This window comes from Methylobacterium sp. P5_C11 (assembly GCF_054049775.1).
The window spans coordinates 1-55,602 of sequence record NZ_JBFULS010000018.1 but is presented as its reverse complement, the minus strand read 5'-3'; the positions used below and the strand labels follow the sequence as shown (position 1 = coordinate 55,602).

Here is a 55,602-nt window from a genome sequence, read left to right as displayed (position 1 = left end):
TCGGCCCGCTCGACCGGAACCGTGTCGACGACCTGCGGAACGCGGCCTACTCGGTGGAGGGTCTGGCGATCCACAACGGCTACGGCGAGCCGATCTGGCGCCCCGTCCACAACCCCGAGGCGCTCCAGGTCTCGGCGTTCGTCGACCGCGGACCGAAAGGCTTCGGGCTGATGCAGCGCGCCCGCGCCTACGACGATTTCGAGGACGACCGGCGCCACTGGGAGCAACGGCCCTCCCTGTGGTTGGAGCCGCAGGATGACTGGAATGAGGGCACGGTGACGCTGCTCGAGATTCCGACCGATTCCGAGCTGAACGAGAACGTGTTCGCGTATTGGCGCCCCAAGGCGAAGCTCGCCAAGGGCGGGACGATGCGGTTCAAATGCCGTCAGCACTGGTCAAAGGGATGGCCTGATCCGCTGCCTCCGGAGATTGCACGGGTACGCGAGAGCCGCTGCGGCCACGGCAGCACGGGCAATCGGCGCCTTTTCGCGGTCGATTTCGAAGGCGACAGCCTGTTCCAGCCGGGGGCGATCGACGTGGACGTCAGTGCCTCGGCCGGGACGATCACACGTCAGGACCGATACCGTTATCCCGAGCGCAAAACCCTCAGGATCCTGTTCGAACTCGATCCCGGCAGCGAGCGCGCGAGCGAACTGCGCCTGGCGTTGCGGCGGAATCAGACCCGGGTCAGCGAGACCTGGCTGTTCCGCTGGACGCCGTGACCACCCGCCAGAGACAACTTCGAGGATAAGCCTACACCGTGCGACTGGACGAGACGATGACCCTGCCTCCGGCCAGGGATGCCGCGCCCGAAGTCGGGGCCGCTCCCTCTTCGACCGAAGGCCTCGGCATGCCGCCCGAGGCACCTATGGCCATGCCGATTCAGGATCTGGAGCGGTGGGACCCCGGCGCAGGCCGTCGACCGGCGGGCCGCATCCGGAGCCCCTGGCCCGCGCGGATTCTCGTGTTCGGCGGCGCGCTCGCGCTCACGGCCTTCGGCGGCTGGCAGATGGTCGAGACCGTGTCGGTCTCCGGCAGCCCGACCGCCCTTCAGCTCGTCCTCGTCGTCCTGTTCTGCCTGACCTTCTCGTGGATTGCGCTGGCCTTCACCAATGCCGTGCTCGGTTTCGGGACGCTGCTGCGGCGGCCGCGGCCGAGCCCGACGGCGGCGATGCTGCACACGCGAACCGCGGTCCTGATGCCCGTCTACAACGAAGCCACAGCCCGAACCTTCGCGGGCATCGAGGCGATGCGGGAAGCCGTCGAGGCCACGGGTCTCGGCGACCATTTCGACTGGTACATCCTTTCGGATTCGACCCAGCCCGACGCCTGGATCGCCGAGGAACGGGCCTTCCTCGACCTGCGCTTTCGACTCGGCCCCGATGCCCGGCTCTATTACCGCCATCGCCCGAAGAATCATCACCGGAAGGCCGGCAACATCGGCGACTTCGTTTCGCGCTGGGGCGGCCATTACGACCACATGCTCGTGCTGGATGCCGACAGCCTGATGAGCGGACCGGCGATCGTGGCGCTGGCCTCCGCCATGGAGGCGGATCCGGATGCCGGGATCATCCAGACATTGCCGCTGATCATCAACCGCAACACGCTGTTCGCGCGGCTCCAGCAATTCGCGGCCCGGATCTACGGTCCGGTGATCGCTGCCGGCCTCGCCGTCTGGTCGGGCCGGGACGGCAATTATTGGGGTCATAATGCGATCATCCGGACCCGCGCCTTCGCGGATTCCTGCGGATTGCCGGACTTGCACGGGAGGCCGCCCTTCGGCGGCCACATCCTCTCCCACGATTTCGTCGAGGCGGCCCTGATCCGCCGCGCCGGCTGGGCGGTGTACATGCTGCACCGCTTGCCGGGCTCATACGAAGAGAGCCCGCCCTCGCTGATCGACGTCGCGGTCCGCGACCGGCGCTGGGCACAGGGGAATCTCCAGCACGCCCGGGTCATCGGCGCCGCGGGGCTGCACCCCGCCACCCGGCAGCATTTCGCCACCGGCATCGCCGGCTACCTCGCGTCGCCCCTGTGGCTGCTGCAACTGGTGGTCGGCATCCTGCTGGTGCTTCAGACCGCGACGGAGCGACCGGATTATTTCGGAGGTGCCGGGTTCTCGCCGGTCTTCCCGCGGTTCGACCCGGTCCGCGCCCTTCAGCTCTTCGGCCTGACCATGGCGGTGCTGCTGGCCCCCAAGGTCCTGGGGCTTATCCTGGCTCTGCTCGACGGCTCGGTGCGGCGGGCATCCGGCGGCGCCGGACGGCTCATCCTGTCGAGCATGGTCGAAATCCTGCTCTCGGCCCTCGTGGCGCCGGTGGCGATGGTGATCCAGTCCGGTTCGGTCATGGGCATCCTTCTGGGGCGGGACACCGGCTGGAATCCGCAGCGGCGCGACGACGGCTCCATCCCGCTGCGCGACATCGTAATCCGGCACCGCTGGCACACGGTGCTCGGGCTCGTCGCGGGAATCGCTGCCTTCGCGATCGCCACTTCTCTGTTTCTCTGGATGAGCCCGACAATCCTGGGCTTGGTGCTGGCGATCCCGATTTCCTGGGCGAGCGGCCAGCTTGGGCTTGGCCTCGCGCTCAAGCGCCGCCTCCTTCTTGCCACCCCCGAAGAGGCCTCGCCTCCCGAGATCGCGGTTCGCGCGGCGGCCCTGACGGCGCGCAACGCCGCGCGCGGCTTCGATGACGCCGATTCCCTGGCGGCAATGCACGACGATCCCGGCCTCGCTCAGGCCCACGCCCGGATGCTTCCCATCGGCCAGCGGCGGCCACGGGGCGCCGTCGATCCGGACCAGACGTTAGCCGCAGCCAAGATCTGTGAGGCCGAAACGGTCGCGGAGGCGCAGGCGTGGCTTTCAGCGAAGGAGCGGATGGCGCTGCTGCGCGACCGGGCTCTGATCGACCGCTTGGTCCGCCTCGGCCAAAGCCGACCGCAATAGCGCCGCGACCGGACATTTTTCGGTCGTCAACGCGACGCGTTCGATGCGGCGGAACAGCATTCGCGTGGGTGTACGGCGCGCCGCGCCCACCAGCCCGCCCGACGGACATCGGTCAGCGACCGGACAGGCGAAGCGGGCGAGCGGCACGGCCTTTCCACGAACCCCGACATAGGTTCAGGCCACCCGCAGGTCGGGAAATCCGGCGCCGTTCAAAACTCGCTCGTGGCCACGTTCACGATTCGGATGGGGCTCCCAGTGGGGCCTGATCCCACCCCAGGTTCGGACCTTCCGCGAGCCTCCCCTTCGTGAGAAGTGATTAACCATTCGCGTCCAAGACTCGCCCATCGTCCTTCGGATCCGGTCATGACCCTGCTGCTCGTGTTCCTGCTCCTGCCCCTCGCCGTCGCCATCGTCCTGGCACGGGGAGAACCGATCCGCACCATCAGCTGCCTCGGCGCGATGGGGGTGGGGTGCGTGATCGCCTGCACCAGCGTCGTCAGCCTCCTGCGCCACCGGGCCTGAGAACTCCAGAGCACTCCGGGCGCCGGCCCGTCGCGAAGGTTCGAACCACTCAAAGAAACCCGACCTGTCGATGACCACCGGCCAAGTTGCGGCCGGCTCGGGCAACGAGCTGGGAGAAAGCCAGCGCGGCCGCAGTCGCCTGCGCCCGTGATGGGAAGCTGCGACGCGATTCAAGCACAGGCTCGTCGGTCTCGTTGACGAGAACCCAGGACCAGAGCGACCGGCTTCGCTCACGGATCTCGAACTGCACGGGCGCCTGCCTTTCCGGCACATGCGAGACGAGACCTTCGCCTCCAGCCGTGACATCCGGATGACGCCGCGAGACTATCGTCAAGCTTCGCGCCGCGCCCCCCGCGACTTCGATCAAGATGTTCGATTGCTCGCCCGTGACATCGCAAGATTTAACAGGTCAGGTTTTCCGACCTCTCGATCGATCGGCTGGCTGTCTCCGTCGGTCGAAAATTCGCAGCCCGGATCCCTCCGGGCCGGTTCCTTATCCCCAGGAACTGCGTTGTCTTCTGTGGGTCTGGAATTGGCATGGACCCCACGACGACGCATCGGCCGGGGGCAGCGCGGCGCGGCCGGATCGACTAGACCTTGCGCCTCTCTGTCGGCGCGTGCGGGGAAGCGGTTCTTTGGGCGGCAAGGCGGGCCGAGGCTGCGAGCGGATCGACGCGATGGCGAACCACACCGGAACCGCGGCGGGGCGGGCACAGCGCATTCTGGGTGCTCTGGCTGAAACCCTCGGGTGCTCCGTCGATGTGTTCTTCGGTGACGAAGCCCGGGACGACATCGCGTCGACCGAGGAACTGCTCAGCCTTTGGTTCTCGATCGAGGACGTGCAAGCGCGGCAGCGCATCCTCGATTGCGCCCGCGCCGTCAGCACGGAGGCGCAAGCGTGACGGGCGCCTTGTTTCCGACGGCTTGACGTTTCACGCAGCATCTCCGTTCCCCCCCGCCGGAGACGCCATGAAAGCCGTGAACGCGCTGATCGCCGACGAACTCGGTGTCGGAGAGGCTCAGGTTGCCGCCGCGGCGACGCTCCTCGATGGCGGAGCGACCGTGCCGTTCATCGCGCGCTATCGGAAGGAGACGACGGGCGGCCTCAACGATACGCAGCTGCGCCGGCTCGAGGAGCGGCTCTCCTATCTGCGCGACCTCAATGAGCGGCGCGCAGCCATCGTCGCGAGCATCACGAATCAGGGCAAGATGACGCCGCCGCTCGCTGCGGCGCTCGAAGCCGCCGACACGAAGGCGCGTCTGGAGGACCTGTATCTGCCGTTCCGGCCGAAGCGCCGCTCGAAGGCGCAATCCGCCCGCGAGGCCGGGCTCGAACCCCTTGCACAAGCCCTCCTGAGCCGCCCCGACCACACGCCCGAAGCGGTGGCGGCCGCCTATGTCGCGGATGCGCGCGGCGTGCCCGATGCCGTCGCCGCGCTGGAAGGAGCCCGCGCGATCCTGATCGAGCGCTTCGCCGAGGACGCCGACCTCGTCGGCCGGCTGCGGGCGGATTTCTGGCGCGGCGGCCAGCTCGTCTCACAAGTGCGCAAGGGGAAGGCGAGCGCGGGGGCGAAGTTCTCGGATTACTTCGCGTGGAGCGAGCGGCTGGAACGGATGCCGTCGCACCGCATCCTGGCGATCTTCCGGGGTGAACGGGAAGAGGTGCTCGACGTCGGCTTCACCGCCGAGGGCGAGGATTCGTCGCCGGGGCTTCCTGGGCCGTTCGAAAGCGCGATCTGTCATCGGTTCGGCATCGCGCTGCGGGGCCGCCCGGGCGACCCGTGGCTGCTCGACACCGCCCGCGCCGCCTGGCGCACGAAGATCCGGACCGGGATCAAGCAGGATCTGCGCAACCGGTTGTTCGAGCGGGCCGAGGACGAGGCCGTCACGGTCTTCGCCGGCAATCTGAAGGATCTGCTGCTGGCCGCCCCGGCGGGCGGGCGCGCGACGATGGGGCTGGATCCGGGCTATCGGAACGGGGTGAAGGTCGCGGTGGCAGACGGGACCGGGCGGATCGTCGCGGTGGAGACGACCTACCCGCACGAGCCGCAGCGCCGCTGGCGGGAGGCCGTCGCGACCCTCGGGCGCCTGTGCCGCCTCCACGGCGTCGAGCTTCTGGCCGTCGGCAACGGCACGGCCTCCCGAGAGACCGAGCGCCTCGCCGCCGAGATCGTCGCATCCAATCCCGATCTCGCCCTCGCGAAAGTCATGGTCTCGGAGGCCGGCGCCTCCGTCTACTCGGCCTCCGAGATCGGCGCCCGTGAATTGCCCGATCTCGACGTCTCGCATCGTGGCGCCGCGTCGATCGCCCGTCGCCTTCAGGATCCGCTGGCCGAACTCGTGAAGATCGATCCGAAGTCGATCGGCGTCGGACAGTATCAGCACGACGTCAGCGAGGCGAAGCTGTCCCGCTCCCTCGCCGCCGTGGTCGAGGACGCCGTGAATGCCGTCGGGGTCGACGTCAACACGGCCTCCCCTGCCCTCCTGGCGCAGGTCTCCGGCCTGAGCGCCGCCCTGGCGGGCCGCATCGTCGCGCATCGCGACGCAAAGGGACCGTTTCGGACACGCACGGCGCTCAAGGCGGTGCCGGGACTTGGACCGAAGACCTTCGAGCTGGCTGCGGGATTCCTGCGCATCCAGGGGGGCGACGATCCGCTGGACGGGTCGGGCGTCCATCCGGAGGCCTATCCCGTGGTGCAACGCATCCTGCGGGCGACGAAGAGCGATATCCATGTCCTGCTGGGCAACGCCGCAGCCCTCGGCCGGCTCACACCGGAAAGCTTCGTCGATGCGCGCTTCGGCCTTCCGACCGTGCGCGACATCATTGCGGAACTCGAGAAGCCCGGGCGCGATCCGCGACCGGCATTCGAGACGGCGCGCTTTCAGGACGGCGTCGAGACGATCGGGGATCTCGAACCCGGCATGCAGCTGGAGGGGGTGGTCACGAACGTCGCCGCGTTCGGTGCCTTCGTGGATATTGGCGTCCACCAGGACGGGCTCGTCCACATCTCGGCCATGGCGCGGCGGCGGATCGCGTCGCCCGCCGAGGTCGTCCGGATTGGCGAGGTCGTGCGGGTTCTCGTGCTCAGTGTCGATCGTCCGCGCAAGCGCATCGCGCTCTCGATGCGGCTCGACGATCCTGTCGAGCCAGCCCGGCCGGCGCAACGCACGGCCGAACCGAAGCCCGCCCCCCAGCGGCCTCGGGCCGGGACGCCCGCGGAGGACGCACCGACCGGCCCCCTGGCGGACGCACTCCGGCGCGCCGCCGCTTCCCCGGCGCGGCGCCGCTGAGCATGGTTAGCGCTTCGTAAACCACCGTCCGCGCAGTGTTTCGCGCGTCGTGTGATCCGGCGCGATCCCTTCCGGCCCATCCGGATTTCCACCCCGAACGCGGGGCACCCCCGACCGCCCGGAGTCTCTCATGCAAATGCGTGTCGCGCGGTTCGACGGTCCAAGCCCCATGATCGGACCGGCGCGTCTGATCAGAGCCGCGTTCGAAAGCGCCGACATGGCTGCCCTGGCCAAGGAAATCCTGACCCACTCGGACGACGACGTCATCGAGCCGGGCGCCGGCATGGACGTGGCGACGATCCTGTTGCTGATGCACCGCAGCGGCGAGGCGCTCCAGCTCCAGGCCGAGATCCTCCGGGGCGCGCGGCATTTCACCCTGCGCAGCAATCCGCCTGCGGCGCGGATCCGCGTCCTCATCATCGTCACGACCGGCGATCTCATGGCCAATACGCCGGTCGACTTTCTGCTGGACAACGAGACATTTGGCACCGCCTATTTGTTCGTCCTGCCCGGCGAGGACATCCCGCGGGATCTCCCGGACCACGACGTACTGATCACGGGCGTCGCCTATTCAACCGTCGCCGAGCCGCTGCTGGAAGCCCTCGCGGCGGCGGCCGACCACTGGACACGACCGATCCTCAATCACCCGCGCCATGTCCTCAAGACATCTCGGCACGGGATCGCTGCCGCGCTCCGTGATGGCGAAGGGCTCCTCGTGCCGAAGGTCGTCCGGGTCGGCCGATCGACCTGCTGCACGACGGATTCAGGCCTCCCCGACGGCCTTCAATTTCCCGTCCTCGTGCGCCCGCTGGATACGCATGCAGGCAACGATCTGCAGAAGGTCGATCAGGAATCCGACCTGCGGCGCTACCTCGACGACACGCGTACCGAGGATCTCTACATCACGCAATTCTGCGATTATCGCAGCCCCGACGGTCTCTACCGGAAGCTCCGCGTCGTTCTGATCGACGGCGTGCCGTTCCTATGCCACATGGCCGTCCGCGATCACTGGATGATCCATTACCTGAACGCCGGGATGATGGAGGACGCGGAGAAGCGGGCGGCCGAGGCCGATGCCATGGCGGCCTTCGATGACGGGTTCGCACAGCGCCACCGCGCCGCCTTCGCCGAGATCCACCGCCGGATCGGGCTCGATTACCTGATCATCGATTGTGCCGAGAGCACGGACGGGCGGCTCCTGATCTTCGAGGCCGATACCGGCATGGTCGTCCACGACATGGATCCCGTGGACCTCTTTCCCTATAAGATTCCCGCCATGCGCAGGGTGTATTCCGCGTTCCAGCAGGCCGTTGCCCGCCGGGTCTAGAGGGCTCCGTCGATCGGCCCGCGCCGCGGGAACAGCCGGCCGGAATGGGCCGCACGCGGCATCCGGCGGCCTCGTCACGCCCTGTGGCTCCGCACGCGATTAAGCGAGCTCCGGCGCGCCTCGGGGGTCTTACCAGGGGATGCGGCCGAAGCGATTGATCAGCCGCTGATACTCGGCATTGCTCTCGGCCTTGGAAGTCCCGCCCTGGCCCACATCCGAGGTGCCGGACCCCGGATGCACCAGGCGGCACACCAGGGGCAGGGCGAAGCCATGGCGCACGAGGTGCACGTTCGGGCCGCCATTCCGCAGGACGTTGGCGAGCCACGGGCGGACCTGGCTCGCGTCCTGCAGGGTTGCCGGCGCCGTGRYCTCGACGAGGTGGGCTCGGCGCAGGCCGGTCTCGGCGAGGCGGCCGAGCCATTCGTTGTCGTAGTGCCACTTCGCCGACGGGTCGATGGCGCCGACGCGCTCGAACGTGCTGCGGCGCATGAGCCAGCCCGACGGCGTGGCGAAATCGTTGATCCGGACGATCTCGCCGGCCTCGYCCACCTCGAGCTGGGTCGAGGAGACGAAGTCGAAACYGTCCAGSGCCYGRAGCGCGAMACCGAGRTAWKGCGGCAKCCAGYGATCRTCGTCCTCMAGRAAGCCGACGAGGTCCCAACTGGCATCCACCGCGCGGATGGCCGCGTTCAAGGCCGGGACCTGCGCCTTGCGGTCGCTGCGCACGAACGYGATCTGGGGGTGGTCGGCCAGCCTCGCCGGGATCTCGGTGTCGGGATCGATCCCGACGAAGAAACGGAGCGTCACCGGCCTGTCGAGGTCCTGGCCGGCGGCGCTCTCCATCGCGTGCTCCAGGAAATACTGGCCGGCCTTTCCGGCGAGGGTCGAACGCTTGAGCCGCGATGGTGTGATGATCGCAATCCTCATTCCCACACCTCATCGTGTCGAGCGCCCCGCCCCAATCCGTGAAGCGCAGGCACGGCGCGGTCACCCGAATCCCGGCTTCGCTCAGAGCTTGAAGGACTGCTCGCCGATATGGCCGAGCTCCTTGCTGAGATACGGATCGCACCAGATCCTGTACCCGGCAGCACGAACCCGATCGCTGAAGTCGAAGTCTTCGCCGATATTGACACCGGCCTCCTCATCGACCCGGAACCGGAAATAGGGCCGCTTCAGGCTCTCGAAGACCGTGGACTTGACCAGGAGGAAACCCGTGGGGATGCGCGACATCTCCAGAAGGCCCTTGGGTGCGTCGGCCGGCTGCTCCTGCAGAATGTCGCCCAGGAAATGGAACGGCGCAGTGCGACGGGAATAGGTCGCACCGATGATGTCCACCTTCCGCACCAGAAGCTTGAGCAGGGCATCCTTGGGGAAGGTCATGTCGCTGTCGATGAACAGGACATATTCGGCACCGTACTTCTGCGCGAATTCAAGGCTCAGATTGCGGGCATCGGCCACGATCGACGACTTCCCGACGACGAGCGACATGGGCATCTCGCCCAGCGAATGCATCATCGAGCCGAGGCTGACGGCGAAGTCCGCGTGCACCATGGTCCCGCAGGGGATCGCGATCGCGACATGCGGAAAAACCGGTGGCGCGGAGAGATTCGGGTCGCCAACAGCGACAGACGCTTGAGCGATCAAAGCTGGTCTCCGTTCAAGGTTCGCCCCAGTCGCCGCTCGCCGGCCGCAGCGGAGCAATTCCGGTTGGGCAGACGCGACAGATTTGGACAGCCTCGCGGCTTATGGCAGCGGATGGTTAATGGATCTTGAACGAGGCCCCCGCACTATCAATACTTGAACGATCTCGGAGTTATTCCGTTAACGATCGACCCACGTTACCGAGCTGTCTGCGATTGATTTAACGCGTGAGAAAGGGTTGGGGCGCGATTACTGGCCCACCCAAGAAACGGGTGCATCAAATCAGAAAGATAGCGATCCATGTCCTCCATCACCCTGTCGGCCGCCACGCGTCAGAACCTGCTCTCGCTGCAGGATACCGCCACCCTCATGGCGACCACGCAGAACCGCCTCGCCACCGGTAAGACGGTCAACTCCGCCCTCGACAACCCGACCAACTTCTTCACATCCCAGGCCCTCGACGGGCGCTCGTCGAGCCTGAACTCCCTGCTCGACGGCATCTCCAACGGCGTCCAGTCGATCCAGGCCGCCAACCAGGGCATCACCTCGATCCAGAAGCTCGTCGACCAAGCCAAGTCGATCGCCAACCAGGCCCTCTCGACCCAGCTCTCCACCACCGGAACCGCCGCCGGCGCCTACAGCGCCAGCACCACCGCCTCGACGGTGCTCCTGACMATCAACGGCACCTCGGTCTCGGCCAACGTCGCTGCCTCCTCGAGCRTCARCGCGRCGGTCGCGRCCCTGAACGCGGCGGTCAGCTCGGCGTCCACGKCGTCCAGCGGCTCGTTCGGCGCCGGCGCGATCTTCTCGGTCGACAGCACCGGCACCAAGATCGTYCTGAATGCCCAGGCCGACGTCGAGTTCCAGAACTCSGSCAGCCAGACGGCGCTCGGCTTCACCGCCTCGGCGACCACGGCCTCGACCTACGGCACYGCCGCCAGCACCGTCGTGTCCAGCGACCTCTCGATCTCCGGCGTCACCCAGCGCTCGTCGCTGGCGAGCCAGTACAACAACCTGCTGAACCAGATCACCCAGCTCGCCGGCGATGCCAGCTACAACGGCGTCAACCTCATTGCCGGCAAGGGCAATGACATGAACATCAAGTTCAACGACACCGGCAGCTCCAACCTGAACGTCKCSTCCGTCGACGCGACGGCCAGCGGCCTGGGCCTGTCGYCGATCACCAACTCGAACARCTCGRCGAGYTCGAACGGCCTCGGCAACTTCCTGCTGAACTCGGACGTCAACAAGACCCTGTCGACCCTCACCRGCGCCGGAACCGCCCTGAACTCGGCGGCGAGCACCCTCGGCTCGAACCTGTCGGTGGTGCAGAACCGCCAGGACTTCTCCAAGCAGTTGATCAACGTCCTTCAGACCGGCTCGGCCAACCTGACCAACGCCGACCTGAACCAGGAAGCGGCCAATTCGCAGGCGCTGTCGACCCGCCAGTCGATGGGCATCTCCGCCCTCTCCCTGGCCAACTCCGCCCAGCAGGGCGTCCTCCAGCTCCTGCGCTAAGCGCTCACTCCGCCAGAACGGCTCGGCGGCCGGAGCATTGCTCCGGCCGTTCGTGTTTGTGACGTCCGGCAACTTCGGCAAGGCGCCGGGGAACCATTGAACCGCGTGGGCGGCTCGTCGGCGGAGCGCTGGCGGAAGAGGCGTCGATCGAACTTCGACCCATCAGCGTCCACCGTGATTCGCCCAAATTGGAGTCGCGTGGTGGGAGAGCTGGCGGCATAGGACGGCGCGCGGGATTGGCCGCCATTCGGCTCGCAAGGTCCAGACGCTGAGCGCGCGGGCCGGTACGCCAACGGCGGCCTCTATCTCGTGACCGGGTCCGGCGGATCGAAGCGTTGGGTGAGGCTCGACCATTGAGGAGACGCCTTCGCGGGATGGGCCTCGGCTCCGCGAGCGCGGTCTCCAGGCCCGGGCGCGGATCGCTCAGGGCATCGACCCGATCAACGCCAAGGCTACGGCTGTCGCGCGCCTTGACGCGGAATTTGCTTCGGTCCTCGATAAAGAAGTTGCGTCGTGGACCTTCCTCGACCAAGTCAGCGTCTCGCCGGCAAGTTACGAGCAGCTGATATTCCGCTTTCTGAATTCGACAGGATGGGGACTGGATTACCAGGATCAGGAACACTTCATGCTGATGCGTGATCGCAAGCGCGTCGTTGTACGCCTGCAGTGGACGGATCGGGACATCGAGTGCCTTGCCGTTTCAGAGGTCGCCGCGGCGGCAGAATGCGTTGGCTGCACCACGGCTTGCGTCATCACGAATGGCGGGTTCAGCGGGGCGGCGATCGCGATGGCAGAGGAGCAGAACGTCCTGGCCCTGCACTGCTCGCAGCTCGATCTGTTGTCGGCGCGCCCGGCAACGAGCATCGCGGCCCGGCGCCAGCACAAGGAAAGCCTGCGGTTGGCGGCCTGATCGGACGCCATGCAGTGCACCTGTCCGCCCCCCAGCTGTACAGATCCCTCTTGTCGCCTGCGGCATCGGCTTCCGCAGGGAGCTTGCGCGCGATCCGCCTGCATGAGCGCAATCGGACAATTGACGGGTGCCTGGGGATCATCCGGCCGACCGCGACCAATTTAAGACAATCGTGCCGATAGCTAAGCGCGCGCGCCGCGCAGCCGGCGGGATCGGCGACAGTGAACGGTTCAGGCATTCGCCGCCTCCCTCAAATGACATCGCGTGGAACGGGACGCGCCGACGAGCACTTCGATTCCAGTAGATCGGGCAGCGCACCGGCTGCCCGCGGACATCAGGTTCCGCCACAGCTCTGATCGTCCGTCGCATTCGCAGGAGACAGGGAGAGCGCGATGACTGGCGTCGAGAAAGATGGTGTCGCTCCGTCCTTGAAGGAGGTTGCGGAGAGCGAGAAAGTCAGCAGGGAAAAGCTGATCGAGGATGGTGGGCCGCAGCAACGCAGGCCGGATGGAGAATCTTCGGCCGAAACGCGTCAGACCGGCATTGTCTCCGAAGTCGAAGAAGCCGGATGAATTTCTTCGCTGAAGGGTGCCCATGTCCTCAGCCGCGGATCCTCGCGTCCAGAGGATTTCGTTCGCTGTCACCAGCCCCGTATTGAGCCCGAGGTCGGTGAGCGCCGGCTGGCAGACGCTCAAGGATTCGCCGACACCACACAGCTGGTCGGCGACGAGGAACTCGAGTTTCATGACGCCGCTCCTTCGCGGCTCTTTCAAGTGAGGTTCGGCATCGCCTCGGTGCTGCCCCGTGATAGGCATAGCGGCCAAGGCTCCTGATGATTGTCCTATGTGAAATTCCCATGCGCACAGCCGCCGGGAGATGGCCCGCGGAGTCTTATCGAATGCTGTATTTACAATCCTAATTTGCCGATATATAGACTCCGCGGTCTGGGGAGCGTGTTTTGTAAGGAACACGCCATGACTGAAATGATGCCGATCGCGGATAACGCCGCGACACGCTTGGCTTTTGGCATTATGAGAAGTGCGTATCTCGATCTTGCGCGTACGCTGCGCAGTATCGAAGACGACACGGCTCGGGAACTGCTGCAAGCTGTAGAGCACCGTATTGCGTACCGGCTCGGGTCCTTTGAGACGGATGCACCCGACGGGGGTACGCGAAACACCGCGCTTGCTTGTGCAGCCGGACACGTCCGCGCTGTACTGCGCGAAGCGCGCGAAAACTGAGATGCGCGGGGGCCGAGAGGTCGCATCTCGACGGCCCTCGCCCTCTTGGAGGGCTTCAGGCCCTCGTCACACTTCGCTCAATCACGGATCTCGCGACTTAAGACAACATTGAGCGCCGTACCAGCCGCGCGGCACTGTTCCAGCACGAACATTGCCGTGCGGCTGGCCTCACAGGCGCGCCTCATGCGCGACCATGAGACCGTAGACGCGCCTGCGGGCGGCATTCCGCTTGGCTTTGATGCCGGCGTCGTCGAGGCAGCCGTGTCCGCCGGGCGGTGGCGCGTGCCTCCAAAGCGGGTTGACCTTGCAGCACCTGCGCGGTCGCGACGGCTCGGGCCAGATCCTGCGGCTCACCCTGGGCTAGGTTCACCTGATTCTGCCGTTGAAGTTCGAGCCGGACCGCGCCTTCCGGACGCCGATCTTCGTGGACCGGCGCATCGTCGACAGCGAGCAGATGTTCCCCGGGCGTTTCCCGCGGGCGGTGGTCGAGCGCGACACGATCCCGCTCGGCGCCTAGGCGGTGGCCGAGCAGTTCCAGCAGAGGCCGGCTCCGCGGTACGGTGGGCTGTTAAACCGGGTGGGTTTCGGGATCGTCGATGCCCTGCCGCCGATCGGGGATCGGGTGCGCTTGGGACTTTGCCGGCACGAGGAAGCGGCCCGGCGCGGATCCGGCCTGGACCGTCGGCAGTGGGATAGACCGCGGGGCAGGCCTGCATCGCGCAGGTCGCGGACCACGTCACGGCGCTCGCGGGCTTCATTGTCAGCGCCATGACGTCGACCGGCTCGAAGGAGATGCGTGTCAAGCCAGTCTCCAGCTCGGTCGAGGTCGGCGACTAGATGCTGTGGTGTGCGCCTTGGAACGGCGCATTTCTGAGAACGCCAGCCGGCAGCCATGTCAATTATGGTCGACGCAGCCTCCGACACGCTCAACGCGCTGGCGTGGGTCCTGCCAGGCATGGGACTGCTCGAGTTTGACCGTCGGCAGACCGAGGACAGTCCAGCGCCAGGATCGCCGCACCAGACGTGGTTCATGCCAAGCCGTACCGTCGAGGACTCGACAATCGAACGCGTGGCGCCTGCCGGCACAGGAACGGTGATCGGATTGTCGGGGGCTCGCTATGGTCCTGACGCCAGATCACTGCCGGCCGCAACCTACCAGCGAAGATAATTTTGCATCGGCTTGCTTCCGCGGCCATGAACCAAATCGCAGCCGATGCTGAGTTGAATTCCTCTGACCCGACTAGTTATTCCGAAGCAGCATGCCTTTGAGTTTTTCAGCCACGCCATTCGGAAGCTCACGGAGAAGTGGCTTAAAAGCTATCTGCTTATAAGAGGCGATCGACTCATATTTTTCTGGGTGGACGATATCCAACGGCCATCCGATCAATGATTTATCTGTCGCATAACGCTCAAATGATTCGGAATAATCCTTCCTTTCAACATTGACATACACGAGCGCGTTTTGTTTGTACCAATAATGCACGTCATTGCGATTCCAGATTTGGGGCCTGATCACATCGAAGCACTGGTAGCCTCTTTCCGCAAACTTACTTGCCCACCAAGACTGCCACATTTCGTTAATATGGCGAAAGCCTCCTTGATAAGGTATGGCGGCGCCAAACAGCACAACATCACTGTGTCTGACCAGATTTTCGACCATTTTTTCCGAAGATTCGCTAGAAATATGTTCGGCAACCTCAAGGCTGATCGCAACATCAAATCGTCGATCTAGATTGAAACTTTGCTCAAGATCGAGTATTGTTATATTTTGTTCCGAGATTAACAGTTTATCCATGTCCGTCCAAGGGCCGTCAACGCCGTTGAATTCTGCAAATCCGAGATCCCCGGCTTTCTGCAACCAAATGCCGTCGCCACAGCCAACATCGAGCATACTTTCGGGATGAAATATGTCCAACAATATCGAAAGCGTGACTTCTGCAGATATTCTGGTTTTTTCGCTGTGCCTTTGATGCCAACTGAAATCATACATCTCAGCCTCCACGTATACCTGATGCGTAGCCGAATTTACGCTTTTACGCGGCATATCAGTGATTGATTAATCAGTATACGTCTATTAATCTCTCGTCAATACTCATATAAATAGAATATCTTTCCCGGCTTGGTTTGACAATGAAGAAAATCTAGCCGCTTAGCCCAAAATGTATCGCGTCATGACCCAAAGTTTACTTTAATTATTGATAGCCATATTCCAAGTAGCGATGCCGTCTTGCTAAGGTCAGATTATTCCTGCGCATCCTGATCTTTATTGCTGAACAAGTGCCGATTTACTAGGCAATCGAGCTGTCAGTGTTTGCATTCGCTGATGGGCGGAGTCTTTTTTGGCGGCAGAACTGGGGTGGGCGCGGAACGTTCGAACTGTGACGTAAAGCCAGGGTCTGCCCACCACCCTGAACCGAAGGTGCCGGAGGGCTGACGAATGGTTGCGTTCAGGACGCGCTGACAGCGGTCCGCACGTCTCGCATGCGTCGCAGCAAGCAGTCGGTCCTGATCTTCAGCCGTCGTTCGCGAGCTCAACGCCTTCCAGACCCGTCCTCCCGCTCCGCCGAAGCGTAACCGCAAGTGGTCTTGACCTCGCGCGGCAGCGATGCGGACCTCTCGCTCGCCCCGCGGGCCTATACCCTGACCTACCGCAGCACTGGCTCCGGCCCGATGGCGGGCCCTGAGCCTGGCTGGTCTAGCGCCCGCGCAACCTGCGCATCGACCGCATCGACGGCTTCGGACCTTGCTCCCTGGTCTGCCCTCATTGTGAAGCTAGGCTCAATCGATCAGGAGACGGACGCCGCGAGGGCCGAACCAGCACGGGCGCCTCGGCTTCGTCTCCGACACGCTCGACGACGGCTATTGCCTGATCACCGCCTAATGCCGCCGCGCCGGACGAATACACTCTTTACTCGGACGCCCCCTTCTCGACCTCGAACCACCTCCGGGGCCGCCTCGGTGAAGTGTGTTGTAAGGGCCAATGCCCGACAGGCACTCAACACCTGCCACGATGGCGAAAGAGAGCTGTGCGTTTTTGCCCCAAGTCATCGGCACTCCGCCAAGTGAGTTCAAAACCTATTTCGGTCCGCGTACCCGTTTGCTCGTGGGCTGGAGCCGGTGCGGGCCGAGCGTCTACCGTAGCCACACTTCCTAACGGAAGCCCGAGAGCAGCTGCAGGTTCGCTGTTGTCCGAGGCTATAACAATGCGCGCTCTTCTCGTCGGTGGACTCGCTCTCACTGTCATGGCAACGCCAGTCTTGGCGTTGGACGCGGGAGACACAATGCAATCTTGGGCTTCGGCATCGCCCACGGAAAAAGATAATTTACTGAGCAAGCTCGACGTGGCGAGTGGCGGACGTGCTTCGCGAGATCGTGTGCGCTCTTGCCTGGACGACACATCGAAAGCCGCCGGCCACTCGAATTTGCCGATCTCGGAGGTCGCAAAGGCTTGCTCCGAACAGGCCGCGCGAGAAAATATATAGTCTCCACAAATCGATCATGCCTGCTCGGCACTCAGAGTCCGGAGCTGGCACGAGTCGCTGAGTTCTGGTCGCCCATCTGACGCGGAAGCCACGATCGGCTGCGCGCACACCGGCTTGGTCGGGCGGCGATGGATGAGGTGTGCGGGCGGTTTGACCACTGTCCGCTTCCAGGCAAGCGCTTCCGACATTGGCCTTTCAGAATAAGCTCTATGGGGGCTGGGTGTCCCGGTGATCGATCATAGACGATGGAGCATCGGTGATGTCGTCCATGACGAGTTGGTTCAAGGCACAGATGAACGAAGACAGCCGGTAGCCGTCGTGACGCGAGAGGGCGTTGTCAAACGCCCGGACATTCCAGAAAGGGTCGTTGGGGCGGGTGATCGGCGCAATACCGGTCAACTGAAGGCCGTGCAGAAAGCGTGCCGCCGGGCCGCTCTCGCCGGACCGACCAGGCACGAGGTCGGCGCTATCCCAGAAGTAGCCGCGCCTGGCGGCGCGCGCCATTCGGGCTCGGGTCAGCCAATGGTCGGAGCGCGGGCAGTCAAGGGCGGCATCAGCGAGGGTGGCATAGGCATGGTGCCGCTCGAGACCTGGAGCATTGAGCCCGAGAAGTTCGTGAGTCGTGCCGAAAGGCGCAGCCGAAGGTTGGGCATCAGCGAGAACGCCGGCAGCCGGCCGCGGCGGGTCGAGATTGCCGATGGTGTGCGAATCCTCGCGCGCGGTGTTCTGGAAGGGGAAGGTTGCAGCCAGCAGCGACAGGGTGCGCAGCGGCAGCGTCAGCAGGCCGGGGCCGAGGCCGACGGGCGGAGGAGGACTGCAGCTTTCGCCACGGGGCTGACGGCCCTCGAACCGTGCCGCCACACGGTCAAGAAAGCTCGCGGCCGGGCGAAAATCGAGTTTGAAGGTTGGGAACAGGTCGTGCGTCGCCCAATCGTAGTCAACGCCCGCATCGAACATGCTGTCCGTCGCCGAGAGTCGGCTCCGGATCTTCCGGCGGGCGGCGGCGAAGGCGTCGTCGACATCGAGGCCGATCCACGCGCAATCCCCGGGTCTCAGGCCGCCCGCGGGGAAAGCCAGGGCCGCAGTCACCGACATGAGGACCGGCCTCTGGTCGGCCGGAAAGTAGCCGTCGTCGTGCGCCACCTCGGAGGCCGGCGTGTTCGCGTCGGCATGGTCGGCCAGCTTCATCCAGACCTCGCGCTGGATCGCGGTCCATTTGCTCGCCTCGGAGGCGGGATTGATCAGGACCACGAGATTGCCGAGGACCGGCGGCAACGTCTCTCCGAACCGATGGCGGCGCACCGCCTTGACCACGTCGTCCTTGAGCCCGCTCGCCAGCATGTTGCCGCCGAGGCTGTGCCCGGCAACGATCAGCTTGTTGTGCGCCCCCGGCGCGCTGAGGGTCGTCTCGAGCGTGCGGAGGGCTGAGATCGCCGCAGGGGCGACGGCCTCGCTCACCGGCTTTCGATCGAACAGGGTGGCGCCGGCCGACAGGTTTCCAAAGAAACCGCCGATCGCGTTGCCGAACCAGAGCTGCAGGCCGCGTTCGTCGACCCGCGCCCCGCGCCAGCCGACATAGATGGCCGTCACATCCATGTCGCAGACGCTCGGGTCGCTCGGGCAGCGCTGTGCGAGGAAACGGGCGGCGTGGGCCGCGTAGAGGCGGAGGTCCGCCACGTTGCCGTCGCCGATCCGCGCATCGTGCCGCCAGCCGTGGACGAACGCGATCACATAGTGCGACCCCGTCGAAAGATGCTTCTTCAGCGCGTCGAGCTGAGTGATGACGGGCTTGACCATCGTGGCCGGCATGCTCTTGGCCCGCATCTCGGTTTCCATGGCGTGGCGAAGCATCGCGCTGTCGATGGCGGCGTCGCTCGCCCCTTCGCGGGAGACCAGTGCGTAAGGTTCGCCGTCCTCCTGGAACTCGATGAAGCCGAGGTGGTAGGACAGATCCTGCCCGCCGGCCTCGCGGGCCGGGACAACGTGGCGCTGAAGGGCGCAGCGCAGCCGTGTCGCCCACCGCGCATCCGTCGCGATCACCGCGCCTTCGTCGTTGCTCGCGTCGACCCAGCCGTCGCCATCGGACTCCATCGTCGCCCGCAAGGTCTCGCGGCCAGTATCGGCGAGGACCGTCCAACCCCTCGCGAGCCCGTCGCGGCATTCGGCAAGGCTCGGATCGAGGTTGCGATAGGCGTGCGCTTTGTCGGTCGAAAGCACGACGTAGTTCAGAAACAGGATCCCGAGGGCGCCGAGGACGAGCGCGCCGGCAATCCGGATCGTGGTACGCAGCGCGTATACGACCCCACGGACCGGCCTGATGGCAATCCGCCGTGGGGAGCGCCGCTGTTCGGCCTGCGCCGTCACCCGTTCCACGCTCATTGCGCCCCCACCCTGACTGAAGGCACCGACGGTTGCCGCAACAGTCGGAACACATACGGCGTCATCGGGATTTCTCTTTGCCGTGCTCCTCTTTCGACGTCGACTCTCCGATACGAGGCGGGCGATGATGATCCAGTCCCGGTAACTGCTCAGCGCGGAGCGCGAAATCCCAACGATCGAACCGGAAGGGATGTCTCATGAGGCGCGCAATTCTGCCGGCTGTCGCACTCCTCGCCGGCACGGGCGTGGCCATGGCCTCCTTATCGAGCATTGTCGGCGCCTGGGGGCACGATTTTGTCGTCACGCCGTTCGAGCCGATGCAGCTCATGGTCGCGATGGCGACCGATAAGATCACCGGCAAGCAATTCAACGTCATCAAGATGCCGGATGGTCACGTGATGGCGGTCGTGCCCTTCGAACAGATGACGAAGATTCCAGAAATCGACCGCAAAAGCTTGATGCCTGTGAAGGTTGGACGATGAGCGATGGAACGCCGACTCATTGGCTGGTCGGAAGCCTGAGGCAGGATAGCCAACACGGACCGGCTTCGGTCACGACCGGACCGTCCGATGTTCCAGCGGACCTCGTCCGAAGCGGACAAGCGTCCTTCTGCCAGGTGCGGAGTAGCCGCCGCGACCAGCTGAACGTCGCGGTTGGGTGGATTTCCGCCGGTCGGCTTGCGATCGGAGTGGCGTGAGAGAGCTCTCGACGACCTGTTGCGAAGCCGCAGCAGGAAATGCGACGCGGCGTATCAGTCAATCGGATTGCCGAAGCCGATGCCGCCACCCTTTAAGGTTGCGTTGGTCGATCACGACCCTCGGTGGTCGGCATCGGCCCAGACGGAAGCTTCGGTTCTGCAGGCTGCACTTTGCCCAAACCTGCTGACCGTCCACCACGTTAGATCAACGGCTGTCCCAGGCTTGAGGACAAAGCCCATTCTCGACCTCCTACCTGTTGCCCGAGGTCTTGACGACCTGGACCTCAGGAGGAATGTTCTCGAACAGGCCTGCTACGAATTGTGGGGTGAATTCGGGCCTTCCGGACGGCGTTACGCTGCGAAGACTGAGCCGGACACTGGACGGCGTCTTGTTCAACTGCATTGCTGCGGCGTCGACGCGCCGGATATCGACCGCCATCTCGCGTTTCGGAGCTACCTACGCAAAAGACCGGGGATTGTTGCCGTCTACCAACACGAGAAGGCGCATTGCCGAGAACTTCATCCCGACGACTCCCAAGACTATGGCGCGGGCAAGAGTGCGTGGATCGAAGCTGTCCAAGCCGCGGCCTTGGCCGATTGGCAACGTTCCTGAGTGAGTCGAAGCCGCTTCCTTGAAGGAGGCGACGGCTTTCAGGCTCAGCCGAGGTTGCCGATCGGGGCCACATCGACGTCGGCGGCCCGCAGCGTGGCGATCGCCTCAAGGATCAGGTCGGTGTCGTCAACTGCCGCTAGGCCAGCGCGGTCAGGATCCAGGTGCGCGCCTTCGCCATGAGGTGTCCATCCCCCGCTGACGGGTCCGAGGCGATCACACGATCGATGATCTGGCGGGCATCCGTGTCGCTCATACCAAGTCCCTGCGCGAAGCTACGCAACCGCTCCATCAGGCGCCTGGCGGTCGACTCTTGGTCGGAATTGGGATGGATGCCGCTCATCCCTTCACCGAATGCGCCCGAAAGTTCGCGATCCGGACCAGATTGGACGCTCCAGTTGCCCCGTCGGCGGTCGACGCCTCGTCCGCACGGGCTCTGGTCCGCGATGTCTCGACATGATCGAGAGTGAAGCCCTCGGCGGGCGGGTGCGATTCGGCGGCGAGGTCGGGCAGCACCGCGTCCGCCGCGGCAACTGACTCCTGGTCGCTGGCCTCCAGGGCTCTGCGAAGCTCTGAGACAATCGGCGCTTCCTCGACCATCGCATCCCGTTCTCTGGTGGGGCAGATGGTGGGCTAGACCGCCGGCCGGCGGAATTTACGCCGCGCGGTCGATGCCCGCTGGCGGAAGGGGTGGGATTCGAACCCACGGTGGAGTTGCCCCCACGGCGGTTTTCAAGACCGCTGCCTTAAACCACTCGGCCACCCTTCCTGGCGGTATCCGCGGCCTCACGGTTAGGGCCGTGGTGGAGGTCGCGTCAACCGCAGAACAACCGGTTGACCTCTCGAAGCATTCCGCATATCCCACCGCCCACGCCCGAAGCCGCTCGATGCGGCACGGGCGTCGCTCTGTCATCTCGAACTTCGGATGCACCGGGCTGACGGCTGATTGGGGGATAGTTTAACGGTAGAACGGTGGACTCTGACTCCTCTAGTCCTGGTTCGAATCCAGGTCCCCCAGCCACACAGGCAGCCCGCCCGATCCTGGATCTGGCGGGTTTTTTGTTGCCTCTAGTCCAGGGTCAGCAGGGGATAGCCATGATCATCACCCATCCCGAAGTCCGGGATTGGACTTGGCCGTGCTCGGTCGATCGATTGACGCCCCGTAGCGCGGCTGCCTGAATCGGACCCTGTATCGTCGCAAGCCTCAGAGGGTCGGGGGACGCGCGATCATCGGCAAGGATGCGCTCTCAGCGCTGCTGCTCCAAGCTGTCCTGGGTTTCACGCTGCCCGCCAAGCCCTCAGTCATTCAGGCGGGGTCATCGGCACCGAGCATCCGTCGGACGGCCCTGGCTCACCAGCTTCTAGCCCGCCTCGGCTACGACCTGCCAAGCGGTCCGCTCGCCGGACCCGGCGCCTTCGTGGAGGCGGTCGTCCAGGGCGATTTCCACCGCGACAACGGCTCCTCGCTGAAGGCGTCGGGCCACGCGGTCGTCAACGCCAACCTGCACTACGCCACGGCGCTGACGGCCGGTTACGCGAAACGGCTCAGCCTGCACCTTGAGGTATACAACCTGTTCGGCACGACCGACGTCGCCTCCGCACAGAACCTCGCCAACGGGATCAGCGGCCCGACCGGCCTCCAGAACCGCACCGCCGCGCTGGCGACCACCGGATCGGTGTTCGCGGGTGCGCCGCGAAACATCGTCGGCGGGATGCGGCTGGCATTTTGATAACCGCGCGCGGGACCGCGCGTGGTGTCAAGGCCGAGCTTGCACTATGCTCCGGCGGTCGATCGCCGGGGCTGGGCGTGCCTGCGGTCCGGTCCGCGGGGCGGGGACCTCTGGCATGAACGGGCGCGATACTCGAATGCGGCGGCGAACCGTCATCGCTGGCCTGCCGTGGGTCCTGTCGGGATGGCCCTCCGCAGCCGGGGCGCAGACGCGGGGCCACGTGGCCGCGTTCTGGCCGTTCGCGGAGAGCGATGCCGAAGGTCGAGCCCTGGCGGCGGCGTTCCACGGCGCGCTGCGTGACCGCGGCCAGGCGGACCTGGCCATCGAGGATCGGTGGGACGGGGCCGACCCCGAGCGGACACGCGCCCTGGCGGCAGAACTCGTCGCCCGGCAGCCGCGGGTCATCTTCACGTATCTCAGTGCGCAGCTTTCCGCGGTGTCCGCCTTGACCCGGGACATCCCGATCGTGTTCGTCGGAGCCTCCAATCCAGTCGGCTTCGGCTATGCCGTGAGCCTCCAGCGGCCGGGCGGCAACATCACGGGATTCACGCTGTACGAGCCGATGCTGGGGGGCAAATGGCTCGCGGCCCTGAAGGAGGCAGTGCCGACCCTGCGCCGCGTGACCCTGCTGTCGAATCCGAGCACCGTGGTCAAAGGCAACAATCTCTACGCGGAGCACTTCCAGGCCACGGCAGCCAGCCTCGGGATCGAACCCACCGTCGTGAAGGTCGAGACGGCCGACGCCATCGAACCGGTCATCTCGGATCTGGCACGCCAGGGTCAGGCCGGGATCATCGTCGCGCCGGGCACCTTCAGCGAGGCCAACGGCGACCACATCGTCGCACTGGCCGCCAGCCATCGGATCCCGGCCGTGTTCGCCATCCAGCGCTTCGCCCGGCGCGGCGGCCTGATGTCGTACGGTCCGGATCCGGTCGAGGTGGTCCGACGGGCCGCGACTTATGTCGACCGCATCCTCCACGGCGACAACCCGGCGTCCCTGCCGATCCAGGCGCCCACGAAGTTCGACTTCATCGTGAACCTCAAGACGGCGCGCAGCCTCGGCGTGGACATCACGTCGGCCCTCCTCGCCCAAGCCGACGAGATCGTCGAGTGACGGCGCCGCGCCTGCTCGCTGTCCCGGCGGAGTCCAACACGGTGCCGCGCTGGCTCCGGCTGCCGCTCTCGGCGAAGTTCGCCGTGGCCTTCGTGGGCCTCGTCAGCCTGGTGCTGCTCATCAACGGCGCCGTCGATCTGACGCTGAACTACCAGGACGCCAAGCGGACGGCGATCGAGACGCAGCGCACCAAAGCCCGGGCGGCGGCCGAACGCGTCGAGGCCTTCCTCGCCGGGATCGAGAGCCAGATCGGCTGGACGACCCGCGCCGAATGGCGGCGGGTCTCCGCCGAGCAGCAGCGCTACGATTTCATCCGGCTCCTGCGTCAGGCGCCGGCGATCACCGAGGTGGCCTACCTCGATCCAGCCGGCAAGGAACAGCTGCGAGTGTCGCGGCTGGAGCCCGACGTCATCGCGAGCGGCAAGGATTTCTCCACCTCGCCACGGTTCACCCAGGCGCTGAGCCAGAAGACATGGTTCGGCCCCGTCTATTTCCGGCGGGGCTCGGAACCGTACATGACCGTGTCGGTGGCGCATGCCGGGCGCGACCCGGGCGTCACCGTCGCCGAGGTCAACCTGAAGCTGATCTGGGACGTCGTCAGCGCCATCAACGTCGGCGACCACGGCTACGCCTTCGTGACGACTGCGACCGGACGGCTGATCGCGCATCCGGATCTCAGCTTGGTCCTGCGCGACACGGACCTGTCCGGCCTTCCGGAGGTCGCGACGGCGCTGCCCGGCTCCCGGACGGCCGGGCAGGACTATGAGATCACAACGGGAATCGACGGTGGCTGGGTTCTGGCGGCGCATGCCAGCATCCCCCGTGTCGACTGGATCGTGTTTGTCCAGGAATCACTGCGCGACGCGATGGGACCGGCCCTGGAATCGGTCATTCAGACCACGTCGCTGATGGGACTCGGCGTGCTGCTCGCGACCGTGGCGGGCACCTTCCTGGCCCGGCGCATGGTCGTTCCCATCCGCCAGCTCGAGGACGGTGCGGAGCGCTTCGGCGCCGGAGACCTGTCCGAGCGCATCGTGATCCGCACCGGCGACGAGATCGAGACCCTGGCCCATCGCTTCAACACCATGGCGAGCCGGGTGCAGGATTCCTACGAGACCCTGGAGGCGAAGGTCGAAGAGCGGACCCGCGACCTCAACCGGTCACTCGACGATCTTCAGAAGGCGCAGAGCCGTCTCGTCCAGTCCGAGAAGCTCGCGTCGCTGGGGCAGCTCACCGCCGGCATCGCCCACGAAATCAAGAACCCACTGAACTTCGTCAACAACTTCGCCTCGCTGTCGAAGGAACTCGTGGACGAGCTTCGGGATGTGCTCGAACCGACCGCCCTCGATCCGGAGATGCGGCGGGAGGTCGACGAGATCGCCGAACTTCTGAAGGGCAACCTCGACAAGGTGGTCCAGCACGGCAAGCGTGCGGATTCCATCGTCAAGAACATGCTGCTGCATTCGCGCACCGGATCGAGCGAGCATCGCCCGGTCGAGGTCAATGCACTGGTCGAGGAGAGCCTGAATCTTGCGTATCACGGTGCCCGGGCGGCCAAGCCCGGATTCAACGTGACCCTCGTGCGCGACTACGATCCTGCCGCCGGGATCGCCGACATCTACCCCCAGGAGATCACGCGGGTCCTTCTCAACCTGATGTCGAATGGTTTCTATGCCACCGAGAAGAAGGCCGAGGGCGCTGAGCAGGGCTACGAGCCGACGCTCTCGGTCAGCACCCGGGATCGGGGCGATGGCATCGAGATCCGCGTGCGCGACAACGGCACCGGCATTCCCGAGGGCGTCAAGGCCAAGATGTTCGACCCGTTCTTCACCACAAAGCCGGCCGGAGAGGGCACGGGCCTCGGCCTGTCCCTGAGCCACGATATCGTGGTCAAACAGCACGGCGGAACGATCGACATCGCTACAGAGCCGGGCGCGTACACGGAATTCACCCTCATCGTGCCGCGCCAGGGCGCGACGATGGCCGGGCCTATGTACGCCGCGCCCCCAGGATCGGCGACGGAGGCCGAGAGCAAACCATGAACGTCTTGATCCTCGTCGTCGACGACGAACCCGACGTCACCGACCTGTTCCGCCAGCAGTTTCGCCGCGAGCTGCGTGCCGGCCGCTTCGCGATGGACTTCGCGCATTCGGCCGCCGAGGCCCTCGAGCGCATCACGGGGTCCACCGGGCCGAGCCTGATCCTGATGTTCTCGGACATCAACATGCCCGGGATGACTGGCCTCGAATTGCTGCCGCTGGTGCGCGAAGCCCGGCCCGACGTGCCGGTGATCATGATCACGGCCTACGGCGATGCCGAGACGCGCGCGAAGGTCCAGGCCGCCGGTGCGGTGGGCCTGATCACCAAGCCCATCGATTTCGCCCTGCTGAAGGCCGAGATCGACAGACGCCTGGCCGCGTTCGCGGGGGCCGAATGACCCCGGGCCGCACCGGTGCCAAGATCCTCGTCGTCGACGACGAACCGGATCTCGAGGCGCTGATCACCCAGAAATTCCGTCGGCAGATCCGCCAGGGCGTGGTCGCGTTCCTGTTCGCCCATGACGGGCAGGAGGCGCTGGAACGGCTTGCGGAGCACCGCGACGTCGATCTGGTCGTCTCCGACATCAACATGCCCCGCATGGATGGGCTCACGCTGCTCGCCAAGCTGCAGGACCTCGCCGAGCGGCCGTCCACCATCATCGTCTCGGCCTACGGCGACATGGCCAACATCCGCACAGCGATGAACCGGGGCGCCTTCGACTTCCTGACGAAGCCGATCGACTTCACCGATCTCGAGACGACGATCGAGCGGACCTTGCGGCACGTCGAGGAGTTGCGCGAAGGACGGCGGCGGCAATCGCTGGCCGAACGCGCCCATGCCTCCCTGGCGCGGTACTTCTCGCCGAACCTCGCCGAGCGGCTCGCCGGGGACGCGTCGGGCCTGGAACTCGGCGGCCACCGGCGCGACGTGGCCTCCCTGTTCACGGACATCGCCGGCTTCACGGGTCTGGTGGAGAGCCTCGATCCGCTGCAGCTCGCCGAGATCCTGAACGGCTATTTCGCCGAGATGACCGATGTGGTGTTCGCCCACGAGGGCACGGTGGCCAAGATCGTGGGCGACGCGCTGCACGTGCTGTTCGGCGCGCCGGGCGACCAGCCCGACCATGCCGCCCGGGCGGTCGACTGCGCGCTCGCCCTCGATCAGGCGGCGGAGGGCTTCCGGAGCCGCTGGCGCGAGCGCGGGATCGAGATCGGCGTGACCCGGATCGGCGTCCATGCCGGGCCGGCGATCGTGGGGAATTTCGGCGGCGGCCGATACTTCGATTACACGGCCTATGGCGACACCATCAACACCGCGGCGCGCCTCGAGAACGCCAACAAGGCCTTCGGGACACGGATCTGCGTCAGCGAGGCCGTCGTTATCCGGGCCGGGCAGTTCCGCGGTCGCCCCCTCGGGGATCTGCTCCTGCGCGGCAAGCAGACGTCGCTGCGCGCCTACGAACCCCTCACGGAAGCCGCCTATGACGGCACCCTGCTCGATCGGTATCAGGAGGCCTACGCGAAGCTCGAGGCCGGCGAAGCGGGAGCCCTGTCGGCCTTCGCGGCCCTGGTCGGACTGCGTGCGGACGACGGGGTCGCGGCCTTTCACCTGAAACGCCTCCTGAACGGTGCGAGCGGGAGCCGGGTGGAGGTCCGCTGACGGTCGCCCCGGCGGACCCGCATAGCAGGTCCGCGACAGCCCGGACGTAAGGCGGCGCATGGTAGGGTCTTCCGGGGCGCGAACGAAGCCTCGCCCGGCCGAGGCGGTCGGACGGGTCGTCGGCGGGAGAGCGATGCATGAGACGACGCGACGTCATCGCGGGCCTGGGCGGTACGGCCGCGTGGCCGTCGCTGGCCATGGGTCAGGCAAAGGGCCAGCGTCGTCTGGGGATCCTGCTGGTCTACGGCGCAGACCATCCCGACAGCGCCGTGATCGACGAGACACTCCGGGAAAGCCTCCAGCGCGCCGGCTGGACCTGGGGGCAGAACCTCGCGGTCGATCTGCATTACGGCAATGGCGACGCCGAGCGGATGCGCCGGCAGGCCGAGGAGATCCTGGCGCGCAATCCCGACGTCGTGCTCGCGCAGGGCGTTGTCGGAGCGACCGCGCTCCAGCGGTCCACGACGACCACGCCGGTCGTGTTCATGATGCTTCAGGATCCGGTGGGCGGCGGCTTCGTGTCCAGCCTAGCACGACCCGGCGGCAATCTCACCGGCTTCACAAACTTCGACTTCACCCTCGTCGGCAAATGGCTTCAGCTGCTCAAGGAACTCAGCCCCGGCGTCGTGCGGGCGCTGGCGCTGCTCAATCCGGACTATCCTGCGCGCCTCGCGGGCTATGCGGCCGAGCTGGCGCGCATCGGCCCGGAGCTTGGTATCCAGGCTCAGATCGCAGGCGTGCACGATGCCGCCGAGATCGAGGCGGCGATCACCCGCTTCGCCGAGCAGCCGAAAAGCGGGCTGATCGCGCTGCCGGACGCGGTGACGGGCGTCTACGGTCCGCAGATCGTGGAACTGGCCGCCACGTATCACCTGCCCGCGGTCTATGCCTACGCGGCACCGGTGCGTCTCGGCGGACTTGCCGCCTACACGACCAGCGTCGAGCAGGACGTCCAGCGGGCGGCCGGCTATGTCGATCGGATCCTGCGCGGCGCCGTCGCTGGCGACCTTCCCGTCCAGGCGAGCGATCGATTTCTGATGCTGCTGAACCTGAAGACGGCGGCCACCCTCGGGCTAACCATCTCGCCCTCCCTGATGGCGAAGGTGGACGAGCTGGTCGATTAGCGGGCGGCACCGCCGCGCGGACGCAGGAGCGCCGCCCGTGGTGCCGCGATGGCCTGTCTTGGCGGGACCGATCAGCTGAAGGCCGGCAGGCGCCCGTCCGGCGAGTAACGGTCGATGGCAGACGGGAGGTCGCGCGAGAGTCGCGCCAGCAGCTCGCTCCTGCTCAAGCCGGTCCGCTGCTCGAGGGCCTCGAGGGTCTCCGGCCCGATCACGCGCTCGAGATCGGCGGTCGGGATATCGCGGTTCGGCCCGTGGTCGATCCAGGATCGCGCGGTCTCGGCGTGGCCGCCCTTCGTGAAGTGGTCGACGAGTTCGGTCAGGCCGCCGGCGATGAGACCGCCGACCCCCGCCGAGCCGGCGCTGCCGAGTAGCCGCTCCAGATTCGCCGGCGTGGTGGACCCGGTTGCGGTCGATACCTGCGGCGGCGGCGACCGGGGCGCATCCTTGGCGTGGCCGCCGAGCCACTCCGCGATCCGATCGCGGTTCTGGTAGCCGGCCACGGCCAGCAGGCCCAGCAGGGCGGTCATCGAGGGATATCCCTTGCTCATCGCGTCATCCTTCCTTGGTGCGGGCCGTAGCCCGGGTGATACGGCGGTGGGCCGCCGCAACGGGTCACGCCCCCTTGGACGCGGTGTCGGCGGCGACGGCCCTGCCGGCCAGCGCCGACCCGTCATCCGTGCTCCGGCCCGCCGTGATGGCGCGCTTCACGGTCGAGCGCGCCGCATCGATGGCGATGGCCGCAGCCGACATGGTCCGGGCCTCGGTCGGCCGCTCCAGGGCGTGCTTGGCGATGTCGCCCGCGAGGTCGTCGATCTCGCGAGCCAGGATCTCGAGGCGTCCGGCGTTGCCGGTCTCCTGCGCCTCCTGGCGGATCTGCAGCAGCCGGTCGGTCGCCTCCTCGGTGCGCTCGCGCCGCAGGCGTGACAGGCGCTGACCGATCCACGCCAGCGCAGAGCCGATGCCACCCCCGAGAAAGGCGACCAGGTAGATCCAGGTCTCGTATCGCTCGATGAAGCTCTGCTGCTCGCGCTCGAAGTAGTCGACCGCGCCGGGATGGATCGGCAGCCGGGCACTGGTCGCCCCGACGGTGCTGTCGTAGGCGGGCGCCTGCACGTAGTCGGCGGCGGGGGTCACATTGGCCATGCCGCTGCGCAGTTCGAAGAGGTTCTGGGTGACATCGGCCGCGACCGAACGGGCGAGGTTCGAGCGCGCCATCAGCCGGTACGAGGCCCCGACCGTATGCACATCGTCGGCCGGAACCTTGGGGCTGCCGCCGAAGGTCTCGGCGGGCATGGTCACGACCTGCAGCCGCGGCATCCGGGCGACGATGGCCTCGGCATTCTCGACATCGACGAACGAAACTTTGCGGTTACGGCTCACCGACTGGATGAGGCCGACGATTCGCTGGGCGGTCGGCGCCGTCGGCGCCGTGACCGAGATCACCGCGTCGATCCGCTTGCGGGCGAAGGCAGCGGCGAGGTCGCTCTCCGCCAATTCGATCAGGGCGACCTGACGTGGCTGCAGGGCGCCCTCCGGCTCCGGCGCGACCAGGGTCAGACCGTAATGATCGAGCATGGCGCGGATGAGCGCCTCGTCGGCGTCCCGATGGGCGAGGATCGCGAGCCGCTTGCGATCCAGGTCGGGGAAGCGGTCGATGCCGGAGGCCTCGGGTGCGGCGATGATCAGCGCCTGATCGCGCAGGATGGCGAGGGTCAGGCCGTTGTCGGGGAGATCGACATCGGGACGCACGATCGCCAGATCGACGCGTCCGTCGCGCAGCGCCTCGGCGCTGTCCCGGACGTCGTCGAAGGGCAGGATCCGCAGGCGGATCTCCTTGTGGCGCTTGGCCAGGGCATCGGCATAGGCCTGGATCAGGGCCGGCTCTGTGCCGTCGCGCGGCGCCACTGCGACGGTCAGGACGGTGGCGCGCGAGGCCCAGTAGGCCACGGCGGCACCGGCGATCAGCATAATGGCAAGCGCCAGGAAGACGAATTCCTGACGCAGAAAAAGGTGGCCGACGCGCCTCACGGCCTCTGCTCGCGCAGGTGGCACGATCCGATCGGGCGGCGGGCACGCCAGCGGCGGGTCGCCGGACGGACCGGCGCGGCGCGCAACGACGACGTGCCGGTCCTATGTGCTGGGCCGCGTCGGGTCACCGTTCAGGATGTCCGGCCGCTGCGATCACGCCGTGCGTGACGGCGACCGAGGTGGACGACGAGCCCGGGGACGACGGACGCCGTCAGGGTCTTGCGCGGCATCGGATGGGCTCCTGTATCGGGCTGCTGGGGCTTCTGCGATCCGGGGGTGGGGCCGGTCCGGCCGGCCCCATCCGGCCGCGGTCAGTGCGTGCCGGTGATCTTGTCGGCGAGGGTCTTGGCGCCGTCCTTGACGTCGCCGACCGTCTTCTGCGCCTCGCCCTTCAGCTCCTGCGCCTTGCCCTCGGCCACGAGCTTGTCGTTGCCGGTGGCCTTGCCGGCCGCCTGTTTGACGGTGCCGACGGCCTCGTTGGCCAGACCCTTGAGCTTGTCGGTGGTGCTGCTCATCGCGTGCGCTCCTTGCGGTTGGGGGTGGGATCGGGGTGGATCCGGCCGCGGGGCGATCAGGCGCGCCGGGTCTCGTAGGCGCCGAGCAGGGTCGCGGGCTTGGGGGCGCCGAGGCGGCCCCCGAAGAGCGCGGCCAGCGCACCGAGGATCAGCGCGAGGGCGGCGTAGAAGGCGCCCTGGGTGGCGGCGGACTTGGCCGTCACGGCCGCGGCCTCGGCCTTCTGCTTGGCGGTGGCCACCGCCTGCTCGTACTGCTTCTCGTAATCCTGGACCTGCTGGCGGGCCTGGTCGGGCGCGATGTTCTGGGCCTTGGCCAGCGCGTCGGCGGCGCGCGCCTCGGCCTGCTGCTTCTGCCCGGCATCCCCGGTGAACAGCGCCTTGATGGCCGCCACGGCGGCGTCGCGGGCGGCCTGCGGGTCCTGGCCGGCGGCCTGCTGGCGGACCGTCYGCTCGATGCCGTCCAGCGGGTTGGTGATCTTCGACAGCGACGGCGCCGCGGCCTGGGCGGCGGTCTGCACGGTGCCGCCGACGAGGTTACCGGCGCCCCCAAGCGCCCCCGAGACCGTGCTCAGCGTGCCGCCCACGAAGCCGCTCGCCGCCAAGGTCAACAGGTACAGGACMACSAGCGTCGTCACCGCCCAGGACACCAGGCCGTGCAGGGCGGCCGCGCCCGGCAGSGGCTTGCCCGAGAGCCGGCCGGCGATCAGGCCGCCGGCCAGCGAGGCGACGATCCCGGAGGCGACGAACCAGACACCCGCCCCCATCGACACKGTCGAGGCGGCCGGGTTGTCGGCGGCGGTGGTGCCSACCGAGGCCAGGCCGACGCCGACGCCGACGAGGTTGACGATGACCTGGGTCACCAGGGCGGTGACGGCACCGGCGAAGATCGCCCCCCAGGAGACCTCGTTGAGCAGGACGGCGCGCGTGTCGGCGGCGGCGAGGTGGGAGGCGGGGGTGGAAAGAGGGGATGCGGTGGTCTGGATGGTCACGCTGTCACTCCGGGTGGTGGTTCGTCGAACGTCGAGGGTGGCTCAGTCGCGGCGGGCGCCGACCAGCAGCCCGAGGCCGAAGCCGACGGCGCCGGCGATCAGCAGGGAGGCAAGCGGGTATTCCGCGACCTGATGGCCGACCGCCCGGCCGCTCCGCCGCAGGGACTGGCCGCCCCGCTCGTAGGCTTCCTCGGCGTAGTCGTAGGCCTCGTCGGCGGCGTGGCGCACGGTGCGTTCCGCCCGGGCGTAGTGGTCTTCCGCGGCATCCTGGGCGCGGCGGGCACGGGCCTCGAGGTCGCCAGATCCAGCGATGCCGCCGACGGCATCCCGGATCTTGCCGCCGACGTCGCGGGCGGTGTCGGCGACGTGGTCGGCCGCGTCGCGGACGGTGTCCTTGGCGTGCCCGTACAGGTTCTCGGCCTGTCCGGCCGCCTCGCGGACGCGACCCTCCGCCGAGTCCCGCTTCGAGCCGGTGAGATCACCGAACGCGCCCTGTATCTTGCCGCCGATGTCCTTGGCGGCCCCCGTGATCCGATCCGTATCGACCATGTCGTTCTCCCTCGTGATCTCGCTCGTCGTGGGCGGCCCCTCACCGTGAGAAGCCGGGTCACATCCGTCAGCGCCGTCCCGGTCCCGTGGGCTCGGCTTCGCCGGCCTTCGATGCGGATGCGTCGCGCGTCTGGCGTCGGCCTTCGGTCTCCGTCCGGGCATCGCCGGTGAGCTTGCCGATGGCCTCTTTCACCGAGCCCTTGAGATGCTCGGCGGAAGTCGTTGTCCTGTTCTCGGTCACGGGCGCCTCGTGGTGTTTGAGGAAACCCCGGCCGGCCTGGAGATGTGCGTCGAAGCTGCGCCATCAATGGTTTTTCTATACCGGTAGAGCGGTATTCATCCGTCAGATGTGCTGAGCGGAAATCCGTTTTCGCGTCCCCAGACGCCGGCCTCGCTGCGCCTGTGGATGCCAATCTTGCGGTAGAGGGCGGGAGCGTTGGCATACGCGATGGTCTGATCGGGCTCGACCAGGATCACGCCCTCGCTCAGGCCGGCGATGATCTGCCGGAGTTCATGCCTGTCGACCTCCGCCGTCACAGCTCGCTCTACCCCCTCGTGCGGTCAGTGCCCGATCGGCAGCGGGGCACAAACGGGTTGCGCACAAGGCGGTTCCCTCATCTGCGTTATTTTCTTGGTATACACGCATCATGGACGCGGCCGATTTGCGCCAAACGTTAATCCTCAGCCGATCGGAATGCCCGGCTGCGCGATCTCGCTGGAACCTCGGACCGGATTCGAGGTGGCCTCGCGGGCCGCACATCGATGAACGACTGCCTGGCCCTACGGGACAGGCCGCCGTGATCTATGGGCCAGGCGCAGACTAGCGGACGAACCTTCGACAAAACTTCCCAGAAGTTGTGGACATCGAATTGGTTTCTCGTCTAGGCGGCGTGCCGGCACGCCGCTCGGAGGCCCTGTCCGCCGCCGTGCCGCATCTGCGACGCTTCACGCTGGCGCTGGCCCGCATGCGCCTCTCGACCGGGATCTTCAGGCGATGCTGAACAGGTTCGCCCCGGTCCGGAGGAAGGACACGGTCGCCCTTCCCCGTCGACGTCCGTTCAGGCCGCCGCGTTAAAAAAATTCCGCGTACCGGTAAATATCTCTCATTCACAGGAAGGGCTTAGTGCTCATATCGAGCCTCGGAACGCGGGGTCGCCCCATCGGTGCATCCGCAGTTCCGGACCTTTTTGCGAGGTTGTGCCGGGCGGATGGCCCTCTTGTCCGGCACGGCCGCGAGGCCGGGCGCTCGCGCCACTCCGAGCGCGTGTCCGGCCCGTTGCCCTTTCCCTGTCCCGGCAAGGGGCGCTCGACGAGCAGGTTCGGTCTCCCAGGTCCGGAGCCTGCCGGCCCCGTCGACGGTACACCCGGCGCTTCAGCCCCGGCATCGGTCCGCGGACAGCCCCTGGCGCGCAAGCCGGGTCGGGCATCCGCGCCGGCTGCCGGTCCGCCATCGCGCCGCGGCCTTCGACAGGGCCACCCCGACGCGATGTCCCGTATCCGAGTTCGAGGCCTTCACAGAGGAGACCATGACCCGACTTCGTGCTGCCATGTTCGCGCCCGCCCTGTTCCTCACCCTCTCCGGCGCTCCGACAGACGCCTCCGCGGCCAACCGGTTCGATGGGGCTTGGTCGGTCGTCGCCACCGCGGAGAGTGGGAGCTGTACCGGACCTTACCGCTACCCCATCGTCATCCGGGACGGGACCGTGGACGATGGCGGCGGCAACGGCATCGACGCGTCCGGCCGGGCCGGCGAGGACGGCCGGATCACCGGCACGATCCGCAAGGGGCTCGCCAGCGTCTCGGTCTCGGGCCGCCTGCGCGGATCGGGCGGGATCGGCCGCTGGACGCTGTCCGGCCTGGGCGCGTGTTCGGGTCGCTGGACGGCGCGCCGCACCGGGTGAGCTACGGGATGCGGTAGCCCATGCCTGCCGCCGCGGGCCGGGTGTGTTTGCGACGACCGGGCGAAGCGGGCCTCAGGCCGCCACCTGCGGGCGGGCTCCGATCAGCGGGATGATCCGTCGATTCGCCCTCGGCGGGGCGTCGGCACGCGCCTGCGGCAGGCGATCGATGCGTCGCGGCGGCGAAGTCGCGCTTCCAATCGCGTTCTGAGGCGTTGTCCCTCCCGAACCGCAGGAGGCGTCAATGCCCGTCATTCGTTGGCTGATCGCCAAAATCAACGCCTTGCTTGTCGGCCAGACGCAGGCGCGCCGGGCGCGTGCGATGGCGAAGGACCGAGAGGCCGGTACCTTCGAAGGCGAACATGCTGGCAGAGCCCGAAACTTCGAGGACGACTACAACGCCGCCACGCGCATGCTGAAGCTGCGGATCGATAAAAGATTTCCGGACAGCTACTATGCGAGGCTGAGTTCCGGCAACAACAGCTCTTACGATTACGGGCAGGATCGTGCCCTCGCCATCGACACCATGTCGACGGCCATCGCCATGGCCCTGCGCGGGGGCGCCTCCGTGGAGCAGGCCGCTGCGGCCGGCGCGGCGAGTGTCGGACTCTGAATCAGGGAGGGCCGCCTTCTCCGGGCATCAACGGCCTCTGGATCGCCCGGTCCCGGCAGCGCAGGCGACGGCCGGGCCTCATGCAAACCGTACCGGACGGCGCGCCTTTCCCTTCCTTCGGGACGCGTCGCCGAACCGTAAGAGCCGGCAGGGCGATCAGGCAGTCAGGACGGCCCAGCCATGGGCCGGAAGGCGCACGCGGGCATCGCGGCCGCCGGCTTGCGCCAGATCACCGTCACCCGCCTCGATCGCCCCCGCATCCGGCACGGGCAGCAGCGCGGCCGTGTCGGCGAGGTTCAGGGCCAGTATCACCTGCGCCGCCCCGTCGCCCATCGCGAGCACCAGTTGTTCGTTCGCGAGGTGCAGGGTCCGGCTCCGCGCCCGGTGAAGCCCGGCATACCGCCGCCGGAGCGCGATGAGCTGCTGGTGCAGCCGGTAGATCGGCCAGCCATACGGTGCGAGATCCGCCGGGGTCGCCGGGAAGGCCGGCCGGATGGCGTCGTCGCCGCCGACGCGCTCCTCCTTCACGCCCCGGAAGGCCTGCTCGTCGCCGGCGTAGACCGAGGGGGTCCCCCCGCAGGTCAGGAGGATCGCGAGGGCGTGCGGCAGGTGCCGCTCGTCGGTGAGCCGGCTCGCGATGCGCGTCACGTCGTGATTGCCCACGAAGGTCAGCGGCACGAACGTGTCGAGGCAGGCATTGTGTCGGTCCAGGGCATGGGCCAGTTCGAACAGGTTGCGGTCGTTGAGGGCGCTCCAGATCGCCTTCCAGAGTTCGTACTGGGTCACCGCGTCCAGGCCGGTGTCCTGCACGAAGCGGGCGTAGTCGCCGTGGATCACCTCGCCGACGATGTAGGCCTCGGGATGCGCGAGGCGGAGCCGGCGCAGCACGCGCGCCCAGAAGTGCGGCGGAACCGCGTAGGCTGCGTCGAGCCGCCACCCGTCGGCGCCGCGGGCGATCCAATGGACCATGACGGCGGCGACGTGATCGGCGACCTGCGGGTTCTCATGATTAAGCGTGACGAGCTGCCGATGGCCCTCGAAGCAGGCGTAGTCCGGCTCGAGGCCCGGGCCGGAGCCCCGCGGCCACGACAGCCGGAACCAGCCGGCCTGTCCGGATTCGGGGCCGTGTTGCAGGACGTCCTGAAAGGCGGGATGGGCGCGCCCGACATGGTTGAACACCCCGTCGAGCAGGATGTGCAGACCGCGGGCGTGGGCGGCCTCGATCAGCGCATCGAAGTCGGCCTCGTCGCCCAAGCGCGGGTCGATCCGGAAGTGGTCGATGGTGTCGTAGCCATGCGTGGAGGCCGCGAAGATCGGCCCGAGCGCCAGCCCGGACGCGCCGAGGTCGGCCGCGTAGTCCAGCCAGCCCAGCAGATGGGAGAGACGGTGCGCGACCGGCACGCCCGGGTCGGCCTCGGGCGCGGCGCCGACGAAGCCGAGGGGGAAGATCTGCCACCAGACAGCCTGTTCAATCCAAGATGCCACCTGACCTCCGCTGCCGGATCTCCGCCGGTCCTCGTCCGCGAGCGAACTCGCGGTCCGCCGCAATCGTTGCGCCCGCGCGCCATTCCGCGTCTCCGGCCCCCCTCGGGCTGCCGGCGCTCCGATCCCCCTTCGCAGGATAGGAGGCGGCCGATCGGGACTTCGCGGCGCGTCCGACGCACGCCAATGCGCCGCCGCGCTGCAAAGCCTATTTCTTCGCCGCGCCGGACCGAGATGTCCGCATCCGTGCCGTGTGGTTGTTATTATCTCGCGGATGGTCTATGTGTGTTGGATCGACTTTTGGCCAGATATTCGGCCGCATCGCCTGAACAGGGCGAGCGCTCTGCATCTCTCCCATTTTCGACGACCAGCGACCGGGCGCGTGTAATGCATGCGCTCGACCTCTTTGTTTGCCTATAATGATATGGAATACCTATGAGCATCGGCACCGTTAAGTGGTTCAACGACACCAAGGGCTTCGGCTTCATTCAGCCGGATGACGGCGGCAAGGACGTCTTCGTGCACATCTCCGCCGTCGAGCGCGCCGGCATGCAGGGCCTGACCGAAGGCCAGAAGGTTTCCTACGAGATGGAAACCGACCGCCGCAGCGGCAAGCAGTCGGCCGGCAGCCTCCAGGCCGTCTGAGCCTCACGCCTCTTCCGAGACCGTCTTGCGAAGCCGTTCCCCCGGGAACGGCTTCATTTATTTCCCGCCGCCGGAGTCGGACTCCAGCGCGCATGAGGAGTGTTCGTGGGCCAATTCAGAACCAGCCAGCTCGTTGATCGTCTCGAGGCGAATGCCAAGGCACGACAGGACACCCTCGCGCGATTCCGGGCTCGCCCCGCAGCCGACGATCCGGTCGTCCTCGCTCGACAGGCTGCCCGGCACGCGGTGGTTCAGGCACGCGACGTGCGGAACTCCGAGCGCGAGACCGCGCGGCAGGCGGAGGCGGCCCAGCGCGAGGCCGACATCCTCGCTGCCAGCGAGCGCGAAGCGGCTGAGCAGGTCCGCCTGGCGGCCGAGGCGACCGAGCGGCAGGCGGCCCAGGCCGCCGAACAGAAGGCGGCGCGCGACGCCCGCTTTGCGGCCCGCAAGGCCCGAGCCCGCCGGTAGGCCGGCCCCCGCCCCCACAGCACTCTTCCGGAGGACGATACATGTCTCACAAGTTCAAGGTCGGTCAGCATGTCCGGCAGTTGGGGATCAGCTACGCCGGCAACAAAAGCATTGTCGACGGCCTGTTCGAGGTGATCCGGCTCCTGCCGGACGACCGCTCGGGCGAGCCGACCTATCGGATCCGGTCCGAGGTGGGCGAACGGGCTGCACGGGAAGGCGAACTCACGCCGGCCTCCTGATCGCTTCAGGCCGGTCCCGGCACCGCGTCGGGATCGCGGCGCGACAGGCGCGCGAGCCCACCGCAGGAGAGACCGTCCGGTCATGGCGAGCACGCGGCACGATAACCGGTACGCCGCGGAGATCTGCCGCGAGCACGGCTGGACCGTCGGGACATGCCTCGTCGGAGATGCCGGCTACGGCCCGACGGTCATCCAGATCACGGCTCTCGGCGACAGGGTCATGCTGGCCCGGATCGTCCGCCACGGCTGTCTGTCGGTCGAATACCACGATGCCCAGGCGTGGACCCTCTCGCTCCGGGATTGGCGACCCGTCGGCTGAGCGCGGCGCTCCGGCGCGACCGGAATCTCACGGATAGGAAACGACCGGTCCACGGACGTCCGCAGTGGACCGAAGCGGCCGGCGACGGCTTGGCGTAGGTCTCGTGGCATACGCATCGACCAACGTCGGGATCGGACGCCCGTTTCACTGAAGCCGGACCGGGCAGGCGCAGCTGCCCTGCGTTCGCATCTCGGATCATTCCGCGGTTCAGCCGCGTTTGAGCTTTGCCGTAACTGCAGCGGCGCGGAGTCTGCCGTGTACAATCTCTTTCTGTCCTCTCTGATGCTCGCGATCGAGTCGCAGAGCGTCATCGCCCTGCGCTTGGTCCGTCTCGCCGGCGGCGGCAGCGAAGGATTGGCCGAGGCGCAGTCGATGGTGGTCGAGAAGGTCGACGCGGCGGCCGAAGCCATGGCGACGCTCATGAGGGGCGGCTCACCCGAGACCGTCATCGCGCGCTACCGCGAGCACGTCGCCGCGAACACGAAGCGCTTGAGCGTGTAGGACCCAGCCATGTCGAAGGCCGATTCCCACTCCCCCGCCGCGGCGCTGATCGAGCCCAATCAGACGGCTTACATCCTCAAGGTCTCGCGCCCCGACGATGCCGAGCCATCCGGCCGCTTGGTGATGTTCTACGCCGCGATCACGACTTCCGAGGCCGATGCGCTCGCCATCGTGCGTCGGGCCGTGAAGGCGGATGCGGAGGTCGAGCCGACGGGGGTGCGACTCTCCCAACAGACGGCCAGCGCCCTCGATCTGGAGGCGGGTCTCGCGCGGGCGCTCTGACGCGGCGCGACGCCCCTACGCGTCTGCGGACGCGCCTGCGATCGCAGGACGTCACGGCGGATCCCGGTCGGCGATCCGGCGCTGGGGATCGGAAGGGGACCTCTGCCGCGCGCCGCGCGTTGGGGCAACGAACGGCAGGCTGAGGACGGTCCCGGATGGACATCGAACGCTTGGCCGAAACCGAGAGCGTGCTCGCCGTCACGGACCGGCTGTGGCGTGCCGAGATGCAGCGGGCCTTCGGACCGGATGCAGTGCTGCACCATGGCTACGGGGCGGAGCGCCAGGGCGCGCCGGGCACGCGCCTGCGTGCGACCTTCGAGGATCGCCGCACGGCCATCGCGGCCTGGCGGCTGGTTCGGCGACCGGCGGCCTGATGCGGGGCAGGGACATGCCGGTGGGCCGCACGCGTCGTGCCGGGGCGGTGGCGCTTCGGCGTCAGAAGGCGCATAGGCAGCGCATCCCTCCGCGCAATCCCGTGCCCTGGGCTACGAAGCGGAGGCCATGATGGCACGCGAATTCACGACCGGCAAAGCGCAGGCGGTCACGCCTGAGGAATTCAACGAACGTGTGAAGCGCCTGCTCGCCGACAAGCCCGAATTCCGCAAGCCGGAGCCCAAAACCAAGAACTTCAAGACCAGCAAGCCGCCCGTGTCGACCTGACGGCTCGCTCACGGGGCTCTCGGGATCGGGCTTGCCCCGGTTCGGACTCCGCGATCCCTCGCCCGGGATCCGTGTCCGACGCCCGAGAGCCCCGATCTCCAGGCCCCGATGTCCTGGCCAGGCGTGATCCGAGGGTCGATCGGGTCTGGGCCGGGCGTGCAGGCCGTCCGCAGGTGGGTCGGAGTTGGCGCAGGCCGCCACCTGCCGATCCCGGCCCGACCACATGGCGCCAGAGGCCGAAGCCGCGCACGCCACCGCTTATCCAGCCCAAACCGATCAGGGCGCCGCGAACGTCGCATGTCCCGTCCGGAGGCGCTGGCTCGCGGCCGGTCCGACCGCATCGTTTCGAAAGACCCAAGGCCGTGACCCAGCGCCGTCGGCATGTCCGGCCAGATGCCCGCTACCTTCTCGCTGTGGCAGCCTAAAGCGCTGCCGTGAAGAATTTGGTGGTGCTGGCAGTCGGATGCGAACCGGTCTCGGCGCGTAACGTCCCTGTCCGAGCGGTAAATACAGGGTACCGTCCCGGGACATCGACGGCTGAGCGTCTGTGGGATGAGTTTATCGAAATGTCTCCGCGACTTGGCGGTCTGTTCTCTGCTCATGCGAGCCGGGAAGGGGCGGTCGTAAACAGGCGAGCGTGCGTCCGGCGGGAATAAGTCCTCGGATCTTGGATTGCTAAAGCCGCCGTTCCGCTTCGCGCCCTTCGCGGCCACGCATCTCGCTCTCGCAGCTTCTCTGATGCGCACGTTGGAACTCAGCGTCGCGAACAAGCCACTGCCCGGCCCCCGGATGTCACTGCCCCAGTGTGCGAAGCTCTCCGCGAGCGAGGCCGATCAGGGTCCGACCGAACAGCCAGGCGATGACCAGCGTCGCGAGCGTGAGCAGGCAGAGGGCGAGAATGTCGGTCGCACGTCCCGTCTCCGCCGTCGCAACCCGAAGAGCCGCGACCGCCGCTGCGGCGAGGGGGAAGCTCACGCCCCACCACGACACGCGGAACGGGCAGCTCCGACCGAACCGGGCGAGCTTCGGCAGCAGCACGGCGAGCAGGAACAGTGTGACTGCGAAGAGCGCCTCTGCGAACAGATCGACCGTGCCCGTCGTCGCCACATAGGCCGAGAATCCTACCGCGAAGGGCGCGACGAGGATGAGGAGCGACGGCTGGAGTGCAGCGGGCAGGGGCGGCTCGAACAGGAGGCGGGACAGGATCAGCGTGAACAAGGGTACGGCGAAGAACAGCCCCACGGCCAGCCCGAAGACCATCACGCCCTGCATCGGCGGCAGGCCGAGTACGGGAAGGGCGAGCGGCACGTCGAGGAGGCCGACCACAGGCACGATCCAGGCCGGCGTCGCATGCGCGACCTGCTGCCGGTCGCTCAGCCAACGGGTCACGATCAGCCACGCGAACAGGGTCATGCCGAAGGCACCGACAATCCAGGATATGCGCGCCAGGGTGAGGCTCAGGGGCGCCAGCGGGAACGGCAAGAGAAGCAGGCTGATCAATGGCGTGCCGAACAGGTTGCCGGCGATGGGATGGCGGAACTCGGCCCGCACCGCCTGGGCGGCGATGACGGCCTTGACGGCGTAACCCGCCGCGATGGCGACGAAGGCCGCGCAGGCGACGAGCCCGATGGCCTCCGCGACCCAGAAAGGGAACCCGTACCGGGCATGCGCCAACCTCCAGGCGACGCTGAGGCCGGTCAGCCCCATCACCGCCGCGAACACGCCGACGGGCAACCCCTCGATCTGCCGCCAGCCTCCCGGAAGCTTTGCTTGCTCCGGAGCGCGATGGGCGGTCAGTGCGGCCTCGGAGGCGGGTGCGCCGTCCGCGTTCTCGACGATCTGCGGCATCGACCGACTCCCACTCAGGCAGGCACCGAACGCCTGTCGTATCCGCCGATAGTGTAGCGGGCAGCCGGCACTCGGTGGGATAGGCTGGGACCCAGTCGGAGGCGGGCGGCCTCAAAGGCCTGCCAGTCGGCGATGTCCGGCAGCGCGGGGATCGTGACGGTCTTGCGCGCATCGAGGCCGGCGAGCGACGCTGCCATGAGGTCGCGGGCTTCCATGATCATCTCCGCAGGGATCTGGCCGATATCCGCGCACGCCCAATCAAAGAAATCGGTGCGGGTGACGCCGGGCAGCACCGCCTGGAGGCGAACACCCTTGCCGCCGACCTCGGCTGCGAGCCCCTGCGTCAGGGCGAGGACGACGGCCTTGTGCGCGGCCTAAGCCGCACCGATCCTCGAGGAGGCGCCCGTTACGAGCGCCGTGCCTGTGAGCTGTGTCATCGCGGATCCCGCGTCAGGCGGAGGAAAGCTTGGTGTTGGCGATCGGAAGCGCACGGATCCGCTGGCCGGTGAGCGCCGCGATGGCGTTGAGGACGGCGGGCGGCACACCCGGCAGGCCCGGCTCGCCGACCCCTCCCATCGGCGCGCCGCTCTCGACAATGCGCACATGGACCTTCGGCATGTGCGCGCGGCGCAGGACCGGATAGGTGTCGTAGTTCTGCGATTGCCGCACGCCGTCGCGGTAGACGATCTGCTCGAACAGGACCGAGGACAGGCCCAGCGCCGCCGCCGACTCGACCTGTGCCTTCACGATGGCCGGGTTGACGATGCTGCCGGGGTCGAACGCGATCCAGAGGTTGTGGACGCGGGCCTCGCCGCCCTCCACCGAGACTTCCGCGATCGTCGCCGTCTCCGACCCGAAGGGCGAGGCCATGGCGATGCCGCGGGCGCGCATCCCACCCTCGGCGGGATATGGCCCGCGCTGCCAGCCGCCGGACATCTCTGCCACCGTCGACAGAAGAGTCCGGTGCCGGGCGCTGCCCTGGAGAAGCGCCCTGCGGAGCGCAAACGGATCCTGGCCGCCAGCCTGGGCGACCTCGTCCAGGAAGCTCTCGTAGAACGCGTCGTTCATCGAGTGCCCGACCGAGCGCCAGAACGCGATGTTCACGGGGTGGGCGACCTTCGTGAAGGTCATACGCCGGTTGGGCACCGCGTAGGGCTTCTCCACGATGCCCTCGACCGCGGAAGGGTCGACGGGGGTCTGCATCATCATGCTGAAGTAGCGGCCGATCGGACCTTCACCGACGGTGCGGACCTCGATCGCCGCCGGCTGCCCCGCCGCGTCGAGGGCCGCGCGGAAGCGGCTGAAGCTCAAGGGACGCACGGCATCGCGGGCGAATTCCTCCTCGCGCGACCACAGCACCTTCACGGGCCGCCCCGTAGCCTTGGCGAGCAGGATCGCCTGCGGGAACGGATTGCCGGCCTCATAGGTGAAGTGGCGGCCGAAGAAGCCGCCGAGCATGGGCGAATGGATGCGGACCTGGGCCGGCTGAAGCCCGGCAACCTTCGCCGAGACGGCCTGGAACACCTCCGGCATCTGGTTCGGAAGCCAGACGTCGAGGGTCCCGTCGCCGTCGAAGTGGGCGATGGCCGAGGGCGGCTCGAGCTGCGCGTGGGCAAGGTAGGGGGCCTCGTAATCGGCCTCCACCACCTTGGCGGCCCTGGCGAAGGCGGCGGCGACGTCGCCCTGCTCCTCCGCGACATGGCCCGGATCGGCGGAGGCCTTGAGGGCGGCGAGCATGCCCTCGGACGAGAAGTCAGCCGCGACGGTGCCGATGCCGCTGGCCTCGGCGGCCGTCCATTCGACCTTCAGGGCCTCGACCGCCCTACGCGCCCGCCACCAGCTATCGGCGGCGACCGCCACGGCGCCGGGCAGTCGGTGCACCGAGTGCACGCCCGGCATGGCCTTGACCTCGGCCTCGTTTGCCAGGCCCTTCGGCTCCGTGCCCAGGCGTGGCGCGTGCTGTACGGCGGCGTAGAGCATGCCCTCGACCGTCTGGTCGATGGCGTAGATCGCCCGGCCCGTGGATTTGTCCCGCACGTCGAGGCGGGGAATGGGCTGGCGGATGTAGCGGAATGTCGCCGGGTCGCGCAGCGGGACGGATTCGTTCGGCTTCAGCTTCAGGGCTTCGGCGGCGAGGTCGCCGTAGGAGAGCGCCCGGTTGGTGGCCGCGTGCAGCACGACCCCGTCGCGGGTGGTGAGTTCACCGTCCTGTACCTTGAGTTTGGCTGCCGCCGCGCGGATCATCAGGTCGCGGGCGGTCGCGCCGAGGCGGCGCATGGTTTCGTAGCTCGACCGGGTCGAGAAGCTGCCGCCGGTCATGCGGATACCGTTGACGACGGCGTAGTCCGGGCCGGGCGGCGCGCATTCCACGACGAAGCGGGATGGCGGTACGTCGAATTCCTCGCCGACGATCTGCGCCAGGCCGGTGGCGACGCCCTGGCCGCCCTCCACGAAGGGGCTGAGAAGCCTGATGGTGCCGTCGGGGTGGATCTCCAGGAAGGCGGCCACCCGCGTCCCCGGCTTCGGCGCAAGGGCACCTGCGCCCTCCGCGGGACCCTGCGCCTCGGCGCGAGCGAGGCGCACCGGCAGGAGGGCGCTGAGGACGAGGGCACTGCCGGCACCCGCGAGGACGCGGCGACGGGACGGGGCTGCGGGGCGGGGGAGCGGCTGCATGGCGGGCGCCTCAGGCGGCGGCCTGCCGCACGGCGGCGGCGATGGCGTTGTAGGTTCCGCACCGGCAGAGGTTCGTCATCGCGTCGGCGATGTCGCTGTCCGTCGGGTGCGGCGTCTGCTTGAGCAAGGCGGTGGCGGCCATGACCTGACCGGACTGACAATAGCCGCATTGCGGCACCTGCAGCGCGACCCAGGCGTCGACGACCTTCCGGCCGACCGTGTCCTGCTCGATCGCCTCGATGGTGGTGACGGCTTGGTTGCCGACACTCTCCAGCGGCACTTGGCACGACCGCGTCGCCTGCCCGTCCAAGTGGACGGTGCAGGCTCCGCACTGGGCGATGCCGCAGCCGTATTTCGTGCCGGTCAGGCCGAGCGTGTCGCGCAGGATGAACAGCAGCGGCGTATCGGGCTCGGCATCGACTGCATATTGGCGACCGTTGATCGTCAGGCTCACCATGGCCGCGAATCCCCGACAGGAAGTAGCCCCCCGGCCATGCTTAAGCTGAGGTCTCGGCACCCACCACGTCATAATTGCCACGTTTTCGGCCATGCCGATGCGTCAGACGACGGCGAGCGGTCCCGCCGCCCTGCGGATCGCCCGCGGGACTTCCCCCTGGACGCGGACAAAAGCCCGGCGCATCCGCTCGCGGTTGCCGAAGCCGGTGGCTTCGGCGATCTCCTCGATGGGCAGGCGGCTCTGCTCCAGCATGTGCTTGGCAGCCTCGACGCGCATCACCTCGACCGCCTTGGCCGGCGAGACGCCGGTCTCGGCCCGGAAAGCCCGCGTGAACTGGCGCGGGCTCAGGCAGGCGACCGCTGCGAGATCGTCTGTGGTCAGTGGACGCCGCAGGTTCTGCCGCGCATAGGCGAGGACGCTCTGGATCCGGTCGCTCGGCGCGTCGAAGTCGAGCAGGGCCGAGTGCTGGGCTTGGCCCCCGGCCCGGCGGCGCTCCATGACGAGGCCCCGCGCTACGGTACGGGCCACTTGCCGGCCATGGTCGCGCTCGACCATGCCGACCGCGAGATCGATCCCCGCCGACATGCCAGCGGACGTCCAGATGTTGCCGTCCGCGACGTAGATCTTGTCGATGTCGAGGTGGCAGTCGGGATAGCGCGCGCGGAATTGGGGCGCGTAGCGCCAGTGGGTCGTCGCACGGTGCCCGCTCAACAGGCCCGCATCGGCCAGGGCGAAGGCACCGAGGCACAGACCCGCCAAGCGGCGCGTCGAACGGGCCGCCTCTTGCAGGTAGGCGACAAGATCCGGGCTCGGCTCGGGAAGGCTGATCCCCGCGGCGACGATAATCGTGTCGAAGGCGGACGGATCGCTCAGCCGCTCGGTGCCGACGACGGGGCCGCACCCCGAGCGGAGGAGGCCGCCCGCCTCCGACAGCACTCGGATGTCGTAGGTCGTGTCAGCGACGTACCGGTTGGCGACGGCAAAGGGCGAGGTCACGGCCAAGCCCATGAAATCGAAGTCCGGACACAGCACGAGTCCAACGCGCCGGACGTCAGCCATCGCGGACTCCTCTCGCCGACCCGTCCGAGCCTGTGTACATCAGGCCGCAGGCGAGCCACGACAAGCAGGACGGCTGAAAACGAGGCCTCTTCCTCCAGCCCCCTCCGCCCGAGGCGAGCCGGCATAGGGCCGCGCAACGGCTTCTCGGCGCCCCACAAGACGTGGTGAGCGGCAAAGTTCGGCCGGAGCGGAGCCTGTGTCCGCAAGCGCGGCGGCCGTTCCGCTGACGGCCACGACCGGTCCCGTCAGCGGGCGCCCTTGAACGGCGGGGCTGGGTGGATTTCTGCCCGACCGCTTACGGGCGGCGGATGCATTGAAGCGGACGTCGCCGCTGCGCCCGCTTCCGTCCCTCTGCAGAAGCGCGGAACATCCGCCTTTATGTGTCTTGGTGAGACACAATCTTCCGCCGTCACGGGTGGGTGCGCGGTTGCCGCCGGACCGCACAAGCAGCGCATTGTTTACGAATAAATTTCATTCGCTGTCACGGATTGGGCCGCATAATCCTCGCTGGTCGAGGATCGTTCAAGATGTTCAAGCGGCTCGCGGACCGCATTTCTTTACGGCGTCAGATCAGCCTGCTCGCCGGCACCATCGGCCTTGCAATTGTCTGCGTGACCACGCTCGGGTCCGCGTTGCTGGCGCGCGGGCAGGCCACCGATATGGCGCAGAACGCCCTCCTGCAGGTTGCCCGGTCGATGGCCGATCGGCTCGATCAGGATATGGCCGAGCGCCTGCGCGAAATCCGCAACGTCGGAGCGCTTGAGCCGCTGCAGCCCCACTGGCTGGAGAACACCGGCGCCCTGCGCAAAGTGCTGGAGACGATGCAGAGGACGCTGCCGGATTACGCCTGGATCGGGTTTGCCGATCGCGGCGGCCAAGTCCGTGCCGCCACAGGCGGCATTCTCGAAGGGGCGAGCGTCAGCGAGCGCCCCTGGTTTGCCGACGGCTTCCGGCAGGCCGCGGTCGAGGATGTGCACGCGGCGACTTTGCTGGCATCCAAGCTTCCTCCCAACAGCGACGGAACGCCGTTCCGGTTCGTGGATGTGGCCGTCCCGGTCGGCGATGTCTCGGGCCAGATCGTCGGTGTTCTCGGTACTCATCTCAGCTGGCGATGGGCTGACGTCGTTCGGCGTGAGGTCTTGTCGTCACGTAGGCCGGAGTTGAGGGAGGACGTCGTCGTCCTCGATCGCTCCGGCAGGGTTCTGCTCGGATCCGACGCTGGAGCGACGCCGTACACGGCCGCAGATCTCGCGTCCGGGCACTTCATCGTTCACAGCACTGGAGGCGATCAGCTCGCCGCGGCCGCCGCAACTCGCGGGCGTGGCAACTATCGGGGCCTGGGCTGGATTGTCGTCGCGCTGCAGCCGGTCGACACCGCCCTGGCCGGGGCAAACCGTCTTACCAGACTGATCCTCCTGCTCGGGCTCGCCACGGCTGTACTCGGCGTCGTCGCGATCTGGTGGGTCGCGGCGCGGCTGACCCGGCCCTTGGCGCAGCTCACCGAAGCCGTCGGCCGCATCGGCCGCGAGCCGAATGCGAGGATGACGCGCCATGTGCACGGCTCTCCCGAGGTCCTGCGCCTGTCTACTTCAATCAGGTCACTGCTGAGGCGCATCGGCACGGCTGAGGCGGATGCACGCCTCAGTGAGGCCGAGGCAACGCACGCAGTTGAAGCCGCCGAGGACCGGGTCAGACGTCTTGGAGCCGATCTGCATGCGATGCAGGTTCTGGCCGACACCGATGCGCTGACCGGCCTGCTCAACCGGCGCGCATTCCTGCCCTTGGCCAACGACGCGATGAGCTACTTTAGGCGCTACAAGCGATCGATTTGCATCCTGATGATCGACATCGATCACTTCAAACGCGTCAACGACCTTTACGGCCACGCCGCAGGCGACGAGGTCATCCGCCAAGTCGGACGCATCATCAGCGACGCGATCCGGACGACCGACAAGGTTGCGCGCTTCGGTGGCGAGGAGTTCGTGGTCCTGCTCCGTGAGACTGATCTGAAAGGCGCGGCCGTCTTCGCAGACCGGATCCGTCAGACGGTGGCAACCACCGTGTTCGAGCCCGAGGGGCCGTGCCTCAGAGCGACAATCAGCATCGGCATGGCCGAGGCGGAGTTCACGGACGTTGACGTCGACCACACGATTGAACGAGCAGACCGCGCTCTCTATGCGGCCAAGTCGGGTGGGCGCAACTGCGTGCGATCGTTTGATGCGACAGTATCGCCAGACCTTCGAGCGGCCGCCTAGTGTGGCCACGAGAATGAAACGCATCGCACCGGAAGTACGGTTCGATCGCTGCCGGGACGGCTGCTAAACGATCGGTCGACGGCAGCCGCTTACCCCATGCCGAAGTTGCATGGCACAGAACGAACGGCGGCTTCGGAGAGGCGAAGGGGTTGGTCTGGGCGGCTGGTACGGGTCGCAAGCGGTCCGTCAGCTTATGCTGCCCTCGCTGCAGCGGCATCGGCCGGCGAGGAGACAGACGATGGGACGATCCGCATACGATCCGGCCGCGAAGGGTCGCAGGCCTGGAGCGCTGGCCGCAAGCTCGGCGCCATGCGCGCGCTGAAACCTCGGCAAGTCTGGGCTATCCGGTTCCGGCTCGACCGCGAACGGCGCGTGCGCGACCGCGCCATGTTCGACCTCGCCATCGATAGCAAGCTGCGCGGCTGCGACATCGTCGAGCTCACAATCGACGCTCCTCACATCTGTGGCGCAGGACGCTCAAAAAGGTTGCGCCAATAGCCGAGCCGCCGTCCGACACTTCAGACGTATCAACGTAAACCAACGCTCGGTATCATCGTGTGGTCAGCTCTTCTGAACCTACGCGGTTCAATGATCCAGGGTCTTGCGAGCGAAGCTCTCGATGTAGTCGACGAGCTTGTCCGAGGCGGCACCGGCGGCATCGACGTCGCGTCGAGCGACCGCTTCGCAGACATCGGCGTGGAGATTGGCGGTCAGCGGCAGATCGGCCGCCTGCTTGTAGTGCTGGTACCAGAAACGCCGTGACAGGCCCGCCATGCTCTCCAATGAGCGCACTGCGAACTCATTGCGCGATGCCGTTGCGATCAGGTCATTGAACTGACGGTCCAGGCGCATGAACGCCAAGTCGTCCAACGCCGAGGATGCCTCGCGCATATCCTGCGCAAGACCGGCGAAAACGTCCCGCTCCTCCTTCGTGGAACGCTCCGCGGCGAGGCGGGCGATCAAGCGCTCCAGCACACGTCGAGTCTCCAGCAGGCGCAGCTGCGTGCGCACGTTGATTTCGGAGACGAGGATGCCGCGGCGCGGCATGACCACGACGAGGCCATCGCGGGCGAGACGCTGCAAAGCCTCGCGAATGGGGGTGCGACCGATCCCGAGACGTTGAACCAGGTTCTGCTCGCCCAGCACCATGCCGGGCGGGAGCACAAGCGTCGTGATCATCTCCTCCAACTGCTGGTAGGCTCTGTCGGTGAGCGTCAGGTCGGGCAGGTCATTGCCTCCGGCAGCCCCGTCGGCCCCGTTGATCGCCCCCTTCACGGCTTTCCTGGCCCGCTTCTCGCCACGCTGCGCGGCGCGGACCGACGTCGTCTTCCCGGTCACGAAATTCATCGACGACGCCCCTTTACCCTTCCCAGCCCGCTCGCCGCTGCCCGCCGTCCTGCATGGTGCCGTGCGCTTCCCTACGCAAGGGGCATATCGCTGATATATCTTGCGCAGATTAGCAGTATCCTGCAATAACACTATGCGCATACTAAAACGCTGGGAGGCAAGGAATGGCAGGGCAAATCGCGATACCCACGGGCGGCCTGCTGCCGGAACAGGCTACAGCGGAAACCCCCGCCCGCGCTGCAGCTGGGTCGAGCGCGGTGATCGCGGCACGGCTGGAACGCCTGCCGATGACCCGGTTCCAGCGCAATATTTTCCTCATCATCGCGACGGCTTGGTTCTTCGACTCGATCGACCTCGGCTCGCTCACCTTCTTGCTCGGCTCGATCAAGACTGAGTTCGGCCTCTCGACGGCCCAGGTCGGCCTTCTGTCGAGCATGAGCTTCATCGGCATGTTCGCCGGCGCGGCGATTTCCGGTATGCTCGCCGACCGTTTCGGCCGGAAGCTCGTCTTCCAAATCAGCATGGTATTCTGGGGGCTCGGCAGCGCGTGGTGCGCCTACGCGTCGGATGCGACCATGCTCGGCTACGCCCGCCTGCTCCTCGGGTTCGGCATGGGTATGGAGTTCCCCGTGGCCCTGGCCATCGTCTCCGAGTTCCTGCCAACGGCCAAGCGTGGCCGATACCTCGCCATCATGGAAGGCTTCTGGCCCCTGGGCTTCATTGCGGCGGGGTGCCTCAGCTACGTCCTGTTGAGCTACTTCGACTGGCGAGCGGTGTTCCTGGCCCAGGCGCTGCCGGCCCTGTTCCTGTTCGTGATCCGCTTCCTGGTGCCGGAGTCTCCTCGCTGGCTTGCGGACCGCGGCCGGTACGCTGAGGCCGATCGCGTGATGACGACCATCGAGACGAAGGTGGCCGCGCGTCTTGACGGCCGCTCACTGTCCGAGCCGGAGGTCCGGCCTGAACTGGCGCAGGGCGAGCGTCGCTTCTCCTTCCTCGAGCTCTGGAGCCCGGGCTACGCGAGCCGCACGGTCATGATCTGGCTGACGTGGTTCTTCGCGCTACTGGGCTTCTACGGGCTCACCACGTGGCTCGGAGTCCTGCTGCAGGATGCGGGCTACAGCGTCGCCAAATCCGTGACCTACACGATCCTAATCTCGCTCGCCGGTGTGCCGGGCTTTATCACCTCGGCCATCCTCGTCGAGCGCTGGGGCCGCAAGCCGACCGCCGTGCTGATGCTACTCGGCAGCGCCGTCGCGGCCTACCTCTACGGCCACTCCCCGAGCTTCGCCTGGTTGATCGGCTTCGGGCTGATGATGCAGTTCTTCCTGTTCGGGATGTGGTCGGTCCTCTACGCCTACACCCCCGAGCTCTATCCCACCCGCGCGCGCGCGACGGGAGCCGGCTGCGCTTCGGCCGTCGGCCGCGTGGGCTCGCTCATCGGCCCCTACGTGATCGGAATCATCCTGCCGACGCTCGGCCACGGCGGGGTGTTCGCCCTGGGGGCCGGATCGTTCGTCATCGCAGCGGCCAGCGTCGGCATCCTCGGCATCGAAACCAAGGGCAAGTCGCTCGAAGCGATCTCACACTGAGCGGACCCGCGGGGATGCGAGCGGCCCGCACCCCCGCGCCGCCGGAATGCCGCGTTGCAATTGACGATTGATATATCACTGATATCCTGCTAGCTGCATATCACGGAAAGCGTCATGTTCCCCAAGGCTCGCGACGCGGATGACAGGCGGCGGCGCACAGGTCTGTGGGGATGCGGCGGATGCACGGGCAGCCAACCCGCGGCCCGCGCTCGTCCCGCGGCCAAGCTGTGGTCGCGTCCCGAGCAGTGGCCGCCCAGACCGCTCGGCAGGCCGTAGCGGCGATAGCGTTCCAGTAAACATCTTCGTTTGAGTGACTGCGGCGGCCGCCTCAAGAGATATCGAACAAGGGAGACTCCCGATGGAACTCGCAGTCACCAGGATGAGCGAGCGGCAACGACACTACCGAGCCAACTATCGGCAGCGCGTCGCGGGCTGGTACAACGGTTTCCTGCACATCGCGATCATCTACACGATTGGCCTGACGGCGCTGTACATCTATACTTCGAACATCAAGGGGCCGACCTGGGCGGAACTCGCCACGGTGCCGGTCGTGTTCCTGTTTTGCAATTTTTTCGAGTGGTGGCTGCATCGTTACGTGATGCATCGACCGCAGAGCAATCCGATCGGCCGCGCCGTCTACAATCGGCACACCCTCCAGCACCATCAGTTCTTCACCGACCACGAGATGCGCTTCGCCGATCATCGTGATTACCGGGTGACGTTCTTTCCACCCTACGCGCTGGCGACCTTCACGCTGATGTCGATCCCGGGCGCCATCGTGTTCGGCAACGTGTTCACGCCGAACGTCGGCTGGCTGTTCATCACAACGACGACCAGCATCTACATGATCTACGAGTTCATGCACTTCTGCTGCCACGTCGAGGATAACTGGTTTGTCCGCAACATGCCGTTCATCAACACGAACCGCCGGCATCACACGGCCCATCACGACCAATCGATCATGATGGAGCGCAACATGAACCTGACCTTCCCGATCATGGACTGGCTGTTCGGCACGTCCGACCTGAACCGTGGCCTGCTCGGGACGCTCTTCAACGGCTACGACACCCGCCACGTGAGGACGGACATGCGCAGGACTTCACGCACACCCGGTGTTTCGAAGTCCAGCGCCATGCAGGCGGCCGAGTAAGCCTCCGCTACACGCGACGAGCGGCGCCCACGGGACGCCGCCCCGACACTTGGGAGGTTGTCCATGAGCATGATCGAACCGAACGTCGCCGCCCTCGCGTGGTTCGCCCTCTTTGCCGGCGTCGCCAGCGTCGGTTTCTATGTCCTCGCGGGCATGTTTCCGCTGGAAACCCGCCCTGACCTGAAGGGGCGGCCGCTTGGCCTGTTGCTGCTGGCAGCCAACGTCGTGCTTCTGCTGGCCTTGGTCTGCGGTTGTCTGGCCTACGGTGCCGCCAACCTGCGCTGGACGAGCCTGGTCATCGTGGGCGGAATGGCCATCCTGTTCGCCCCGGGCCTGTTCAACGTCTGGCCCCAGCGGTGGCGTGACGGCTTGGTCGGCCTCGCCATCATGCTGGCCGGGCTCGGCGGGGCACTCGGCCTGCTGCTGCAGGTCGGTTCCGTCCTCACCGTGTAAGAACGACCACCGATCCGGGAAGAATCCGATGCCGTTTCCGATCAAGCTTGGCTTGTCCGTCGCCGTCGCCTTGGCCGCGCTCGCCGGGTGGTTCTACATGGGCTACCTCGGTCAACCCGGCCCACAATGGGCCGTCGCGTTCCTCGGCCCCTTCATGGTCGTCAGCCTCTGGATCTTCCCCGAGGTGATGCGCTCCCGCTCCGATGGCCGCACCCCGCGCCACCAGATGAGGGAGGCACGGTCATGAACAAGGTCTACCTGGGGGACCGTACCATCGACGGGATCGTCGTTACGGTCGATGGAAAGCCGCTTCCCGACAGGACGGACTCCAAGCGCTACTCGCGCAACGGCTTCGAGTGGAGCTACGAGGGATCCGAGCCTTCGCAACTCGCGTACGCGATGCTGGTCGACCACCTCGGTGACACGGCCGAGGCGGAACGCCTCCAACCGCAGTTCATGCGCAGCGTCGTGGCCAACTTCCAAAACGAGTGGGAGATGACGACGGCTGACATCGATCGCGTTCTGCAGCGCCTGCGCTAGGCGAACACCGCGAGCGCGAACTGAAGTCGACGGCCGGGCTTAGCCGCCTCGACCCACGTCGTATCCTGGAAGGGCGGACATGCGTGCGGCAACGGCACCATCGCCGAAGGAGCCGACCGAGAAGACCGGCAAGCGGACGATCCTCGATATTCGCGCCGCCCAAAGTACGAAACGGTTCAGACCCTGATCGAGAGGCGAAAGCACATCTGAATCCGCGTCAGGCGTGGCCGCAGGGTTGACGGTGTGCACTGGCATTCGTTGAGATCCTGCGCGCTTGGAGCGGCGAGATGCTACAAGACCCATCGCTCATCCGCGCGCCCGTGTGCGACTTCCGTGACACCTGGATCGGCCCGGCTAGTGATGCCGACGCACGCTGACTGTGTGATGCTCTCAGCGGGCCGTTCGACCCGAGCAACCTCACGATCGTGCGCCGGACGCACCTGATGCACCGTGGAGCCCGGCGTGGCGTGCGCAGGCAGGCGTCTGCCGCCTTTCTGTGCCAGGGCACGCCAGCCTAGAAAGTCCCGCTCCAACAGGAGAAGCCATGTTCTCGGTCATCTTCGAAGTCCATCCCGGCGAGGGCTGCACGGATGCGTACCTCGAGCACGGGAAGCTGCTGAAGCCTGAGTTGGAGAACATCGACGGCTTCATCGACAACGAGCGCTTCACGAGTCGGACCCGGCCGGGTTGGGTGCTGTCGCACTCGACGTGGCGGGACGAGAAGTCGGTGATCCGCTGGCGAACCCATGCGGGCCACCACGTCGTCCAGGAGAAGGGCAGGGTCGAGGTCTTTTCCGACTATCACCTTCGGGTCGGCGAGGTGACGGCCGATACCCACGTGCCTCACGGACATGCCGTGCGCGAGCAGCGGTTCGACGCCACCGAGATCGGGGGCGCCAAGGTGTGCCAATTGTGCGAGACGGTGCCGCGTGCGGGCCAGTCCCTGCCCGACGGTCTCGTCGGTGCACTCGGGCTCGCGCCCGCAGCCGATGGCCTCGTGGCGTCAGACGTGTTCGACTCGATCTACAATCCAGGCAAGGTCATGCTGTTGTTGTCATGGGTCGACCCCGACGTGGCCTCGGCGTTCAAGCCTGTCGCGCCGGCCGAGGCCGAATGCATGCGCATCCGGACCGTGCGGGTGATCCGCGACTACGGCATGTTCGACCGCCGCGAGAGCCCGCAGTTCTACCCGCCGGTCGATCGACGGGAGAAACGGTGAGCCTGGCGCTTGCTCCGCCTTACCGACACGGCAGGCGGCCGAGGCTGCATGGCAATTGCGACACGCAAAATCCACGTCTGGGATGCCGTCGCGGCAGCCGCACAACCGGGCGGGCCGCGGAGCACCCTCGTGAGACCGATCAGAGAGCGAGCGGTCGCCGGCGAGAGGCATCGCGCTGCCGTCAATGGTTTGGGCCGACTGCGCCGGAGCGCGATCGGCGATAGCCCCTCCCGTGGTCGCTCAGATGTCGGCGCGACGGTCCGCGCCGGTCGGCAGCGCACCGGCTGCGGGCCGCCCGGCGCCAGCTCTACGCCCAGGCCCTCGCCGAACGCGAGGCTGTCGAGGTTCGGCCCGAGATGGACCGCCAGCCGCATCCCCCAGGCTTGTCCGGGCAGGGCGCTGTACCCGGAGCGACCGTCTCACAAACGCGTCTCCACACCGTGTCCCCGTTACGCCGCACCGAGATAGGCCGCTTCCAGGCCCTTGTCCTCCGACAGTTCCGCCGCGGTTCCGCGCGCGACGACCCGGCCCTGCTCCAGCACATAGCCGCGGTCGGCGACCGTGAGGGCCAGCGCCGCCATCTGGTCGACGATCAGGATAGTCACGCCCTCGTCGCGCAACTCGGCCACGGTGGCGTAGAGGGCGTTGATCATCGCCGGGGCGAGGCCGAGCGACGGCTCGTCGAGGAGCAGGATGCGCGGGTGCGCCATCAATCCGCGGGCGATGGCCAGCATCTGCTGCTCGCCGCCGGAGAGCAGGCCCGCCCGGCTCCCGGCCCGGTCGCGCAGCCGCGGGAACCGGTCGAGCAGGCGCTCGATCTCGGCCGGGTCGATCGGTGTCCCGCGCCCGAAGGCGCCGAGGCGGATGTTCTCGACGACGGTGAGCTCCGGGAAGACCTGCCGGCCCTCAGGCACCAGGACAAGGCCACCGCGGGCGATCCGGTGCGCGGGCAGCGCCTCGACGCGCCGGTCGTCGAAGACGATCGTGCCCGCGACCGGACGCAGCAGCCCCGCGAGCGCCCGCATGGCCGTGGACTTGCCGGCGCCGTTCGCGCCCAGCAGGGCGACGGTCTCGCCCGGCCGCACGTCGAGATGGACGCCGTCGAGGACGGGCGCGGCGCCGTAGCCGGCCGTCAGTTCGAGGACGGAGAGGACGGCGTCCGCCGGCCCCTGCCACGGCGCGCTCCGCGGCCGGGCTGGGGTATCGGCGCCGCCGAGATAGGCGCGCAGCACCGCCGGGTCGCGCCGGATCTCCGCGGGCGTGCCCCGCGCGATCGGGCGGCCGGCATCCATGACGAGGATGTGGTTGGAGATGCCCATGACCAGCGGCATGTCGTGCTCGACCAGCACCACCGCGACGCCGCTGTCGGCGATCCGGCGGATCAGCCGGGCCAGCCGGTCGGTATCGGCCCGCGACAGGCCGGCGGCGGGCTCGTCGAGGAGCAGCACCGCGGGGCCGCCGGCGAGCGCCCGGGCGATCTCCACGAGCCGCCGGTCGACATGGGGCAGCTCGGCGGCCGGGCGGTCGAGGGCGCCGCGGTAGCCGACGAAGGCGAGGAGCGCGGCCGCCGTCGCGCGGTCCCGCGCCCGCGC

General features: G+C 67.1%; 58 protein-coding genes, 2 tRNA genes and 1 pseudogene (1 of these 61 only partly in view). 37 read left to right on the top strand and 24 right to left on the bottom strand.

The window, feature by feature from the left end:
* From ACXJKQ_RS12195 to ACXJKQ_RS12185, 3 genes are all read left to right on the top strand, one after another.
* Positions 1-722 carry the 3' portion of a glucan biosynthesis protein D gene (locus ACXJKQ_RS12195; RefSeq protein ID WP_457106004.1) on the top strand. It extends 847 nt beyond the left edge of the window, so the window shows 722 of its 1,569 coding nt (coding positions 848-1,569); the start codon falls outside the window, past its left edge; the stop codon is at positions 720-722.
* 56 nt (positions 723-778) lie between these two features.
* Positions 779-2,947: a glucans biosynthesis glucosyltransferase MdoH gene (gene mdoH, locus ACXJKQ_RS12190; RefSeq protein ID WP_457106003.1), complete on the top strand. Its 2,169-nt coding sequence runs from the start codon at positions 779-781 to the stop codon at positions 2,945-2,947.
* Between the two features lie 363 nt (positions 2,948-3,310).
* Positions 3,311-3,469: a hypothetical protein gene (locus ACXJKQ_RS12185; protein WP_457106002.1), complete on the top strand. Its 159-nt coding sequence runs from the start codon at positions 3,311-3,313 to the stop codon at positions 3,467-3,469.
* Between the two features lie 49 nt (positions 3,470-3,518).
* Here the strand turns inward: ACXJKQ_RS12185 and ACXJKQ_RS12180 are convergent, their stop codons facing one another.
* On the bottom strand, positions 3,519-3,719 hold the full coding sequence (locus tag ACXJKQ_RS12180; protein WP_457106001.1) for a hypothetical protein: 201 nt from the start codon (positions 3,717-3,719) through the stop codon (positions 3,519-3,521).
* 427 nt (positions 3,720-4,146) lie between these two features.
* Between ACXJKQ_RS12180 and ACXJKQ_RS12175 the strand changes: the two genes are divergently transcribed.
* From ACXJKQ_RS12175 to ACXJKQ_RS12165, 3 genes are all read left to right on the top strand, one after another.
* Positions 4,147-4,371: a hypothetical protein gene (locus ACXJKQ_RS12175; RefSeq protein ID WP_457106000.1), complete on the top strand. Its 225-nt coding sequence runs from the start codon at positions 4,147-4,149 to the stop codon at positions 4,369-4,371.
* A gap of 67 nt (positions 4,372-4,438) precedes the next feature.
* Positions 4,439-6,760 (top strand): Tex family protein, encoded by a 2,322-nt coding sequence (locus tag ACXJKQ_RS12170; protein ID WP_457105999.1) that lies wholly within the window; start codon positions 4,439-4,441, stop codon positions 6,758-6,760.
* Positions 6,761-6,977: 217 nt separating this feature from the next.
* Positions 6,978-8,087 (top strand): hypothetical protein, encoded by a 1,110-nt coding sequence (locus ACXJKQ_RS12165; protein ID WP_457105998.1) that lies wholly within the window; start codon positions 6,978-6,980, stop codon positions 8,085-8,087.
* A gap of 129 nt (positions 8,088-8,216) precedes the next feature.
* On the opposite strand, the gene ACXJKQ_RS12160 is transcribed toward ACXJKQ_RS12165, so the two are convergent.
* Positions 8,217-9,014: a glycosyltransferase family 2 protein gene (locus ACXJKQ_RS12160; protein WP_457105997.1), complete on the bottom strand. Its 798-nt coding sequence runs from the start codon at positions 9,012-9,014 to the stop codon at positions 8,217-8,219.
* An 81-nt stretch (positions 9,015-9,095) separates the two neighbouring features.
* Positions 9,096-9,731: a hypothetical protein gene (locus ACXJKQ_RS12155; protein ID WP_457105996.1), complete on the bottom strand. Its 636-nt coding sequence runs from the start codon at positions 9,729-9,731 to the stop codon at positions 9,096-9,098.
* Positions 9,732-10,028: 297 nt separating this feature from the next.
* Between ACXJKQ_RS12155 and ACXJKQ_RS12150 the strand changes: the two genes are divergently transcribed.
* Together ACXJKQ_RS12150 and ACXJKQ_RS12145 are read left to right on the top strand one after the other, a co-directional pair.
* Positions 10,029-11,246: a flagellin N-terminal helical domain-containing protein gene (locus tag ACXJKQ_RS12150; RefSeq protein ID WP_457105995.1), complete on the top strand. Its 1,218-nt coding sequence runs from the start codon at positions 10,029-10,031 to the stop codon at positions 11,244-11,246.
* Between the two features lie 352 nt (positions 11,247-11,598).
* Positions 11,599-12,156, top strand: a complete 558-nt coding sequence (locus ACXJKQ_RS12145; RefSeq protein ID WP_457106031.1) for a restriction endonuclease — start codon at positions 11,599-11,601, stop codon at positions 12,154-12,156.
* 230 nt (positions 12,157-12,386) lie between these two features.
* Here the strand turns inward: ACXJKQ_RS12145 and ACXJKQ_RS12140 are convergent, their stop codons facing one another.
* Positions 12,387-12,902: a hypothetical protein gene (locus tag ACXJKQ_RS12140; RefSeq protein WP_457105994.1), complete on the bottom strand. Its 516-nt coding sequence runs from the start codon at positions 12,900-12,902 to the stop codon at positions 12,387-12,389.
* Between the two features lie 228 nt (positions 12,903-13,130).
* Here ACXJKQ_RS12140 and ACXJKQ_RS12135 point away from each other — a divergent pair, with 228 nt between their 5' ends.
* Both ACXJKQ_RS12135 and ACXJKQ_RS12130 read left to right on the top strand, forming a co-directional pair.
* Positions 13,131-13,397: a hypothetical protein gene (locus ACXJKQ_RS12135; protein WP_457105993.1), complete on the top strand. Its 267-nt coding sequence runs from the start codon at positions 13,131-13,133 to the stop codon at positions 13,395-13,397.
* A gap of 382 nt (positions 13,398-13,779) precedes the next feature.
* Positions 13,780-13,914, top strand: a complete 135-nt coding sequence (locus ACXJKQ_RS12130) for a hypothetical protein (RefSeq protein WP_457105992.1) — start codon at positions 13,780-13,782, stop codon at positions 13,912-13,914.
* Positions 13,915-14,637: 723 nt separating this feature from the next.
* Here ACXJKQ_RS12130 and ACXJKQ_RS12125 read toward each other — a convergent pair.
* Complete coding sequence (locus tag ACXJKQ_RS12125) at positions 14,638-15,387, bottom strand: methyltransferase domain-containing protein (RefSeq protein WP_457105991.1); 750 nt, start codon at positions 15,385-15,387, stop codon at positions 14,638-14,640.
* A gap of 1,699 nt (positions 15,388-17,086) precedes the next feature.
* Positions 17,087-19,258: a hypothetical protein gene (locus tag ACXJKQ_RS12120; RefSeq protein WP_457105990.1), complete on the bottom strand. Its 2,172-nt coding sequence runs from the start codon at positions 19,256-19,258 to the stop codon at positions 17,087-17,089.
* Between the two features lie 197 nt (positions 19,259-19,455).
* Between ACXJKQ_RS12120 and ACXJKQ_RS12115 the strand changes: the two genes are divergently transcribed.
* Together ACXJKQ_RS12115 and ACXJKQ_RS12110 are read left to right on the top strand one after the other, a co-directional pair.
* Positions 19,456-19,740 (top strand): hypothetical protein, encoded by a 285-nt coding sequence (locus tag ACXJKQ_RS12115; RefSeq protein ID WP_457105989.1) that lies wholly within the window; start codon positions 19,456-19,458, stop codon positions 19,738-19,740.
* Between the two features lie 294 nt (positions 19,741-20,034).
* Entirely contained in the window at positions 20,035-20,568 is a 534-nt protein-coding gene (locus tag ACXJKQ_RS12110; RefSeq protein WP_457105988.1) for a GrpB family protein, read from the top strand.
* Positions 20,569-20,704: 136 nt separating this feature from the next.
* Here the strand turns inward: ACXJKQ_RS12110 and ACXJKQ_RS12105 are convergent, their stop codons facing one another.
* From ACXJKQ_RS12105 to ACXJKQ_RS12095, 3 genes are all read right to left on the bottom strand, one after another.
* Positions 20,705-20,908: a hypothetical protein gene (locus tag ACXJKQ_RS12105; RefSeq protein ID WP_457105987.1), complete on the bottom strand. Its 204-nt coding sequence runs from the start codon at positions 20,906-20,908 to the stop codon at positions 20,705-20,707.
* The gene (locus tag ACXJKQ_RS12100; RefSeq protein ID WP_457105986.1) at positions 20,905-21,165 is read right to left on the bottom strand and encodes a hypothetical protein; all 261 of its coding nucleotides are present in this window, start codon (positions 21,163-21,165) and stop codon (positions 20,905-20,907) included. Before ACXJKQ_RS12100 ends, ACXJKQ_RS12105 begins: the two co-directional genes overlap by 4 nt.
* Positions 21,166-21,244: 79 nt before the next feature.
* A tRNA-Ser gene (locus ACXJKQ_RS12095) sits at positions 21,245-21,334 on the bottom strand.
* Between the two features lie 178 nt (positions 21,335-21,512).
* On the opposite strand from ACXJKQ_RS12095, the gene ACXJKQ_RS12090 reads away from it, so the two are divergent.
* The 7 genes from ACXJKQ_RS12090 to ACXJKQ_RS12060 all read left to right on the top strand — a co-directional run bounded on the left by ACXJKQ_RS12090 (position 21,513) and on the right by ACXJKQ_RS12060 (position 28,232).
* A tRNA-Gln gene (locus ACXJKQ_RS12090) sits at positions 21,513-21,586 on the top strand.
* A gap of 397 nt (positions 21,587-21,983) precedes the next feature.
* Positions 21,984-22,295, top strand: a complete 312-nt coding sequence (locus ACXJKQ_RS12085) for a hypothetical protein (RefSeq protein ID WP_457105985.1) — start codon at positions 21,984-21,986, stop codon at positions 22,293-22,295.
* A gap of 136 nt (positions 22,296-22,431) precedes the next feature.
* A complete protein-coding gene (locus tag ACXJKQ_RS12080; protein WP_457105984.1) occupies positions 22,432-23,409 on the top strand; it encodes an ABC transporter substrate-binding protein in 978 nt (325 codons plus the stop codon).
* Positions 23,406-25,451: a sensor histidine kinase gene (locus ACXJKQ_RS12075; protein ID WP_457105983.1), complete on the top strand. Its 2,046-nt coding sequence runs from the start codon at positions 23,406-23,408 to the stop codon at positions 25,449-25,451. Before ACXJKQ_RS12080 ends, ACXJKQ_RS12075 begins: the two co-directional genes overlap by 4 nt.
* Entirely contained in the window at positions 25,448-25,846 is a 399-nt protein-coding gene (locus ACXJKQ_RS12070) for a response regulator (protein WP_457105982.1), read from the top strand. Before ACXJKQ_RS12075 ends, ACXJKQ_RS12070 begins: the two co-directional genes overlap by 4 nt.
* Positions 25,843-27,108: an adenylate/guanylate cyclase domain-containing protein gene (locus tag ACXJKQ_RS12065; protein ID WP_457105981.1), complete on the top strand. Its 1,266-nt coding sequence runs from the start codon at positions 25,843-25,845 to the stop codon at positions 27,106-27,108. Before ACXJKQ_RS12070 ends, ACXJKQ_RS12065 begins: the two co-directional genes overlap by 4 nt.
* Positions 27,109-27,245: 137 nt before the next feature.
* Complete coding sequence (locus tag ACXJKQ_RS12060) at positions 27,246-28,232, top strand: ABC transporter substrate-binding protein (RefSeq protein WP_457105980.1); 987 nt, start codon at positions 27,246-27,248, stop codon at positions 28,230-28,232.
* 71 nt (positions 28,233-28,303) lie between these two features.
* Here the strand turns inward: ACXJKQ_RS12060 and ACXJKQ_RS12055 are convergent, their stop codons facing one another.
* The 7 genes from ACXJKQ_RS12055 to ACXJKQ_RS12025 form a co-directional block, all read right to left on the bottom strand.
* On the bottom strand, positions 28,304-28,780 hold the full coding sequence (locus tag ACXJKQ_RS12055; protein ID WP_457105979.1) for a YidB family protein: 477 nt from the start codon (positions 28,778-28,780) through the stop codon (positions 28,304-28,306).
* A gap of 64 nt (positions 28,781-28,844) precedes the next feature.
* The gene (locus ACXJKQ_RS12050) at positions 28,845-30,260 is read right to left on the bottom strand and encodes a TAXI family TRAP transporter solute-binding subunit (RefSeq protein ID WP_457105978.1); all 1,416 of its coding nucleotides are present in this window, start codon (positions 30,258-30,260) and stop codon (positions 28,845-28,847) included.
* 311 nt (positions 30,261-30,571) lie between these two features.
* Positions 30,572-30,775: a CsbD family protein gene (locus ACXJKQ_RS12045; RefSeq protein WP_457105977.1), complete on the bottom strand. Its 204-nt coding sequence runs from the start codon at positions 30,773-30,775 to the stop codon at positions 30,572-30,574.
* A 56-nt stretch (positions 30,776-30,831) separates the two neighbouring features.
* Complete coding sequence (locus ACXJKQ_RS12040) at positions 30,832-31,764, bottom strand: PhnA-like protein (protein ID WP_457105976.1); 933 nt, start codon at positions 31,762-31,764, stop codon at positions 30,832-30,834.
* Between the two features lie 42 nt (positions 31,765-31,806).
* Positions 31,807-32,313 carry a CsbD family protein gene (locus ACXJKQ_RS12035; RefSeq protein WP_457105975.1) on the bottom strand — a complete coding sequence of 169 codons (507 nt, stop codon included), beginning with the start codon at positions 32,311-32,313 and terminating at the stop codon, positions 31,807-31,809.
* Positions 32,314-32,380: 67 nt separating this feature from the next.
* Positions 32,381-32,554 (bottom strand): CsbD family protein, encoded by a 174-nt coding sequence (locus ACXJKQ_RS12030; RefSeq protein WP_457105974.1) that lies wholly within the window; start codon positions 32,552-32,554, stop codon positions 32,381-32,383.
* 95 nt (positions 32,555-32,649) lie between these two features.
* On the bottom strand, positions 32,650-32,850 hold the full coding sequence (locus tag ACXJKQ_RS12025) for a hypothetical protein (RefSeq protein ID WP_457106039.1): 201 nt from the start codon (positions 32,848-32,850) through the stop codon (positions 32,650-32,652).
* A 989-nt stretch (positions 32,851-33,839) separates the two neighbouring features.
* Between ACXJKQ_RS12025 and ACXJKQ_RS12020 the strand changes: the two genes are divergently transcribed.
* Both ACXJKQ_RS12020 and ACXJKQ_RS12015 read left to right on the top strand, forming a co-directional pair.
* The gene (locus ACXJKQ_RS12020; RefSeq protein ID WP_457105973.1) at positions 33,840-34,214 is read left to right on the top strand and encodes a hypothetical protein; all 375 of its coding nucleotides are present in this window, start codon (positions 33,840-33,842) and stop codon (positions 34,212-34,214) included.
* Between the two features lie 241 nt (positions 34,215-34,455).
* Positions 34,456-34,824: a hypothetical protein gene (locus tag ACXJKQ_RS12015; protein WP_457105972.1), complete on the top strand. Its 369-nt coding sequence runs from the start codon at positions 34,456-34,458 to the stop codon at positions 34,822-34,824.
* A gap of 156 nt (positions 34,825-34,980) precedes the next feature.
* Here ACXJKQ_RS12015 and ACXJKQ_RS12010 read toward each other — a convergent pair whose 3' ends face one another.
* Positions 34,981-36,309, bottom strand: coding sequence for an alpha-amylase family glycosyl hydrolase (locus tag ACXJKQ_RS12010; protein WP_457105971.1), 1,329 nt, complete (start codon positions 36,307-36,309; stop codon positions 34,981-34,983).
* Positions 36,310-36,741: 432 nt separating this feature from the next.
* On the opposite strand from ACXJKQ_RS12010, the gene ACXJKQ_RS12005 reads away from it, so the two are divergent.
* The 8 genes from ACXJKQ_RS12005 (at position 36,742) to ACXJKQ_RS11970 (ending at position 39,420) form a co-directional block, all read left to right on the top strand.
* Entirely contained in the window at positions 36,742-36,951 is a 210-nt protein-coding gene (locus ACXJKQ_RS12005; protein ID WP_043346616.1) for a cold-shock protein, read from the top strand.
* Positions 36,952-37,056: 105 nt separating this feature from the next.
* Positions 37,057-37,419 carry a DUF6481 family protein gene (locus tag ACXJKQ_RS12000; protein ID WP_457105970.1) on the top strand — a complete coding sequence of 121 codons (363 nt, stop codon included), beginning with the start codon at positions 37,057-37,059 and terminating at the stop codon, positions 37,417-37,419.
* 41 nt (positions 37,420-37,460) lie between these two features.
* Positions 37,461-37,658, top strand: coding sequence for a hypothetical protein (locus ACXJKQ_RS11995; RefSeq protein ID WP_457105969.1), 198 nt, complete (start codon positions 37,461-37,463; stop codon positions 37,656-37,658).
* Between the two features lie 82 nt (positions 37,659-37,740).
* Entirely contained in the window at positions 37,741-37,977 is a 237-nt protein-coding gene (locus ACXJKQ_RS11990) for a DUF7241 domain-containing protein (RefSeq protein ID WP_457105968.1), read from the top strand.
* Between the two features lie 255 nt (positions 37,978-38,232).
* On the top strand, positions 38,233-38,478 hold the full coding sequence (locus ACXJKQ_RS11985; protein ID WP_457105967.1) for a hypothetical protein: 246 nt from the start codon (positions 38,233-38,235) through the stop codon (positions 38,476-38,478).
* A 9-nt stretch (positions 38,479-38,487) separates the two neighbouring features.
* Positions 38,488-38,760, top strand: coding sequence for a hypothetical protein (locus tag ACXJKQ_RS11980; RefSeq protein ID WP_457105966.1), 273 nt, complete (start codon positions 38,488-38,490; stop codon positions 38,758-38,760).
* A 155-nt stretch (positions 38,761-38,915) separates the two neighbouring features.
* The gene (locus tag ACXJKQ_RS11975) at positions 38,916-39,134 is read left to right on the top strand and encodes a hypothetical protein (RefSeq protein WP_457105965.1); all 219 of its coding nucleotides are present in this window, start codon (positions 38,916-38,918) and stop codon (positions 39,132-39,134) included.
* Between the two features lie 130 nt (positions 39,135-39,264).
* The gene (locus tag ACXJKQ_RS11970) at positions 39,265-39,420 is read left to right on the top strand and encodes a hypothetical protein (protein WP_457105964.1); all 156 of its coding nucleotides are present in this window, start codon (positions 39,265-39,267) and stop codon (positions 39,418-39,420) included.
* 792 nt (positions 39,421-40,212) lie between these two features.
* Here ACXJKQ_RS11970 and ACXJKQ_RS11965 read toward each other — a convergent pair.
* The 5 genes from ACXJKQ_RS11965 to ACXJKQ_RS11945 form a co-directional block, all read right to left on the bottom strand.
* Entirely contained in the window at positions 40,213-41,268 is a 1,056-nt protein-coding gene (locus ACXJKQ_RS11965; RefSeq protein ID WP_457105963.1) for an SLAC1 anion channel family protein, read from the bottom strand.
* Positions 41,269-41,282: 14 nt separating this feature from the next.
* Complete coding sequence (locus tag ACXJKQ_RS11960) at positions 41,283-41,561, bottom strand: hypothetical protein (RefSeq protein WP_457105962.1); 279 nt, start codon at positions 41,559-41,561, stop codon at positions 41,283-41,285.
* 157 nt (positions 41,562-41,718) lie between these two features.
* Positions 41,719-43,941 (bottom strand): molybdopterin cofactor-binding domain-containing protein, encoded by a 2,223-nt coding sequence (locus ACXJKQ_RS11955; protein ID WP_457105961.1) that lies wholly within the window; start codon positions 43,939-43,941, stop codon positions 41,719-41,721.
* A gap of 10 nt (positions 43,942-43,951) precedes the next feature.
* Complete coding sequence (locus tag ACXJKQ_RS11950; RefSeq protein WP_457105960.1) at positions 43,952-44,398, bottom strand: (2Fe-2S)-binding protein; 447 nt, start codon at positions 44,396-44,398, stop codon at positions 43,952-43,954.
* A gap of 102 nt (positions 44,399-44,500) precedes the next feature.
* Positions 44,501-45,457 (bottom strand): GlxA family transcriptional regulator, encoded by a 957-nt coding sequence (locus tag ACXJKQ_RS11945; protein ID WP_457105959.1) that lies wholly within the window; start codon positions 45,455-45,457, stop codon positions 44,501-44,503.
* Positions 45,458-45,984: 527 nt separating this feature from the next.
* Between ACXJKQ_RS11945 and ACXJKQ_RS11940 the strand changes: the two genes are divergently transcribed.
* Both ACXJKQ_RS11940 and ACXJKQ_RS11935 read left to right on the top strand, forming a co-directional pair.
* Positions 45,985-47,712, top strand: coding sequence for a diguanylate cyclase (locus ACXJKQ_RS11940; RefSeq protein ID WP_457105958.1), 1,728 nt, complete (start codon positions 45,985-45,987; stop codon positions 47,710-47,712).
* Positions 47,713-47,950: 238 nt separating this feature from the next.
* A pseudogene (locus ACXJKQ_RS11935) lies at positions 47,951-48,159 on the top strand (integrase); the annotation flags it as partial.
* A 138-nt stretch (positions 48,160-48,297) separates the two neighbouring features.
* Here the strand turns inward: ACXJKQ_RS11935 and ACXJKQ_RS11930 are convergent.
* Positions 48,298-49,059: a GntR family transcriptional regulator gene (locus ACXJKQ_RS11930; protein WP_457105957.1), complete on the bottom strand. Its 762-nt coding sequence runs from the start codon at positions 49,057-49,059 to the stop codon at positions 48,298-48,300.
* Positions 49,060-49,223: 164 nt separating this feature from the next.
* On the opposite strand from ACXJKQ_RS11930, the gene ACXJKQ_RS11925 reads away from it, so the two are divergent.
* The 6 genes from ACXJKQ_RS11925 to ACXJKQ_RS11900 all read left to right on the top strand — a co-directional run bounded on the left by ACXJKQ_RS11925 (position 49,224) and on the right by ACXJKQ_RS11900 (position 54,010).
* Positions 49,224-50,648, top strand: a complete 1,425-nt coding sequence (locus tag ACXJKQ_RS11925) for an MFS transporter (RefSeq protein WP_457105956.1) — start codon at positions 49,224-49,226, stop codon at positions 50,646-50,648.
* A 358-nt stretch (positions 50,649-51,006) separates the two neighbouring features.
* The gene (locus ACXJKQ_RS11920; RefSeq protein ID WP_457105955.1) at positions 51,007-51,798 is read left to right on the top strand and encodes a sterol desaturase family protein; all 792 of its coding nucleotides are present in this window, start codon (positions 51,007-51,009) and stop codon (positions 51,796-51,798) included.
* A gap of 63 nt (positions 51,799-51,861) precedes the next feature.
* Positions 51,862-52,251: a hypothetical protein gene (locus ACXJKQ_RS11915; RefSeq protein ID WP_457105954.1), complete on the top strand. Its 390-nt coding sequence runs from the start codon at positions 51,862-51,864 to the stop codon at positions 52,249-52,251.
* A 28-nt stretch (positions 52,252-52,279) separates the two neighbouring features.
* Positions 52,280-52,498, top strand: a complete 219-nt coding sequence (locus tag ACXJKQ_RS11910; protein WP_457105953.1) for a hypothetical protein — start codon at positions 52,280-52,282, stop codon at positions 52,496-52,498.
* Entirely contained in the window at positions 52,495-52,791 is a 297-nt protein-coding gene (locus ACXJKQ_RS11905) for a DUF6166 domain-containing protein (protein ID WP_457105952.1), read from the top strand. Before ACXJKQ_RS11910 ends, ACXJKQ_RS11905 begins: the two co-directional genes overlap by 4 nt.
* Positions 52,792-53,335: 544 nt before the next feature.
* The gene (locus ACXJKQ_RS11900) at positions 53,336-54,010 is read left to right on the top strand and encodes an antibiotic biosynthesis monooxygenase family protein (protein WP_457105951.1); all 675 of its coding nucleotides are present in this window, start codon (positions 53,336-53,338) and stop codon (positions 54,008-54,010) included.
* A 449-nt stretch (positions 54,011-54,459) separates the two neighbouring features.
* Here the strand turns inward: ACXJKQ_RS11900 and ACXJKQ_RS11895 are convergent.
* A partial coding sequence (locus tag ACXJKQ_RS11895) for an ATP-binding cassette domain-containing protein (protein WP_457105950.1) occupies positions 54,460-55,602 on the bottom strand: 1,143 nt, incomplete at its 5' end.

Coding starts and splice junctions, on each gene's coding strand:
- mdoH (WP_457106003.1), top strand. CDS start 779: ATGACCCTGCCTCCGGCCAGGGATGCCGCGCCCGAAGTCGGGGCCGCT.
- ACXJKQ_RS12185 (WP_457106002.1), top strand. CDS start 3,311: ATGACCCTGCTGCTCGTGTTCCTGCTCCTGCCCCTCGCCGTCGCCATC.
- ACXJKQ_RS12175 (WP_457106000.1), top strand. CDS start 4,147: ATGGCGAACCACACCGGAACCGCGGCGGGGCGGGCACAGCGCATTCTG.
- ACXJKQ_RS12170 (WP_457105999.1), top strand. CDS start 4,439: ATGAAAGCCGTGAACGCGCTGATCGCCGACGAACTCGGTGTCGGAGAG.
- ACXJKQ_RS12165 (WP_457105998.1), top strand. CDS start 6,978: ATGGCTGCCCTGGCCAAGGAAATCCTGACCCACTCGGACGACGACGTC.
- ACXJKQ_RS12140 (WP_457105994.1), bottom strand. CDS start 12,902: ATGAAACTCGAGTTCCTCGTCGCCGACCAGCTGTGTGGTGTCGGCGAA.
- ACXJKQ_RS12135 (WP_457105993.1), top strand. CDS start 13,131: ATGACTGAAATGATGCCGATCGCGGATAACGCCGCGACACGCTTGGCT.
- ACXJKQ_RS12125 (WP_457105991.1), bottom strand. CDS start 15,387: ATGTATGATTTCAGTTGGCATCAAAGGCACAGCGAAAAAACCAGAATA.
- ACXJKQ_RS12120 (WP_457105990.1), bottom strand. CDS start 19,258: ATGAGCGTGGAACGGGTGACGGCGCAGGCCGAACAGCGGCGCTCCCCA.
- ACXJKQ_RS12115 (WP_457105989.1), top strand. CDS start 19,456: ATGAGGCGCGCAATTCTGCCGGCTGTCGCACTCCTCGCCGGCACGGGC.
- ACXJKQ_RS12110 (WP_457105988.1), top strand. CDS start 20,035: ATGCCGCCACCCTTTAAGGTTGCGTTGGTCGATCACGACCCTCGGTGG.
- ACXJKQ_RS12105 (WP_457105987.1), bottom strand. CDS start 20,908: ATGAGCGGCATCCATCCCAATTCCGACCAAGAGTCGACCGCCAGGCGC.
- ACXJKQ_RS12100 (WP_457105986.1), bottom strand. CDS start 21,165: ATGGTCGAGGAAGCGCCGATTGTCTCAGAGCTTCGCAGAGCCCTGGAG.
- ACXJKQ_RS12080 (WP_457105984.1), top strand. CDS start 22,432: ATGCGGCGGCGAACCGTCATCGCTGGCCTGCCGTGGGTCCTGTCGGGA.
- ACXJKQ_RS12070 (WP_457105982.1), top strand. CDS start 25,448: ATGAACGTCTTGATCCTCGTCGTCGACGACGAACCCGACGTCACCGAC.
- ACXJKQ_RS12065 (WP_457105981.1), top strand. CDS start 25,843: ATGACCCCGGGCCGCACCGGTGCCAAGATCCTCGTCGTCGACGACGAA.
- ACXJKQ_RS12060 (WP_457105980.1), top strand. CDS start 27,246: ATGAGACGACGCGACGTCATCGCGGGCCTGGGCGGTACGGCCGCGTGG.
- ACXJKQ_RS12055 (WP_457105979.1), bottom strand. CDS start 28,780: ATGAGCAAGGGATATCCCTCGATGACCGCCCTGCTGGGCCTGCTGGCC.
- ACXJKQ_RS12045 (WP_457105977.1), bottom strand. CDS start 30,775: ATGAGCAGCACCACCGACAAGCTCAAGGGTCTGGCCAACGAGGCCGTC.
- ACXJKQ_RS12035 (WP_457105975.1), bottom strand. CDS start 32,313: ATGGTCGATACGGATCGGATCACGGGGGCCGCCAAGGACATCGGCGGC.
- ACXJKQ_RS12020 (WP_457105973.1), top strand. CDS start 33,840: ATGACCCGACTTCGTGCTGCCATGTTCGCGCCCGCCCTGTTCCTCACC.
- ACXJKQ_RS12015 (WP_457105972.1), top strand. CDS start 34,456: ATGCCCGTCATTCGTTGGCTGATCGCCAAAATCAACGCCTTGCTTGTC.
- ACXJKQ_RS12005 (WP_043346616.1), top strand. CDS start 36,742: ATGAGCATCGGCACCGTTAAGTGGTTCAACGACACCAAGGGCTTCGGC.
- ACXJKQ_RS11995 (WP_457105969.1), top strand. CDS start 37,461: ATGTCTCACAAGTTCAAGGTCGGTCAGCATGTCCGGCAGTTGGGGATC.
- ACXJKQ_RS11990 (WP_457105968.1), top strand. CDS start 37,741: ATGGCGAGCACGCGGCACGATAACCGGTACGCCGCGGAGATCTGCCGC.
- ACXJKQ_RS11980 (WP_457105966.1), top strand. CDS start 38,488: ATGTCGAAGGCCGATTCCCACTCCCCCGCCGCGGCGCTGATCGAGCCC.
- ACXJKQ_RS11975 (WP_457105965.1), top strand. CDS start 38,916: ATGGACATCGAACGCTTGGCCGAAACCGAGAGCGTGCTCGCCGTCACG.
- ACXJKQ_RS11970 (WP_457105964.1), top strand. CDS start 39,265: ATGGCACGCGAATTCACGACCGGCAAAGCGCAGGCGGTCACGCCTGAG.
- ACXJKQ_RS11965 (WP_457105963.1), bottom strand. CDS start 41,268: ATGCCGCAGATCGTCGAGAACGCGGACGGCGCACCCGCCTCCGAGGCC.
- ACXJKQ_RS11955 (WP_457105961.1), bottom strand. CDS start 43,941: ATGCAGCCGCTCCCCCGCCCCGCAGCCCCGTCCCGTCGCCGCGTCCTC.
- ACXJKQ_RS11950 (WP_457105960.1), bottom strand. CDS start 44,398: ATGGTGAGCCTGACGATCAACGGTCGCCAATATGCAGTCGATGCCGAG.
- ACXJKQ_RS11945 (WP_457105959.1), bottom strand. CDS start 45,457: ATGGCTGACGTCCGGCGCGTTGGACTCGTGCTGTGTCCGGACTTCGAT.
- ACXJKQ_RS11940 (WP_457105958.1), top strand. CDS start 45,985: ATGTTCAAGCGGCTCGCGGACCGCATTTCTTTACGGCGTCAGATCAGC.
- ACXJKQ_RS11930 (WP_457105957.1), bottom strand. CDS start 49,059: ATGAATTTCGTGACCGGGAAGACGACGTCGGTCCGCGCCGCGCAGCGT.
- ACXJKQ_RS11925 (WP_457105956.1), top strand. CDS start 49,224: ATGGCAGGGCAAATCGCGATACCCACGGGCGGCCTGCTGCCGGAACAG.
- ACXJKQ_RS11920 (WP_457105955.1), top strand. CDS start 51,007: ATGGAACTCGCAGTCACCAGGATGAGCGAGCGGCAACGACACTACCGA.
- ACXJKQ_RS11915 (WP_457105954.1), top strand. CDS start 51,862: ATGAGCATGATCGAACCGAACGTCGCCGCCCTCGCGTGGTTCGCCCTC.
- ACXJKQ_RS11910 (WP_457105953.1), top strand. CDS start 52,280: ATGCCGTTTCCGATCAAGCTTGGCTTGTCCGTCGCCGTCGCCTTGGCC.
- ACXJKQ_RS11905 (WP_457105952.1), top strand. CDS start 52,495: ATGAACAAGGTCTACCTGGGGGACCGTACCATCGACGGGATCGTCGTT.
- ACXJKQ_RS11900 (WP_457105951.1), top strand. CDS start 53,336: ATGTTCTCGGTCATCTTCGAAGTCCATCCCGGCGAGGGCTGCACGGAT.